The sequence below is a fragment of the Nitrospira japonica genome (genome assembly GCF_900169565.1).
GTDB lineage: Bacteria > Nitrospirota > Nitrospiria > Nitrospirales > Nitrospiraceae > Nitrospira_C > Nitrospira_C japonica_A.
The window spans coordinates 629541-686764 of the sequence record NZ_LT828648.1; the positions used below are offsets into that span (position 1 = coordinate 629541).

At 57.3% G+C, this 57224-nt stretch carries 55 protein-coding genes and 1 pseudogene (2 of these 56 cut by a window edge); 20 read left to right on the forward strand and 36 right to left on the reverse strand.

The genetic code is table 11. From position 1 onward, the window contains the following. The 7 genes in view from NSJP_RS03080 to NSJP_RS03110 are tightly spaced (at most 23 nt apart) and all read left to right on the forward strand, a layout consistent with a single transcriptional unit that may run on beyond the window. On the forward strand, positions 1-8 hold the end of the coding sequence (locus tag NSJP_RS03080; protein WP_172834119.1) for a DUF4149 domain-containing protein. 460 nt of this gene lie to the left of the window's left edge; only the last 8 of its 468 coding nucleotides appear in the window; its start codon lies off the left edge, out of view; it ends in the stop codon at positions 6-8. Between the two features lie 23 nt (positions 9-31). Continuing rightward, the gene (locus NSJP_RS03085; RefSeq protein WP_172834120.1) at positions 32-484 is read left to right on the forward strand and encodes a PDZ domain-containing protein; all 453 of its coding nucleotides are present in this window, start codon (positions 32-34) and stop codon (positions 482-484) included. A 9-nt stretch (positions 485-493) separates the two neighbouring features. Beyond that, positions 494-1030 carry a hypothetical protein gene (locus tag NSJP_RS03090; RefSeq protein ID WP_080885470.1) on the forward strand — a complete coding sequence of 179 codons (537 nt, stop codon included), beginning with the start codon at positions 494-496 and terminating at the stop codon, positions 1028-1030. A 9-nt stretch (positions 1031-1039) separates the two neighbouring features. Then, entirely contained in the window at positions 1040-1462 is a 423-nt protein-coding gene (locus tag NSJP_RS03095; RefSeq protein WP_080885471.1) for a hypothetical protein, read from the forward strand. Next, entirely contained in the window at positions 1462-2907 is a 1446-nt protein-coding gene (locus tag NSJP_RS03100) for a cryptochrome/photolyase family protein (RefSeq protein WP_080885472.1), read from the forward strand. Before NSJP_RS03095 ends, NSJP_RS03100 begins: the two co-directional genes overlap by 1 nt. Next, positions 2904-3857, forward strand: coding sequence for a YbgA family protein (locus NSJP_RS03105; protein ID WP_080885473.1), 954 nt, complete (start codon positions 2904-2906; stop codon positions 3855-3857). The genes NSJP_RS03100 and NSJP_RS03105 overlap by 4 nt, the downstream gene beginning before the upstream one ends. An 8-nt stretch (positions 3858-3865) precedes the next feature. Beyond that, complete coding sequence (locus NSJP_RS03110; protein WP_080885474.1) at positions 3866-4375, forward strand: sirohydrochlorin chelatase; 510 nt, start codon at positions 3866-3868, stop codon at positions 4373-4375. Between the two features lie 91 nt (positions 4376-4466). Here the strand turns inward: NSJP_RS03110 and NSJP_RS03115 are convergent, their stop codons facing one another. From NSJP_RS03115 to NSJP_RS03125, 3 genes are all read right to left on the reverse strand, one after another. Beyond that, on the reverse strand, positions 4467-4898 hold the full coding sequence (locus tag NSJP_RS03115; protein WP_080885475.1) for a response regulator: 432 nt from the start codon (positions 4896-4898) through the stop codon (positions 4467-4469). Between the two features lie 113 nt (positions 4899-5011). Then, on the reverse strand, positions 5012-5359 hold the full coding sequence (locus NSJP_RS03120; RefSeq protein ID WP_080885476.1) for an alpha/beta fold hydrolase: 348 nt from the start codon (positions 5357-5359) through the stop codon (positions 5012-5014). Positions 5360-5595: 236 nt separating this feature from the next. Then, positions 5596-6456: a hypothetical protein gene (locus NSJP_RS03125; RefSeq protein ID WP_155969825.1), complete on the reverse strand. Its 861-nt coding sequence runs from the start codon at positions 6454-6456 to the stop codon at positions 5596-5598. Positions 6457-6677: 221 nt separating this feature from the next. On the opposite strand from NSJP_RS03125, the gene NSJP_RS03130 reads away from it, so the two are divergent. The 4 genes from NSJP_RS03130 (at position 6678) to NSJP_RS03145 (ending at position 11791) form a co-directional block, all read left to right on the forward strand. Next, entirely contained in the window at positions 6678-8054 is a 1377-nt protein-coding gene (locus NSJP_RS03130) for a two-component system sensor histidine kinase NtrB (RefSeq protein WP_172834121.1), read from the forward strand. A 5-nt stretch (positions 8055-8059) separates the two neighbouring features. Then, the gene (locus tag NSJP_RS03135; RefSeq protein ID WP_080885479.1) at positions 8060-9448 is read left to right on the forward strand and encodes a sigma-54-dependent transcriptional regulator; all 1389 of its coding nucleotides are present in this window, start codon (positions 8060-8062) and stop codon (positions 9446-9448) included. A 284-nt stretch (positions 9449-9732) separates the two neighbouring features. Beyond that, entirely contained in the window at positions 9733-10443 is a 711-nt protein-coding gene (locus tag NSJP_RS03140) for a hypothetical protein (protein ID WP_080885480.1), read from the forward strand. A 79-nt stretch (positions 10444-10522) separates the two neighbouring features. Continuing rightward, entirely contained in the window at positions 10523-11791 is a 1269-nt protein-coding gene (locus NSJP_RS03145) for an MFS transporter (RefSeq protein WP_080885481.1), read from the forward strand. A gap of 353 nt (positions 11792-12144) precedes the next feature. Here NSJP_RS03145 and NSJP_RS03155 read toward each other — a convergent pair whose 3' ends face one another. After that, on the reverse strand, positions 12145-12612 hold the full coding sequence (locus NSJP_RS03155; protein ID WP_231989473.1) for a c-type cytochrome: 468 nt from the start codon (positions 12610-12612) through the stop codon (positions 12145-12147). Between the two features lie 75 nt (positions 12613-12687). Beyond that, positions 12688-13206 carry a DUF1264 domain-containing protein gene (locus NSJP_RS03160; protein WP_231989474.1) on the reverse strand — a complete coding sequence of 173 codons (519 nt, stop codon included), beginning with the start codon at positions 13204-13206 and terminating at the stop codon, positions 12688-12690. 849 nt (positions 13207-14055) lie between these two features. Here NSJP_RS03160 and NSJP_RS03170 point away from each other — a divergent pair. After that, positions 14056-14301 carry an ImmA/IrrE family metallo-endopeptidase gene (locus NSJP_RS03170; RefSeq protein ID WP_080885485.1) on the forward strand — a complete coding sequence of 82 codons (246 nt, stop codon included), beginning with the start codon at positions 14056-14058 and terminating at the stop codon, positions 14299-14301. On the opposite strand, the gene NSJP_RS03175 is transcribed toward NSJP_RS03170, so the two are convergent. Next, complete coding sequence (locus NSJP_RS03175) at positions 14298-14795, reverse strand: EVE domain-containing protein (protein WP_080885486.1); 498 nt, start codon at positions 14793-14795, stop codon at positions 14298-14300. The two genes, NSJP_RS03170 and NSJP_RS03175, sit on opposite strands and share 4 nt — an antisense overlap. A gap of 80 nt (positions 14796-14875) precedes the next feature. On the opposite strand from NSJP_RS03175, the gene NSJP_RS03180 reads away from it, so the two are divergent. Beyond that, entirely contained in the window at positions 14876-15688 is an 813-nt protein-coding gene (locus NSJP_RS03180) for a YdcF family protein (protein ID WP_080885487.1), read from the forward strand. A gap of 47 nt (positions 15689-15735) precedes the next feature. Here the strand turns inward: NSJP_RS03180 and NSJP_RS03185 are convergent, their stop codons facing one another. Continuing rightward, on the reverse strand, positions 15736-16098 hold the full coding sequence (locus NSJP_RS03185; RefSeq protein ID WP_080885488.1) for a hypothetical protein: 363 nt from the start codon (positions 16096-16098) through the stop codon (positions 15736-15738). A gap of 229 nt (positions 16099-16327) precedes the next feature. Here NSJP_RS03185 and NSJP_RS03190 point away from each other — a divergent pair, with 229 nt between their 5' ends. Together NSJP_RS03190 and thrH are read left to right on the forward strand one after the other, a co-directional pair. After that, positions 16328-17110, forward strand: coding sequence for a YkgJ family cysteine cluster protein (locus NSJP_RS03190; protein ID WP_080888495.1), 783 nt, complete (start codon positions 16328-16330; stop codon positions 17108-17110). A gap of 78 nt (positions 17111-17188) precedes the next feature. Beyond that, positions 17189-17809 carry a bifunctional phosphoserine phosphatase/homoserine phosphotransferase ThrH gene (gene thrH / locus NSJP_RS03195; protein ID WP_080885489.1) on the forward strand — a complete coding sequence of 207 codons (621 nt, stop codon included), beginning with the start codon at positions 17189-17191 and terminating at the stop codon, positions 17807-17809. A 74-nt stretch (positions 17810-17883) separates the two neighbouring features. On the opposite strand, the gene NSJP_RS03200 is transcribed toward thrH, so the two are convergent. The 8 genes from NSJP_RS03200 to NSJP_RS03235 all read right to left on the reverse strand — a co-directional run bounded on the left by NSJP_RS03200 (position 17884) and on the right by NSJP_RS03235 (position 27224). Next, a complete protein-coding gene (locus NSJP_RS03200) occupies positions 17884-19587 on the reverse strand; it encodes an alginate export family protein (RefSeq protein ID WP_231989475.1) in 1704 nt (567 codons plus the stop codon). A gap of 140 nt (positions 19588-19727) precedes the next feature. Further along, a complete protein-coding gene (locus NSJP_RS03205; protein WP_080885491.1) occupies positions 19728-20234 on the reverse strand; it encodes a hypothetical protein in 507 nt (168 codons plus the stop codon). Positions 20235-20489: 255 nt separating this feature from the next. Next, positions 20490-22061 carry a sigma-54-dependent Fis family transcriptional regulator gene (locus tag NSJP_RS03210; protein WP_080885492.1) on the reverse strand — a complete coding sequence of 524 codons (1572 nt, stop codon included), beginning with the start codon at positions 22059-22061 and terminating at the stop codon, positions 20490-20492. Between the two features lie 296 nt (positions 22062-22357). Continuing rightward, positions 22358-22780 (reverse strand): hypothetical protein, encoded by a 423-nt coding sequence (locus tag NSJP_RS03215; protein ID WP_080885493.1) that lies wholly within the window; start codon positions 22778-22780, stop codon positions 22358-22360. 84 nt (positions 22781-22864) lie between these two features. Continuing rightward, entirely contained in the window at positions 22865-24565 is a 1701-nt protein-coding gene (locus NSJP_RS03220; protein WP_080885494.1) for an alginate export family protein, read from the reverse strand. A 379-nt stretch (positions 24566-24944) separates the two neighbouring features. Next, entirely contained in the window at positions 24945-25244 is a 300-nt protein-coding gene (locus tag NSJP_RS03225; RefSeq protein WP_080885495.1) for a Sec-independent protein translocase subunit TatA/TatB, read from the reverse strand. Between the two features lie 109 nt (positions 25245-25353). After that, positions 25354-25620, reverse strand: a complete 267-nt coding sequence (gene tatA, locus NSJP_RS19685) for a twin-arginine translocase TatA/TatE family subunit (RefSeq protein WP_080885496.1) — start codon at positions 25618-25620, stop codon at positions 25354-25356. A 182-nt stretch (positions 25621-25802) separates the two neighbouring features. After that, complete coding sequence (locus NSJP_RS03235) at positions 25803-27224, reverse strand: SAM-dependent methyltransferase (protein ID WP_080885497.1); 1422 nt, start codon at positions 27222-27224, stop codon at positions 25803-25805. 211 nt (positions 27225-27435) lie between these two features. On the opposite strand from NSJP_RS03235, the gene NSJP_RS03240 reads away from it, so the two are divergent. From NSJP_RS03240 to NSJP_RS20015, 4 genes and pseudogenes are all read left to right on the forward strand, one after another. Beyond that, a complete protein-coding gene (locus NSJP_RS03240) occupies positions 27436-28020 on the forward strand; it encodes a hypothetical protein (RefSeq protein ID WP_155969829.1) in 585 nt (194 codons plus the stop codon). Between the two features lie 248 nt (positions 28021-28268). Next, entirely contained in the window at positions 28269-29012 is a 744-nt protein-coding gene (locus NSJP_RS03245) for a glycosyltransferase family 2 protein (RefSeq protein WP_080885499.1), read from the forward strand. 27 nt (positions 29013-29039) lie between these two features. Next, on the forward strand, positions 29040-29345 hold the full coding sequence (locus NSJP_RS03250) for a lipid-A-disaccharide synthase N-terminal domain-containing protein (RefSeq protein WP_080885500.1): 306 nt from the start codon (positions 29040-29042) through the stop codon (positions 29343-29345). A 46-nt stretch (positions 29346-29391) separates the two neighbouring features. After that, positions 29392-30051 (forward strand): annotated as a pseudogene (locus tag NSJP_RS20015) (ArnT family glycosyltransferase); the annotation flags it as partial. 1092 nt (positions 30052-31143) lie between these two features. On the opposite strand, the gene NSJP_RS03260 reads toward NSJP_RS20015, so the two are convergent. The 19 genes from NSJP_RS03260 to NSJP_RS03355 form a co-directional block, all read right to left on the reverse strand. Continuing rightward, positions 31144-32241: a phosphatase PAP2 family protein gene (locus NSJP_RS03260; RefSeq protein WP_080885502.1), complete on the reverse strand. Its 1098-nt coding sequence runs from the start codon at positions 32239-32241 to the stop codon at positions 31144-31146. 22 nt (positions 32242-32263) lie between these two features. Then, positions 32264-33388, reverse strand: coding sequence for a PD40 domain-containing protein (locus tag NSJP_RS03265; protein WP_080885503.1), 1125 nt, complete (start codon positions 33386-33388; stop codon positions 32264-32266). Next, positions 33366-35624 carry a M1 family metallopeptidase gene (locus NSJP_RS03270; RefSeq protein WP_080885504.1) on the reverse strand — a complete coding sequence of 753 codons (2259 nt, stop codon included), beginning with the start codon at positions 35622-35624 and terminating at the stop codon, positions 33366-33368. Before NSJP_RS03270 ends, NSJP_RS03265 begins: the two co-directional genes overlap by 23 nt. Positions 35625-35634: 10 nt before the next feature. Further along, entirely contained in the window at positions 35635-36420 is a 786-nt protein-coding gene (locus tag NSJP_RS03275; RefSeq protein ID WP_080885505.1) for a response regulator, read from the reverse strand. A gap of 96 nt (positions 36421-36516) precedes the next feature. Next, positions 36517-37443: a signal recognition particle-docking protein FtsY gene (ftsY, locus tag NSJP_RS03280; protein WP_080885506.1), complete on the reverse strand. Its 927-nt coding sequence runs from the start codon at positions 37441-37443 to the stop codon at positions 36517-36519. Between the two features lie 9 nt (positions 37444-37452). Then, positions 37453-37875, reverse strand: a complete 423-nt coding sequence (ybeY, locus tag NSJP_RS03285; RefSeq protein WP_172834123.1) for an rRNA maturation RNase YbeY — start codon at positions 37873-37875, stop codon at positions 37453-37455. Between the two features lie 56 nt (positions 37876-37931). Further along, positions 37932-39002 carry a PhoH family protein gene (locus NSJP_RS03290; protein WP_080885508.1) on the reverse strand — a complete coding sequence of 357 codons (1071 nt, stop codon included), beginning with the start codon at positions 39000-39002 and terminating at the stop codon, positions 37932-37934. 97 nt (positions 39003-39099) lie between these two features. Beyond that, positions 39100-39918, reverse strand: a complete 819-nt coding sequence (locus NSJP_RS03295; RefSeq protein WP_155969831.1) for a putative Ig domain-containing protein — start codon at positions 39916-39918, stop codon at positions 39100-39102. 166 nt (positions 39919-40084) lie between these two features. Beyond that, positions 40085-45469, reverse strand: coding sequence for a pilus assembly protein (locus NSJP_RS03300; RefSeq protein ID WP_172834124.1), 5385 nt, complete (start codon positions 45467-45469; stop codon positions 40085-40087). 23 nt (positions 45470-45492) lie between these two features. Continuing rightward, positions 45493-46125: a pilus assembly PilX family protein gene (locus NSJP_RS03305; RefSeq protein ID WP_080885511.1), complete on the reverse strand. Its 633-nt coding sequence runs from the start codon at positions 46123-46125 to the stop codon at positions 45493-45495. Positions 46126-46144: 19 nt separating this feature from the next. Further along, entirely contained in the window at positions 46145-47269 is a 1125-nt protein-coding gene (locus NSJP_RS03310; RefSeq protein WP_080885512.1) for a PilW family protein, read from the reverse strand. 18 nt (positions 47270-47287) lie between these two features. Then, a complete protein-coding gene (gene pilV, locus NSJP_RS03315; RefSeq protein ID WP_155969833.1) occupies positions 47288-47833 on the reverse strand; it encodes a type IV pilus modification protein PilV in 546 nt (181 codons plus the stop codon). After that, entirely contained in the window at positions 47812-48279 is a 468-nt protein-coding gene (locus NSJP_RS03320) for a GspH/FimT family pseudopilin (RefSeq protein WP_080885514.1), read from the reverse strand. The genes pilV and NSJP_RS03320 overlap by 22 nt, the downstream gene beginning before the upstream one ends. Positions 48280-48838: 559 nt before the next feature. Beyond that, positions 48839-50638 (reverse strand): GspE/PulE family protein, encoded by a 1800-nt coding sequence (locus NSJP_RS03330; RefSeq protein ID WP_231989478.1) that lies wholly within the window; start codon positions 50636-50638, stop codon positions 48839-48841. 58 nt (positions 50639-50696) lie between these two features. Next, complete coding sequence (locus tag NSJP_RS03335) at positions 50697-52106, reverse strand: hypothetical protein (protein ID WP_155969835.1); 1410 nt, start codon at positions 52104-52106, stop codon at positions 50697-50699. A 93-nt stretch (positions 52107-52199) separates the two neighbouring features. Then, positions 52200-52940, reverse strand: a complete 741-nt coding sequence (locus NSJP_RS03340) for a PilW family protein (RefSeq protein WP_155969837.1) — start codon at positions 52938-52940, stop codon at positions 52200-52202. Positions 52941-52956: 16 nt separating this feature from the next. Further along, positions 52957-53445: a type IV pilus modification PilV family protein gene (locus NSJP_RS03345; RefSeq protein ID WP_155969839.1), complete on the reverse strand. Its 489-nt coding sequence runs from the start codon at positions 53443-53445 to the stop codon at positions 52957-52959. Continuing rightward, on the reverse strand, positions 53442-53903 hold the full coding sequence (locus NSJP_RS03350) for a GspH/FimT family pseudopilin (protein WP_155969841.1): 462 nt from the start codon (positions 53901-53903) through the stop codon (positions 53442-53444). Before NSJP_RS03350 ends, NSJP_RS03345 begins: the two co-directional genes overlap by 4 nt. Before the next feature lie 213 nt (positions 53904-54116). Further along, on the reverse strand, positions 54117-54893 hold the full coding sequence (locus tag NSJP_RS03355; protein WP_080885520.1) for a prepilin peptidase: 777 nt from the start codon (positions 54891-54893) through the stop codon (positions 54117-54119). Between the two features lie 184 nt (positions 54894-55077). Between NSJP_RS03355 and NSJP_RS03360 the strand changes: the two genes are divergently transcribed. Beyond that, the gene (locus tag NSJP_RS03360) at positions 55078-55353 is read left to right on the forward strand and encodes a LuxR C-terminal-related transcriptional regulator (protein WP_080885521.1); all 276 of its coding nucleotides are present in this window, start codon (positions 55078-55080) and stop codon (positions 55351-55353) included. Here the strand turns inward: NSJP_RS03360 and rlmB are convergent. Beyond that, the gene (gene rlmB / locus NSJP_RS03365) at positions 55340-56125 is read right to left on the reverse strand and encodes a 23S rRNA (guanosine(2251)-2'-O)-methyltransferase RlmB (RefSeq protein ID WP_080885522.1); all 786 of its coding nucleotides are present in this window, start codon (positions 56123-56125) and stop codon (positions 55340-55342) included. The genes NSJP_RS03360 and rlmB overlap by 14 nt on opposite strands. Continuing rightward, a protein-coding gene (cysS, locus tag NSJP_RS03370) for a cysteine--tRNA ligase (protein WP_080885523.1) crosses the window boundary here: on the reverse strand, positions 56100-57224 show its 3' portion. It continues 309 nt past the right edge of the window; the window shows 1125 of its 1434 coding nt (coding positions 310-1434); its start codon lies off the right edge, out of view — the gene reads right to left on this strand; it ends in the stop codon at positions 56100-56102. The genes rlmB and cysS overlap by 26 nt, the downstream gene beginning before the upstream one ends.

Consider the following 57224-nt stretch of genomic DNA (forward strand, 5'->3'; position numbering starts at 1 on the left):
GTCGATGACAGTTCACAAAGGAGGTATACCCATGAGGATCAACCCTATCTCCGGTGCGACAGGTGTAACGATGAGTCTTTTGTTGACCGCCGCAGTCTGGGCTGCCGACCAGCCCATGAGCCAAGCTCCCTATGCCCATGGAGATGAGGCGAAGCTACCGGGCGGCGTGATCGGCGTGTCTCTGCAGGTCGGAGCCGAGCGTATCGGTGATCCGGCCGTCCTCTATGTCGGGATGGTCCATCCGGAGGGACCGGCTCAGCAAGCGGGACTGAGACATGGCGATGAAATCGTGAGTGTAGACGGAACTGCGGTCTCGGGAAAGACGTACGAACAGGTGGTCAGAATGATTCGGGGAGACGCAGGTACGATCGTGAAGCTGGGAGTCAAGGGTGAGGACGGAGCCCGCGAGATTACCATCTCGCGGGTGGCGGGGGACAAGCTTCCGAAGGGTCCGTCGGGATCCCACGGCGATCCGGCCAGATAGGAGTACCTCGTGATTTCTCGTGTTCTGCTCATCGGCTTGTTCGCACTGCCGGTCGTCCTGGTGGAGAGAGATGTCGCTTTCGGCGAGGCGGGAGGGACCGTGTCGGTGACGATGCATCCCGCGCTGGGCAAGGCAAGTCTCTTTCTGGCGGCCGGCGATTATCGGCGGGCGCTCGAAGCCTGTCAGCGAGAGATCGACGAGGCTCCTTCGGCAGCCAGCTATATCCATCTCACTTATGTCTATCAGGCGATCGATGCCTACCTGGAGCATCTCTCACGGGAAGAACGGTGGATGGCGGTCGAGCAGCTGTATCTGAATCTGGCCTATCGCGACACCGAAGACCTGGTCGATCCTCCGGGAGGGCTGGCCCGCATCGCCAAGGAGATGATTCAATCGAGCGTGCGTCAACAGTCGGACGTCAGCGCTGCCATGGCCATCCGACTGGACAATGCCGAATCGGACCGACTTTGGCAGGAGCAGGCGCAGTGGCGGGCAGCCAATCCGAAAACCTGGTGGCAAGGGGTTCCGAAACCCTGGGTGCGTTAGGAGGCGGAGATGAGCGCCAAATCGACCGGCGTCGATATCAAATTGATGGGCGGGTTGTTCCTGATCGTCGGGGCGGTGGACCTGGTCATCATCGTCATGTTTCCTTCGTATGCATTGAAACTGTTTGGAACCATCGTAACCGGTCCACTCTCGTTTCCGGCGAAACTTCACTCGCCTGCCGTGCACTTGTTGATCGGGTACGGATTCTTGTGGCTGCGCCCCTGGGCCTGGGGCCTCAGCCTGGCCTATGCGGGGTTTGGCCTCGCGAGCGAGGCGTTGAACCAACTCGCCTTCGGGTTTCACCCGGTCCGATCCGGATTCATGGTCACCACCGCACTGTTCATCATCTATCTGTATTCGCGGCGGCGACTCTTCACCGATCAGCCGGGGATGCCGACCACCGGGCCGTCCGTTTCAGAAGGATCGCACTGATGCGAGGCATCGTGTGGCTCAGACGGGATCTCAGACTGTCGGATCAGCCGGCCCTGACGGCCGCCTGCGAAGCCTGCAGCGAGGTAATCCCACTCTTTGTCTTCGACGACCCTTTGCTGCGGTCGAAGACCTTCGGATCCGTCTGCGTGAATTTCATGCTCGGCTGCCTGGAGGATCTGGCTGCGTCATTGGCCGCTCGAGGCCTCCCGCTCCAGTGGCGTCGCGGCGAGCCCGTGGAAGAAGTGGTGACTGCCGCGCGTGAATGGAAGGTCGACGTGGTCTATTGGAATCGGGATTATGAACCGGCCGCGCTCCTGCGTGACCGGGCGGTTCAGCTCCAGCTTGCCGAACAGGGAGTAGAAGTCCGCACGTTCAAGGACCACGTTGTCTTCGAGGCAGACGAGGTTTGCGGCATCACCGGCGAGCCGATGCAACGATACAGTGCCTATCGGGCGCGCTGGTGGACCAAGTGGCAGGCGGTGAAGCCGACGCTCCTCCCGATTCCGAGAGGGTTATGCGTGGAGAAAGCGGTACCACTCCCTGCTCCCCGTCCGATCCCGGCAGCCCGTGAGCTGGGATATGAACCGCTGACGCCCTGGATCAGGGCCGGTGAACAACACGCTCGAAAGAGGCTGGCCTGGTTTGTTGCGGAGCCGATTCACGCCTACGTGAACAGCCGGAATCTTCCAGCCCTCGACGGCAGTTCGAAACTCTCACCGCATTTCCGCTTTGGAACATTGTCGCCTCGCACCGCCATCCATATGGCGTTGGCCAGTCTCGCAACAGGCGGTCGCGTCTCCCGTCCCGATGTGCTCACCTGGATTGATGAACTGGTTTGGCGCGAATTCTTTCAGCAAGTGCTGTCGGCCTTCCCGCGCGTCGCGGGCGGCCCTTTCCGGGCCATTGCTGTGCCGCCGGCACGTGAATCGGGCCCGGAACGAGACAGGTTCTTTCAGGCCTGGTGCGACGGGCAGACCGGTTATCCCATCGTGGATGCCGGCATGCGGCAACTCAATGAGACGGGCTGGATGCACAATCGCGTGCGCATGGTCGTCGCATCGTTTCTGATCAAGGATTTGCGACTGGACTGGCAGTGCGGCGAACGCTATTTCATGCAGCGGCTGGTTGACGCCGACGTTGCGGCGAACAACGGCAATTGGCAGTGGTGTGCGTCGACGGGGACGGACGCCATGCGCGGGTACCGGATTTTCAATCCCGCTCTGCAGAGCAAGAAATTCGATCCGGACGGTGCCTACATTCGGGAATATGTGCGGGAGCTGGACGGAGCAGCTTCGAAGTGGATCCACGAGCCGCATCTCATGAGTCCTGATGAGCAGGTTCACGCCCGATGCAGAATCGGGCGCGATTACCCTTCGCCGATCATCGATCATCAACAAGCGCGCAGGGAGTACTTGGATCTGGCCAAACAGCAGGTGAAGCGATGACGGTGAATCGGCTTCGTCTCGGCATCAGCCGATGTCTGCTCGGCGAGCAAGTCCGCTACGACGGCGGTCATAAGCGCGACCGTTTCCTGACCGACGTGCTCGGGCAATACGTTGAATGGGTTCCCGTCTGCCCCGAGGTGGAGGCCGGGTTGAGTACGCCGCGGGAAGCCATGCGGCTGATCGGTGATCCGAAAAAACCGCAACTCACTACAATCAAGAGCGGACGGAACCTGACGAGGCCGCTTGCGCTGTTCGCCGAGCGGAAGATCGAGGCGCTGGAGCAATCTGATCTGTCCGGCTACGTATTTAAGAAAGACTCGCCCAGCTGCGGGATCGAGCGGGTCCGCATATTCAACCAGCAGGGCATGCCGAGCCGAACCGGCATCGGGATATTTGCGCGGGCCTTTATCGAACGGTTTCCACTCATCCCTGTTGAGGAAGAAGGTCGGCTCTGCGATGCGCCGCTCAGGGAGAACTTCATCGAGCGCGTGTTTTGTTACCGCCGGTTTCAGGATCTGCTGCAGAACGTCGTCACGAGGCAGACCGTGGTGCGGTTCCACACGGCTCACAAGTATCTGCTCCTCTCCCATAGCCAGCAGCACTACCAGGCCCTCGGTCGGCTGGTCGGTCAAGCGGAACGCCACCGCCCGAAGGATCTGGCCCTGAAGTATGGCGAGCTGTTTATGAAGGCCCTGGCCGTAAAGGCGACGATGCGCAAGCACGTGAACGTATTACAGCACATTCTGGGCCATTTGAAGGACCGATTAGGCGATCGGGACAAGGCGGAGCTGTTAGGCGTGATCGGCGACTACCACCGAAGGCTGACACCGTTAATTGTGCCTCTCACGCTCGTGAAGCACTACGTCCAGAAATTCGACGTCGCGTACATTAGGGATCAGATATATCTCAACCCGCATCCCAAAGAATTAATGCTGCGCAATCACGTGTAGGAGGAGTCATGGAGACAGGCAGGAAAGGCATCGTATTGGTCGGTCATGGTGGCATTCCAAAAGACTGCCCACAAGAATTGGTGGCAAAGCTGAAACGGTTAGAGGGACAACGCCGAGCTGCAAAACTTCCGCCGTCGCAGGAAGAAATAGACCTCGACCAGAGAATTCGCCGCTGGCAGCGAACGGCCGAGTCGGATCCTTATCAATCCGGTCTCACAGCCGTCGCCGAGGCTCTTAGCCCTCAGCTTGACGGAGCGTTGTTCGCCATAGCCTATAACGAATTCTGCGCGCCGACGCTGGAGGAAGCCGTGGACGATCTGGTCGGAAAGGGTGCGACGCAGATCACCGTGCTGACGACGATGTTCACGCCAGGCGGGTCGCACTCGGAGGTCGAGATTCCCGAGATTCTCGAGCATTTGCGGCCGCGGTTTCCGGGAGTGGAGTTGCGCTATGCGTGGCCCTTTGACTTGCAGCTCGTGGCAAAGACTCTGGCCGAGCAGCTGCGGCGATGGCCGTGACGATGCCGGAGACTAGACCGATGTAACGAATACCTAACTCCCGACGAATGCAGCACCGCCCTCTACGAAATGCATCGCCCGCATCATCGTGTCACGCCGAAGAACGCACTGCACCCCGTCTTCTGAAGTGACCGACGGCGCTCATGGACTTGGTCACGGCCTGATCGAGCAGGTCGGCGGAAGCCTGCTGCTTCTGAAGACACGCTTGCGCACCATAAAGAACCGCGGCTGAAAGAAGGGCATCGTTGGAGAGTCGCGTGAGGACGACGACGGGGATGCCGGGACATTCCCGCAAGGGAATCAACTCGCGCAAGACTTCGAATCCGGACATGTCCGGCAAGTCGAGTTCGAGCACGACACAGTCGAAAAGCCGCCCTTGGCAGCGTTCGAGACCGGATTTCCCGTCTCCGGCTTGAAAGATTTCATAGTCAGGCGAGCTGTTCCTGAGAAGGCCGGCATAGTGCACTCGATCCTGGTGATTACCGTCAATGATCAGAATTGCAGCCGATCCGTCGCTGGCCATCTGGGGCGGAGCAGGTGTAAAGCTGTGGAGAATTATGCCGGGAATAACCAACCGCCGGGACTGGGATGGTCCCTAGGGAGTGACGTGGTCCGGCATGAATCGGTGCGAGCCGATCACGGATTTTGAGGTGCGATCCCGAGTGACTGCAACGCCTCCACGACCGCTTCGTTGAACGCGTCGGCTTCTTCGAACGGGATATTATGGGCTGAATCCTCGAACCAGATAAGGTGTTTGGGCGCACGCAATACTTCGAAATACCGGGCAGCGCTGGCCGAGTCGACATGCCGATCATACCGTCCCAGGAAGAAGAACACCGGAACCCCGACGCTCGGTACGGCTCGTTCCAGGTTCAGATCGAGAAGCTCCGGCGTCATGGCTTCGAGACTCACGCGATTTCCACGATGGATGGAGAGGAGTTCCCACGGCGTCACGAGGCCCGAGACGAGGGCGCGTGCGGCCATGCACCGTTCATAATGCTCCACAAATCGAGAAGAGGATCATGGAAGCCGGTGCCGCGGCCTTTCTCAGCAAAGAGGTCGCCGTTGACTCTCTGTACAAGACTATTCATGCGGTCAAACCGAGAACTCGTGCCGTAGACTAATCGACCGCGTCTTCTCTCAAGTCCGAGAGACTGCTCTTATCGAATCCGCGCACATTCTGTCCTGAAAATGGCGGGCAGGCTCGTGGACCCATTCCGTCATTTTGAAGGATGGTCGTAGTAAGTAATCGTTCGGCGAGTTATCTCGACGGATGTTTCCTCGCCGCGCGGGACGACGGGATGCTGTACCGTCCGCGCGGTCCAGTTTCCCTGTGCGTCGTATTCATAACTCGACGCACGCGTCCCGTTCAATGACGAGTCCGCCAAGTTCGTCGTCTCCTCAAGAATCTGGTTGCCCTGCCAGTCGTATCGATACGACACCTTGCGTTCCAAGGTCCCGTCCGGTCGGAGTTCCGACTCTTCCGCAAGCCGCCCGTGCTCGTCATAGCGATACCCGGTCGAGGAGATCGCGCCGTTGTTTTTGTAGTTTCGCCTGAGGGTCATCCTGCCGTGCGAATCGAATTCATGCGTCCGTTTGAACAGGGAACGAAGCCGATAAGACAGATCCTCCTGTACCCGTCCCGCGTCGTCGTATGTATACAGCGTCAGGGACGAGAACGTACCGCACATGCTGTACGAAGCTTCCGCGAGAACCTTTCCATCCTGATCGTAGGCATACACCCGGGAAAGATATCGGTACCCGTCCCCCTCGTCGATCATATCGCGCTGGCGACGGCCCTGGGCATCGTATTCATACACCACTCTTTCCATCCGTTCGCCGACGTCCGGCTGATCGGCGGGCGGAGCGTTGCGCGTCACCGTCTCAAGTAGGATTCCGTCACGGCTGTATGTGTTGGTGACGCTCGTCCCTCCCGTCGTACTGACGACACGATGAACCAGCCCGACCAGACCGTCTCGTTCCCGATCGGAAGCCTGCCGCGCCGCAGCGCCGCCCAAGACAAGGCTTGCGACTAGGACTCCCGCCATGAATGTCCAGCCGTATGCGGCGCGTACGTTCACAAAACTCTCCTCACCACGCTCCCCATGTCCATAGTCGTCACCGTCGTCCGCGTCAAACCGATATCGGCCACGGCTACAGTGTATCGGGACCTGCCGATACACTGTACACCGTTCGAGCGTCGGGACTTTGCGAAATTTCCACCCTCGGGCGACCGCCCTTTCACGGCATGAGTCTTGTTTCTTGGTTCAGACCCGGCGAAACTGTGAAGGAGGTCGTCTACATGTCATCCGCATGGGGCACAAGGATACAGGCTGCGTTGGCGATGGCCCTGTTTCTGGGGTCGCTCGGCACGCTGCTGTACAATTCCTATGCGGCCACGACACTCCCTCAACATGAGTTGCAAGCCCGGACCTCCTTGCAAGCGGTCAGTCGCCTGCTGGCCGATGCCGCGGAATCCGTCCTGCCAAAATCTCCGGCACGGAGTCCGCAACAATTGGACGACCTGCACGCGGCATTGCTGCCCGTGACCAATCGAGTCCTCGCAACGTTTTCAGGCGTGGAAGGCGGCTTTTACCTCCGAGACGCCGACCGGTTCGCCGGGTACGGATTTCCGACCGCCGACGGCCATCATCCCGTAGACGTCCGCCGGACGGATCCACCGCCGCTGGAGACGCCGCTGATACGGGTTCAAGCCCTGCAAAGCCTGTCGGAGCAGACCCCCCTGTTCAGTGTCCGCGACGTGGGACCCAGCCGGGTCATGGTGGTGACGCAGGCCGTCGGCACGGCTCGTCCGGCGCCGGCGGTGACCTGGGCGATGCTTCGCCTGACCGGTCCCGAACAGCTCGGAGGCCAGCTTCGCCGCTATCAGGTATCGGTCGGTCTGGCGCTGGCCGGATTTCTCTGTTCACTGGCGCTCGCGTTCACGCTCACCCGGTCATTGGCGGGGCAGAGAACGGCCCAAGAGCAACTGCGAGAAGAGCTGCGCCGGTCGGAACAGCTCGCATCGCTTGGAAAGCTCCTCGCCGGATTGGCCCATGAAATCAGGAATCCCCTGGCCGGCATCCGTTCGACGGTTCAACTCTGGCAGCGGATGCGCGATCCGGCCAAGATGACGGGCTCTCTGGAGGCGGTCGTCGAGGCCACGGCACGCCTGGACGAGATCCTGACGCGGCTTCTGCATTTCGCCAGAACGGAACATGCGGAACGCCGGCCGCTGCAGGTCAACGACTTGGTGGTCGAGACCTTCCGGTTGTTGGACGCTCACGCTCAGGATCAGCATGTCGTCCTTGAATCCGACCTTGCGCCAACCCTGCCTCCGGTCACCGGCTCCCCGAGTTCCCTGCGCCAGGTGCTGCTGAACCTTGCCACCAACGCGCTTCAGGCGATGCCGAGCGGAGGCACGCTCCGCTGCCGCACCCGCCACGACAAGCCGGCCGGCATGGTCGAGGTCACGATCGCCGATACCGGCTCCGGCGTGTCACAATCGGATCGTCAGCACCTCTTCGAACCGTTTTTTACGACCCGTCCGGAAGGGACCGGATTGGGATTGGCCTTGTGCCGCGAGATCCTCACGCAACACGGGGGACTCATCGAGCTCATGACCCGACAGGAACCAGGCGCGACGTTCCGCATTCTCCTTCCGGTTCGCGAAAGGTAATCCCTATGCCGACGCCTCTTGCTTCAGACACGATTCTCGTCGTCGACGACGATCCGGTCATCCGAAGAAATCTCCGGACCCTCTTGGAATCCGAAGGGTATCGCGTCATGGAGGCGGATAACGGGGTCGCGGCCGCCGGTATGCTGGACGACCCGGCCATTGCCCTCGTGTTGCTGGACCTCAAGATGCCCGGAGGATCCGGTCTGGATTTGCTGCGGGATTCCCAGGACCGCTTGGACGAGCGCCCCGTCATCGTCCTGACGGCGCTGGGCGGGAGCAGCGCAGCGATCGAAGCCATGAAACTGGGAGCGTACGACTATATTACCAAGCCGTTCGACTTGGACGAAGTGTTGTACACCGTACGCCGCGCGCTTGCCCAAACGGCGCTGGTGGCTCAGGTGCGGGCCCTGACGAGCGACGACCGGGACTCGGCCCTCCCGGATGACGAACTCATCGGGCACAGTCCCGAGATGCTGGAGGTCTTCAAGACCATCGGAAAGGTCGCCGCGACGACGGAACCTGTCTTGATTCTTGGAGAGAGCGGAACCGGGAAAGAACTGGTCGCCAACGCTCTTCGGAGAAATTCGTCGCGCGCACAGGCGCCGTTCGTCAAGGTGAACTGCGCCGCCATCGGTCCGACCCTGCTGGAGAGCGAGTTCTTCGGCCATGAGCGCGGGGCCTTTACCGGCGCGGTGGCGAGACGGATCGGACGGTTCGAACAGGCGAACGGAGGGACGCTCTTTCTCGACGAGATCGGCGATCTGGATCTCGACCTCCAGGCCAAACTGCTGCGCGCGATCCAGCACGGGCAATTCGAGCGCGTGGGCGGCCATCAAACCCTCACCTCGGACGTCCGAATCATCGCGGCCACGAATCGCCCCCTCCACGCCATGACTACCGAGGGCCGTTTCCGGGAAGATCTCTACTATCGATTGAACGTCGTGACCATCGAGATGCCCCCGCTGCGGGCACGGGGAGAGGACATCATCCTGCTGGCGAAGTATCTGATCGGCCAGCTCGCGGGCAAGTATCGGTGGCCGCAGCTGGCATTGTCTCCGGATGCACAGCAGATTCTCCGTCAGCAATCATGGCCGGGCAACGTCCGCGAATTGCAGAACGTGCTGGCGCGAGCGGCCATCCTGACGAGGGGTCGGCCGATCCAGCCGGGTGATCTCCGCGTCACGGAGCCGGCGCCCCAGGGCGCCGCATCGGACTCTCACGCAAGGCCCTCTCTGCTCCTGAAAGACATTCTGGCGGAGACCGAGCGGCGCGTGATCCAACAGGCCTTGGAACAGACCTCGTGGAATCGCACACACGCCGCCCGTCTGTTGGGCATCAGCCGGCGGCAACTCTTCGACAAGATTCATGAGTATGGCCTCGAGCACAAGACCTGAGTTCATGGGCACGGTTCCCCCGCCACGGGGGATTCCTTCCCGCCTGCACGCCGTTCTCTCACCCCCGGGTTGCCCACTCGTCGAAGACCCAACGGCTGTAGCGTCCTCATCAAACTGATCGGAATTCATCGGTTTCTCGTTCCCAGCAGCTCTGACAGAACCGTGATCGCCGTCACGATCATTCGTGGCTCGGCCATTGCTCATGACCGTTATCAGATGACATGGGAAGACGCCCAAATTATCGAGGTCGATTGCGCAGTCGAGAGAGCGCAAAGGAGGGTACCATGAGATACGTCCAACGCTTGGTCAACATTTCCGTCATCGGGACGGGGATCGTTCTGTTCGGTCTGCCGGTCGGTTACGCGCCGGCGCAACCGGCGGCTCCTCCGGCCGGTGCTGTTTCTGCGGTTCCCGATCCATCACGTTCGACCGTGAGCGGGACCATCGCCCAATACCTGATGAATCATCATGGGGACATCGACGGCCTCCTGCTCGAGGACGGCCTGCAAGTTCACGTACCTCCTCACATGGCAAAGGAATTGGCGGCCACCGTCAAACCCCATGATGCCGTGACGATCCAAGGGTACCGAAGCCCGGACGGCCCGGTCATCGCCTCCCCTGTCATTACCAATACCAAGACTGGCCGGTCGCTCACGGAACATGAACCGGGTCCGTTCGACCGGCCCATTCTTCCCCCGCACGTGAAGGACATGTTCCTGGCCGAGAAACACACGCATGGTATCGTGCAGACCCTGTTGTACGGGCCGCGCGGAGAGATCAACGGCGTCGTGTTGGATAACCATGCCATCGTCCACATCCCACCTCACGCGACCCAGCAGACGGCGAGCCTGCTCCAACCGGGGCATTCCATCGACGCCGTGGGATACGGGACCGAAAACCACTACGGATTGGCCATCGAGGCGACTGCCGTGGGAGCGACCGGATCCCCACTGACGCCCATCCCGCAGCCCGGCTCCGCCGAACTTCGCCGATAGCACCGGACGGTCCTTAACAAGGCGAGCCCGGTCATGGTCCGGGCCCGCGCCTAAAACGGATCGACTGAAGAGGGGCCGTATGCCGACGGAGAAGATCCGGCCGCCCAGCAGACAAAGTCTCCGCGCCCTCGACGCGCTGAACGTATTGCTCGCGGACGTGCGAGACGGCGTCGGACCGTACCTTGCGATCTACCTGCTCACCGCGCAGCAATGGGACCCGGCGAGCGTCGGTGTCGCTATGTCGGCCATGGGGATTTCGTCCGTGCTGGCCCAGACTCCCTGCGGTATGCTGATCGACGCACTCAAACAGAAACGGCTCTTGATTGCACTAGCCGCGCTGTTCGTCGGCGCCGGCTGCGCGGCATTAACCCGTGTCTCGACATTCGACTTCGTCATCGCGGTACAGGCGCTCAATGGAGTCGCTGCCGCCATCTTCCCTCCGGCGGTGGCCGCGATTACGTTGGGGCTCGTCGGCCCAAAGAGGTTCGCCGTCCGCACGGGGCGCAACGAGGCCTTCAACCACGCCGGCAATGTCGGAGCGGCGGCGCTGGCCGGAGCGGCGGGGCATTTTCTCGGTCTACAGTGGATTTTCTTCCTCGTCTCGGGAATCGCCGTCGCGAGCGTCATTTCCGTCTGGTTCATACGAGAGGAGGATATCGACCACGACCTGGCGCGAGGAGCAGTTCCCCATGTCTCTCCGGAACAAGGAGACGGACAAGCGGGGCTTTTCTCCGGATTCCGGGCACTACTCCATAACCGTATTCTGCTGATTTTTGCGCTCAGTACCACCCTCTTCCATTTCGCCAATGCGGCAATGTTGCCCTTGGCAGGGCAACTGCTGTCCCGCCATGACGAAGCCGGTGCGCCCCTGTACATGACCGCCTGCATCATCGCCGCCCAGATCGTCATGATTCCTGTCGCCGCCGCAGCGGGAATTCTAGCGGAGCGTTGGGGCCGCAAACCGGTTCTATGTATCGGCTTCGCCGCCCTGCCGATCCGTGGATTCCTGTATACGCTCAGCGATGATTCATGGTTTATCGTCGTGGTCCAATTGCTGGATGGAATTGGCGCGGGAGTATTGGGCGTGTTATGGGTCACCGTCGTCGCCGATCTGACCCAGGGATCGGGCAACTACAACCTCGCCCTCGGCGCCATTGCCACCGCACAAGGTATCGGAGCGGCGTTCAGCCATCTCACTGCGGGATATGTCGTCAACGGATGGGGATATCAGACTGGATTTGTAGTCTTGGCCGTCATTGCGGGCTTCGCTCTGGCTCTGCTCCTTAGAGCGATGCCGGAGACAGGCTGGTCACACGAAATGGAGGACACGCGGCTGGCGGAAGCCTGACTGGTATACGCACGTGCACCACGGCAGGGACTTCGCCAGATCAGGGGAACTCAGGCGTGCCGATGATCGTGGGAACCGTGGTCGCCCTGGTGGTCATGATCGTGCTCGCCCTTTTCACCGTGACCGTGCTCATGAGCATGCTGATGGTGATGCGCATGGGTATGGCTCCCGGACGCCCCGTGCGTGTGAGGATGCGTATGCTCGTGCGTATGATCGTGAGCGCCTTTCATAAGGTCCCCCCCAGGGCTGAATCATTGTACCCGTGACGTGGATTGTATCATAGCCGGTGGAATTGCCCAGACAAGACCCTGATCTGGACGAGCCAGCGTCCCCTTCTTGCCCTGCTTACCCTGTCATCGACCGAATGAACGGACGTAGAGCAGGACCTGCCAGGCTTCTTCCTCCGTGAGCACCAGCGGAATGAAGGAAGCCATGTCGGTTCCGGGACTGCCGTGCTTGAGAATCCACAACAGCTCCCCGTCGGTCCTGGCAGCCTGCCACAGTTTGTCGGTGAAATTGCGCGGCAGCTTTCCGACGAGCCCCGGGATATCGCCAAAGCCTTTGCCGTCGCGGCCATGACAGGTGACGCAGAAAGCCTTCCCCTGGAACAACGCCTTTCCCTTGTCGATGTTGTCTTCCGTGGCCTCGAAGGGATTTTTCCACCCTCGCGCCTCCTCCATCTGATCGGTCGGCACTCGCGGTTTGAGGACCGCTTCATCCGTACCCATAGCCGGCGTCGTCCAGCCCAAGCCACCCGCAAGGCCCATCGTGACGAGGAGCCGCCGGGCGAATCCGGCTCGGTGGAAGAAAAAACCGGCCATTAGCTTTCCCTGTTCACTTCACCGGCCGGGAGCCGGCTCGACCGACGATCGGTCTGCCGGCTCCCGACGCCGCCGTTACTTGTCTGAATGCCCCGGGAACTTGTGGCCGACCGACTGCGGAAACGACACGGTTCCATCAGGGAATTCCAAGCCCGGCTGCCAGAGATGATAGATGACGCCGTCCGTTTCCATGGCGGCCTCAGCCACCTTCGCGGCCTGATCGTCTGGCATGTCTAGTACCTTGACGCGCCCCGTCGCGATTTCCACCCGATGGTCATGGAAATAGCGATGCCACTGAATTGCAGGAAGCTTTCTCGTCAGGTCCTTCGCAACGAAATATTCGATGCCGACCAACTTGGCCTTGGGATCGGTCGACTCAAAAAGCAGGCATTGGAAGACCTTGTCGGAAACCGGCTTGCAGTAATGATGGTATGGTCCCCCGGGCTCTCCGTTGGCCATCACATGAGGAGCGATGACATGAATGTCATACCCGTCGGCCGGTGATTTTGGTTCACCGGCGACCGCTTCCGTGAGAAGCAGCCAAGCCGATCCGATCACCGCAAGCACGAACACAGTGAGCATTCGCTGTTTCATGACCATGCACCTCCTGTAATGAGTGATTGTACGGCGCCACCACATGCCGGCCGGTCTTTCAACGAGGTTGGGGGACCGGTATACCCTGAGAGTCATCCCATTGACAAAGGATTCGGTAAGGTTTTATCCCCATTTTTGCCGATTCCGCAACCGTCCGTCTTCCGTTACGGCATCGGCAATAGTCGGCATGTGTGGGAAACAGACCCCCCGGAAGCTAAAAAAAGCGGAGAAAAACGAAAAATAATGTATCCACAGCTATCTAAAGCGTCTAGGGGGCTTCCCAGTGGCCCGTTTTTATTTTAAGATTTACCCTAGGTCCATTTGCAGGGGGCGCACCGTAGGCCCATTCGTACATAAGGAATCATTATGCCTAAGCGTCATAAGTCTATGTCAGAATTCGCACATAGCACATTGTCCCTCACCGAATTCCTCGAGGAAGATCCGGATCTGGATATCGTCGAGCAGATTTTCATTGAAAATCACATATATGTGGTCCGTTCTGCCTATGGGGCTTGGAAGAGGCGCCATCCGAGCGAGCGCAATCACACCGGGGAATCCTCAAAAAAGAGGAGTTCCTGAATTACGTCATTTGTCGGGCTGAATGGCACGACTCTTCTCGACAGCCGGTGTGGGGCGGACAACCGGTGTGTGTGTCACCGCACAATTATAATGCGGATTTTTCTGCCTGGTGACAGCAGAACTCCACACGTGTCTTGTTGATCAGTCCCAATCCACGCTGAAAGCTGCTCTCATACCCGGATGACGTAACCATCTGATATCAGAGGCAACGTCGCGTGACCGACGGAATACCATTTGTGATAGGCTGTCTGAGGCCACAGGAGCCGATCCATGCGTATCCCGTCGCGAGTGGTCTTTCCATTCGGTTATCGAATATCAGTACGCCAGCTGTCCGATTCTGAAATGGATCGGCGTGATCCCAATGCGGACGGCATCTGGGATGACGAGCTCAAGATCATCTACCTACGAAAGCGACTCCCGGTCACCAGGCGACGGTACATCCTCGCCCATGAGCTGGGCCATGCCTGGCTGGATTGGCAGCACCGTCATCTCGACAACGGAAAGGCCAAGAGCTAGCCGGTCTTTCTATTTTTCTTTCCCACACCGGCCAATTCCAGAATGCAATTCCATTCCGACGGTGTCACGGGCTGGACGGATAATCGAGATCCTTTCCTCAACAGTTCCATCCGCTTGAGGTCCGGCTCTCCCCGCAATCGGTCCAAGGAGAGGGACACAGGGAACTCCCTCCGATAGCCAAGATCCACCATGTCCCAACGTGGAGCGGATTTCGAACTGCCGGGATCATAGTGATGGCTGGATTTGTCGAACTGCGTGTCATCGGCATAGGCCGTGCGCACCACCTCCGCAATACCGACGATGCAAGGCGGATCGGCATTGCTATGGTAGAACAGTACCTGGTCGCCCAGTACCATCTGCCGCATATAGTTCCTGGCTTGGTAGTTACGCACTCCGTCCCATGAGGTGCGCTGTTTGGGAGACTTGGCCAAATCCCGAATGGAAAAGACACTCGGTTCCGACTTGACCAACCAGTATCGTCGTGATGCGCTCATTCGACACTCCTCACGGGCCATGATATCCCGTGCGTTCAGGTCTATATTCTCGCAAGAGCCCTACCCTATCGAGGTCATTCATGGAACTGACGCCGTTCCTGTTCGGACTCTATAAGACGGCCAAGTATGTCCTCTATCCATTGAGCTGGGTGGTCATCCTTTTGACCATGACGACGTGGCTGCTGCTGCTCCCGTCCACCCCGTCGAGATTGCGCTGGGCCCGGATCGGCTCATGCGCCTGTCTCTTCACCCTGCTCCTCATCTCCAGCCCGCTCCTTTCCTCGCAATTCATCGGCATGCTCGAAGCCGTCTATCCGGCGACACCGGAACCCGCACAACGTCCTTTTGATGCGATCGTCGTGTTGGGTGGGGGCATTCTCGATCGCGGCACGCTGCGCCCGAGCGTCGATCTCACCTCCCTATCTCGCGAGCGAACCACCTGCGGGGCCGATTTGTATCTCCGCGGCTATGCCTCAAAATTGGTCGTGACCGGAGGAGATGCCAGCGTCTTCGGATCCGGCCCCATCGAAGCGGTCGAAATGAAGCGATGGGCAAATCGGCTGGGTGTGCCGGATGACGTCATCCTCATCGACAATACGGCCAGAAACACCTATGAGAATGCGACGGCAACCCATCGACTGTTGCAGGATGCCTCGATCGTCCTGGTGAGTTCGGCAAGTCATCTTCCACGCGCCGCCGCACTGTTCAAGAAACAGGGTTTTCGGGTCACGCCGGTGCCGTGCGGATATTTTTCCAGGAACCGACCGGGAGACGTCGCGGAAGACTTGACCCTGTTCCAACTCCTGCCCGCCGACTCGGCCATCTCCCACACAAGGGAAGCGGTCGTGGAAACCATGGGGGCCTTCTTCCATCGTCTGATGGGACAGCTCTGAGCCGCGGCCGGCAGCGGACCCGCCCGCATCCGCTCATCCGATGACCCCTACGTTCTCCCTTCAAGAAAATCCACCAGCGCCCGATAGGTGAGCTCGCGGATGCGTGCCTTGGATTGTGTCGAGTCGTTGCTGTTGAGTTCCAGCCAGACCCGTTGACTGACCCAGTTACGCCCTTCGTTGCACTGAGTCCACATGTCATGAAGAAAATCAGCCGGCAGTCCGACCTGCATGCCTTCGGACTCGATGCGATCGTCGAGTATCGCCAAGAGATCCGAGAGTGCCTGGTCCGACCGGTACGGCACGGGCGCAAACCCGAAAGACGCCTCAGCGTCGGATTCCTGCCGAGCCTGCTCGACAAGATCGTGCATATACTCTTTCAATAAACCGATCACGTGCCCCGACCAGGCCATACCCGCTCCTCTTCGACATTATGAGGATTGCCGGATAACGGAGCAAGACGTGTCATGATCATCGTCGATGCAGGATCGGCCTTCCCGGACGCCCGTTGATCGGTTGACCCTCTCGAGGACGGTTACTTATGATGCTGATGAACGGCGGGACGCGAGCGGCGGCAGCCCATTCAATTGAAAGTTTCGGCCCGCACGGATGTTCGTCCGCCGAAGCTCGGAGACGCAGTGCATGACGGAGCGATTTGAGGTCACGTTGAACACGCCGGCCGGCCGTTTAACGACCGCGCTCGACGTGCCGACGGAATTCATTCCGATCACCGCCGTCGTACCGATCGCCCGTCGATTGGGCGAGGAAGCGGGCCACCTCGAGGAATATCAGGCCCGTGAAAGGGGACAGACGATTTCCTGCCGGATGGGCTGCGCCGCCTGTTGCCGTATGCTCGTCCCTGTCTCGCCTCCGGAGGCTTTCGCCCTCAGGCACTATATCGAACAACTTCCCGCCGAACGGCGGATGCGGGTGACCGAGCGTCTCGCGGAAAGCCGGATGACCTTGGAAGCTCATGGATTGTGGGATCGCCTTTGGGCGATCGCCGATGCCGGCAAGGCCGTCTCCGACGAGGAATTGGATCCGCTCAACCGGGCCTATTACGCGCTCCGTCATCCCTGCCCGTTTCTCGAAAACGAGATCTGCGGCATTTATGAGGCCAGACCCGCAGCCTGTCGTGAGCTGCAAGTGACCTCCCCGGCCGAATACTGCGCGGACCTCGTGAACAACCCCGTGGTGGCATTGCCAGTTTCCATGCGGATCGGAACCATCTTGGGACTGTTGTGGGCAAGCGTGACCGGAACATCTCCCAGACTCGTTCCTCTCCCCGTCGCGCTCGACTGGGCCGGCAAGCACAACGGGCCAGCCGGCCGAACGTGGCCCGGATCCCAGTTGATCGATGAACTGCTGGATAAAATGTGGCGTTTTCTTAGCCAGGAATTCGAGGCCAGAAAGGTCAAGCCGTGAGGTTCACGGCCGAACGGATCGGCGCCTCAACTATGCGATCGAAAGTTCCGCGTCTATCCACACAGTGAAAGGAGCAGCATGCAGAAGCCTGTCATCGCCTGTCTAGACCTGGAAGGCGTCCTGGTACCCGAAATTTGGATCAACGTCGCGCAGAAGACCGGCATCGAGGAGTTGAAGATCACCACGCGAGAAATGCCCGATTACGACGCGTTGATGAAACGTCGTCTGGCGATTCTCAAGGAACATAGCCTCGCCATCGCGGATATCCAGGCGGTGATCGACAAGATGGGCCCGCTGGAAGGCGCGCCCGCCTTCGTCGCATGGCTGCGCGAGCGCTGCCAGGTGATCATCCTTTCGGATACGTTCTATCAGTTCGCCTTGCCGCTCATGCGCCAGTTGGACTTTCCGACGCTCTTTTGCAATCAGTTGGAAATCGATCCGCGGGGGAACATTCTCGCGCATCACATGCGGATGCCGAATCAGAAAAAACATTCGGTCGCGGCATTCAAGTCCTTGAACTTCTTCACCATGGCGGCAGGGGACGCGTACAACGATACCGCCATGCTCGGCGAGGCCGACGCGGGATTTTTCTTCCGGCCCCCCGACCATCTTCCGAAGGAATTTCCCCAGTTTCCGGTGACGCAGACCTACAAGGAATTGCAGATGCAGTTCGGCAAGGCGGGGAACCTTCGACCATAAATCCGCACGTGGCAGGTCGGCGTGGCGACGCCGACCGCCGGGGTTCCGGAAGCGGACGCGGTTTCAGCGGTGTGCTAGAAGTTCAACCACAACTGCACGACGCCCCAGTCCTGGTCTTTGTTCGTGCCGAGGTTGTTTCTGACGTAGGCGCCGGAAAAGAAGTGGCCGTAGAGGGCGGACAGGGACACTTTGCCGTCCGCGAACATGCGGGTCCAGGCGACGTCGACTTCGTTGCCCACGTGATTCGTTGTATTGTCGGGCCTCGAAAAGACCAGCACGCTCTGCGATCCCCGATACCAGTTGTCCCGCGCGTTCGGCAGATAGTGCATCTGCGCCCAAAGTTCGACATGGTCACGCCGACTCGGCCTCGCCTGGATATTGACTTGCGGCTGGATCGAATTCTTCCAGGCCGAGTTGAGCATGAACCCGGTATGAATGAAGTTGGTGGGGAAAAAGTTCTCGAATATATTGGCCGTCCGGCAGGCATAACCGGCCTGCGCCGTCCCGCCCACCGAACAGTTTGCGTTTCCGTCTCCGGAAGCATAGTCGAAGCCGATGGCCACGCGAGGCTTCCATTCCCATTCGTACCAGGTATATCCAAGCCAGTTTCGCGTCGCCCAGGCGTTGATGCTGACGTTGCGCTGATTGTCGATCCCCAACCCGTCCGCCATGTGCCCGAACTGCCAGGCGGTTTCGTTGATGGCGTCCCAGTTCCCTCTTCGTAGCTCCGTGCGGTTGCCGATCATGTGCCGAATCTGTTGTGAATGCTTGGGAGTACCAAGACCCTGCGCCGCGTTGTCTGCCGAATTGTAGTTATTCCTGTAATACACATAGAACGGCTCGATCAGAAACCCTGAAACCGACTTCAACTGGTTGTAGAAGATGATCATATCGGCGTCGATATTGGCGCTGCCGTTGTTGAGCGTGTTGCCGCCGGGGTTTGAAATATTATTCTGTACACTGCCTACCGGAGCGGCCTGTCCGATATCGGACTCCGAATTGCGGAACCATCCCAGGTATGAATCGAATTTCTTGGTGCTGTAGCTCATCATGACGCCGTCATGCGAATAGCCGGTGTTGGCCCAATCGAAGTGGCCGAACAGTGAATTGTTGCCGAACACCAAGTATTGCCGGCCCGCCTTCACACCGAGACCCCTGACCCCGGCCAGATCACGGATCAGCATATAGGCGGCCCGGACACCGAGGCGACCGTTGTTTCCGGCGCCGCCGGAGACTGCGCCGTTGTGATTCAAGGGATCGCCGCCGTCCCCGCCGTTCAGGTTGCTGCCGTTGGCGCCCCAGGTCGCGCTGTCGATGATTTCCATGTAAAAATTGACGTCGGGAGACAAATCGTAGCCGACGCCCAGCCGAGCCCACTGCTGGATATAGAAGTCGCTGGCGCTTTTCCCGGGATTGGCCAGACCGGCCTGGCCGTTCGTGCTTGTCGGGCTGGCTCCGCCGGCCCCATTGAAACCGCCGAAACTGTTGCAAGCGCCGCCGATCGGAGACGCGCCACCGAAGCAGGTGCCGTTGCGCCATTCCGGCCGCACCCGGAGGTCGGCCCGCATCCAAAAATTCTTGAGATCGAAGTTCCGGCCGATGGCCGGGTCGTACAGCTCGTAGGCCTCTTTTTGCGGAATGGCTCGCTGAATGCCGTCCTGGTCGACGATGGTCTCGCCCGCGGGGATTTCGAAGGTGGCATCGGCCACGGTCGGCAGACCGGTGACGAAACACGCACCCAGCAGTCCGCACAGGAGTGAGCGCGCCCAGACAGACACTCTGCTCGTCATTCAGCAAACATGGACGGCGAGTGGTCCAACGGATCGTGCTCTTCGTTCCGGAAGCCCAAAAATCCCCGCTGAGAATCGTATGATTCCGAGCGGGGATTCGGCCTGAACGGTGGACGAAGTGCCGATCGTCAGAAGGAAAGACTGGCCCGCTCCTCCATGTCGCGCAAGAACTCCTCCTCCTTGTTCACTTCGGCTTCTCCCTTGGCCCTCACATGCCGATCGCGGGCGTGATACTCGTCCGGAGTGACCCGATAACAGAAGTTCCACAACGCCTCGGCGCTGTGCTCGTCTACCCCGCCCATACGAACCTCCAGCATGGTCATGAACTGATTCACTCCGTCATAGGTGGCACGCCGATCACCGGCTCGATAGCGGTTCCGCACCTTGATCATTTGATCGAGATACGGCTGATAATTCCCCTCGATCACCTGCTTATCGGCCAACGTTTGATAGGTGAGCACCTGTCCCATCAATTCTTCGACCCACGCCGTCGACTTCTGGTCGCTGAGCCACAGCACCGGCTGACCCTGACCGGTCACATCCGTGGAGGCGGCCGATGCCGCCTGCGCACCCATCACTGTCGCCGCACTGAACACCGCCAGGGCAAGATAGCGTCCGCATCGTTCGAGTTTCATGATTCCTCCATCACGGCTTGATGTTGAGTCGAGTGTGCAATGCTGATTTACCAATGTGCATCAGCAATGATGGTGCCAAACACAATAAATGCTACATCATTGAAAAACTTGTACCTTTTACAAATAATGTGGAAGCGATGCTCGCGTGACGTTATATAAAACGGTGGCGCACCGTTAATAAAAACGGTTACCGGGCTCTATCATTTTCGGCGTGGTCGTGGTTACCGCTGGAAGGCGAAATTCACAAGACAGGTATCAGCCGGGCGACAGGCCGCTGGGCAGGTTTGTCGCATCTGACGTTTTGGCGGAAGGGCGGCGAATACCAAGCTTTCGGAGCCGGCTACGCAGTGTCTCAGGATTCATTCCCAGCAGCTCGGCTGCACCGCCTTCTCCATAGATCCGCCATCCGGCTTTTTCCAAAACTTCCACGATGTGGTTGCGCTCGACCATGCCCAGCTTCAGGGGATTCTCTTTGGAAAGAGGCGGCGCAAGAGGCGGCTTCGATAAGATCCCATCGCCGATCTCCACCAAACCGGACTGCGCGAGAATGGCGGCCCGTTCGATCACGTTTTCAAGCTCTCGGACATTCCCCGGCCAGCTGTGCGACAGCAGCTTATCGAGTGACTGAGGATCGAACCGGAGGCCCGGCCGCTTCGCCCCTTTGCCCACACGCGTCAAGAAGTGCTGGGCGAGCAACGGAATATCCTCGAGCCGCTCGCGAAGAGGGGGGATCGAGATCGGAAAAATATTGAGCCGATAATACAAGTCGGCCCGAAACGTGCCCTTCTGCACGGCCACGGCCAAATCCGCATTGGTCGCCGTCACCAACCGCACGTCGACCTCCACCGGCCGCGTGCCGCCCACCCGGTCGACAATGCCGTCTTGCAACACCCGCAGGAGCTTGGCCTGCATTTCCAAGGGCATCTCGCCGATCTCGTCCAAGAAGAGCGTGCCTGTGCTGGCGAGTTCGAAGCGGCCGGGGCGACGCTGATCAGCTCCCGTAAACGCGCCTCGTTCGTGCCCGAATAACTCACTTTCGACGAGGCCGGCGGGAAGTGCGGCACAATTGACCCGGACGAACGGCCGATTTCTGCGGGGGCTCAAGTCATGGACCGCTCTCGCCACAACCTCTTTTCCGGTGCCTGTTTCACCCAACAGCAACACCGTCGCAGCCGTTCCGGCCACCGTTCGAACGAGATCCAGGACCTTCTGAAACACGGGAGATTTTCCGATGAGCTGCTGGGGAATGCGACTGGCTTTGACCTCCGCGGCCAGATACTCATTTTCGTGCTGAAGCTGTTCGGTCAGCCGCTTGATCCGTTCGTAGGCCTGCACGTGGTCGATGGCATACGCGATCTGCGTCGCCACCTGTTGCAGGAATTTGAGGTCCACCGGCTCCGCCTCGCCGGATTGGATGCTGCCGATATTGAGAGTCCCGAGGCAGCGGTCTCGTATCATCAACGGAAGATTGATCATCCGTCCCAACCCTTCCCGGACGTAGTACTCGTCTTCCAGAAATTCCTGTTTGTGCTGCAGGTTGGAACGCACATGCACGCGCCGGTTCGTATACACCCATCCCACGGCGCTTCCCTCAAAGGGAATGATCGCGTCGGAACGCAACGCCGGTTCGGCCATGTGCATCGCCACGGCATAAAACCGAAACGTATTGGACGCAGGCTCGTATAGGGTGATCCCCGCGCGGTCCCATGGAATCACCGCGTGAATCTGCTCGGCAATCACCTGCCAGAGGCTCTCGAGATCCCGCTGAGAATTGAGGACGTTTGTCACCTCGAGCAGCGTCTCAAAACTTAATTCGGCTCGTCTCATACGGCGTCGCCTGCGTTCGGCTTGCTTGAATGCACATTTCGTGGAGTCATCGTCGCGATCACGACAGGATGGACTGACGAGCACTATACCCGAGCCTGGAGAAATGATGGAAGAGGGTGAGGACTTCCGGAGGATCTGACGTTGGGGAATCGGTCTCAACCCGTGCCCGGTCGATCACGGGTAGTAAGTGCCCTCGCAGGAAGAGAAAAAACCCCGCTGAGAATCGGATGACTCTCAGCGGGGTTTTTTCACTCACGCGGGACGCGCAGCTTGCGCGTCCCGTGGCTCACAACGCCCTATGGCGCGACGTAGCTGCCGAACTTCGGCGCCTTATCGCAGGGCGCGTCGGTCTTGCTGGCTGTCTGGCACAGATTGTACAAGGCCCCCTGCGCCTTCAGGCGGGCTTCCTTGTGCATACTGCCCTTGCCGAAATCCACCGCCATCTCCAGCAGGTGAACGGCTCGGGCATTGCCGCCGGATTTCGCCTCGGTCAATGCCTGCTGCAATTTCTCCGTTGCGCTGGCGATGACCGACACATCCGCCCCCCAACGCTTATTGAGGTCGACGGTCGTCCGTCTGCCGAGCCCGGGAGCGTCGGTCAGTTCAACGATCGCGTCGTTGGTCAGAGATATGGCATCAGCCTGAACCACCGGCACCGTAACCAAGCTCATTCCCGCGAGGGCCATTCCACCCAGTACGTACATCAATGTATGTTTCATAGACGGTCTCCCTTTGCTATGACGAATGACGGGTGACGAGTGAAGGATTCATGTTCCCTACGATTCCTCGTCCCTGATCACCTACTAGAAGTTCATCCAGAGTTGGACATAAGCCCAATCCTGGCCGGTGCTGTTTCCGAGGTTCTCGGCAATGTACCCGCCGGCCCAGAGGTGACCATACGTGGCCTGGAACGCCACCTTGCCGTCGGCAAACATTCTGGTCCAGCTGACGTCCAATTCGTCGCCGATGTGCGTCTTCGTATTACCGTTCTTGGAGAAGACGTACACGCCTTGTGAACCACGATACCAGTTGTCACGTGCATTCGCCAAATTCAGGTTGGTGTACCACACTTCCACGTGGTCGCGGGTCGACGGCCGGAACTGGAGGTTGGCCGAGGGGCTCAACATGTTTTTCCAGGCCTGGACGTCCATGTAACCCATGTGGATGTGGTTTGTCGGGAAGAAGTTCTCGAAGGTGTTGGCCGTGCTGCAGTTCGTGTTGCTTCCTGCAAGAGTACAATTGGACCGGCCATCGCCCGAGGCATAGTCAAAGTTGAGGCCGAGGCGCGGCTTCCAGGCCGACTGATAGTGGGTGTAGCCGACCCAGTTTCTGGTCGCCCACGCATTGATGTGAAGGTTCTTCTGGTTGCCATAGCCGTTCTGAATCGCATTGGCTCCGGTCGCACCCATTTCACCGAACTGCCACGCGATCTCGTTGATGGCGTCGAAGTTGCCCTTCCGCATTTCGATCCGGTTGCCGATCATGTGACGGGTCTGGTTCGAATGCTTGGCAGTTCCGAGACCCTGCGCCCCGTTATCCGCAGAGTTGTAGTTGTTCTTGTAGTACACATAGAACGGCTCGATCAGGAAGCCGGGGATCGACTTCAACTGATTGTAGAAAATGATCATGTCGGCGTCGATATTGGCGCTGCCGTTGTTGAGCGTGCTGCCACCGGGATTGGAAATATTGTTCTGTCCACTTCCCACTGCAGCGGCCTGTCCGATATCGGATTCCGAATTGCGGAACCATCCGAGGTACGAATCGAAACTCTTGGTGCTGTAGCTCATCATGACACCGTCATGGGAGTAGCCGGTGTTCGCCCAGTCGAAGTGTCCGAACAGTGAATGGTTGCCGAAGATGACATATTGCCGACCCGCCTTGATGCTCAACCCCTGGACACCTCCCAGGTTTCTGACCAACATGTAGGCGGCCCGGACACCGAGGCGGCCGTTGTTTCCTCCGCCGCCCGCGACTCCTCCGTTGTGATTCAGCGGGTCGCCGCCGTTACCGGCGTTCGTATTGTTGCCGTTTCCGCCCCAGGTCGCGGAATCGATGATTTCCATGTAGAAATTCACGTCCGGCGAGAGATCGTATCCGATACCTAACCGCACCATTTGCTGGACGAAGAAGTCGTTGGCCTTTCCAGCCGTGCCGTTGGCAGAATTGCCGCCGAACGAGTTACACGCACCGTTGCCCGGGTTGCCGGGCATGGCGTTACCGAAGCAGACGCCGTTTCTCATTTCCGGACGGACACGGACATCGGCGCGCATCCAGAAGTTCTTGATATCGAAGTTTCGGCCGATCGCGGGGTCGTAGATTTCGTAGGCTTCCTTTTGCGGCATCGCACGAGGAATGGCGGGGAGGTTCGTAATCCGTTCGCCTTCCGGTAGCTCGAAACCAGCCTGGGCTGGGACACTCACGAGAGAGATGCCCGCTGCCATAACGGCCGCGCTGAAGAAGGTGGCCACGCCGGCCCACCCTGTCCGACCTAGGATGCTTCTCATAGCGTTCCTCCTGTGAATTGGATAGCAACCAACACCTGACCGACAGTGCCTGGCTGCCGACTTGACATCCAACTGCGTGTCATATCGACAAGTTTCCTTTTCGGTTACTCGCCCGGAAAGCCGTTGTGCCCACGCCTTCCGCTACTACGATTGCAACTCTTGACTGGTACTGTCTCACCAACGCTCTACCCGAGCCAGCAATTTCAAGTTTCCTGAATACGACGCCGTACTCAGCCCCTGCCGTCGTCGGATCAGTTGAGCGGTGGTCACCCCCTTCCCGTAATCCATGTCCCTAGCGCGTCGCTCAGGCGGCGCAAGAACATGGTGTTCCGACTGGTTGGTTTCGGCCGCTATCGTCGTTGGGCCGCATCATTCGTGATCAAGTGTGATTGCCGGTTTCCGTGGATCCGGACGGCTTTTCGACCGGCGTTGTGGCCGCATTGATTTCCTCTTCGGCTTCCTTCATTGAGGCCTGGAAATCCTGTTCGACCATCTTGACCTCCTGCTGAATCATGTTGAGTTCAGGCTCAACCGATTTTCTGAGGTCTTCCGCCGTTTCCTTGAAACCTTTGACTGCCTTGCCGACCTGCCGGCCGACTTCAGGCAGCTGTTTGGGGCCGAACAGTAAGAAGGCGATGACCAGAATAATGAGTATTTCGCCGGCACCCAGCCCAAACATGCTTGGTCATGCGTAAGACGCGGCGCGTCCCGCGGGAAGCAACAGAGGGAAGCGTCGGTTTCCTCTTGGCGCTTCGCGCTTCACGCTCACGCTTCGCATCTCCTCTTCGTTATCCTTGTTTCACTTGCTGCCCCTGCTGTGCCGGAGCATCAGCCGAGGGCGTCGATTGATTTTGCGTGACTTGCTGTTGTGCAGGCGGTGGGGCATCGGGGGGTGGCGTGACGTCGATGGCATCCGCCTCATTCACGCTTTTCTTGAACCCTTTGATCGCTTTTCCAAGACCTTCGCCGAGTTGTGGAATTTTGCCGGCCCCGAAAATGATCAAGACGATGATCAGAATCAGGAGCAATTCCATCCAGCCGAACGATCCAAACATCCTGGTACTCGCTTTCCTCTTCGCCTCACGGCTCCTGGGAAAAGCCGAGGGGCTCCAACGGGGCACAAAACGCGGGAAACGACCGGCGAACGGCGAGGAGGCTATAGTAGAATTACAGATTAGTCAAGTTTAATTTGAGGGCTTCGGTCATTGCGAGGCGGGAACGACGGCGGCGAGAAAAATCAGCGACGCATCGACAGGTGAAAATAATCCACCGGACTCGGCGGGGCCGTGAGCGCGATGAGAAACGAGTGAGGATCGTAGCCGATTTCTTCGAGATTTCTTGAAGCGGCGGTCAGTTCTTCTTCCGTCAGATAGGCGACCGTATCCGGGACACCGGTCGCTTTCAAGCCATCGGCCATCGCCTGCAGAGCGTCGCGCTCGGCCGCAGGGGTGTCCGCCCTGAGCGAAAATTCCATCTTCCTTTCGTACGGGCTCTCGTACACTTCATCGAAGGCTCTGATCGTCCTCAACAGCAACCGATCCTGTTCCCAGGGTTCCATCCTTGTACCGGCCAACGGATGGGTCGCCAAAAGATCCATGAGGGTCAGAACGTTGGTTCCCAGGCTGCGTCCGATGAACTCACGCTGGCTTTCGACGGCGACCCGCCCCGCCTTCAATTGTTTGGCGACGGCTTCCACAAGCGGGAAATTCACCATGTAACTCTGCTGACCCCCAAACTGGCCGGAACAGGGCTTGTCGGGATCGTTGAGCACCTTCAGGTCCGTACTTCCGGCATCAAAGCTGCTGAACCCCGCCGCGTCGGGAGCCAAGAGGCGTGTGGCTTCTTTCAAGGTCACAAAGGCGCCGATATTGACCGGGACGACGATCTGCTCATCGAAACGCCGGAGGAATTCCGTGATAGTTTTCCGATAGGGCACATCTTTCCAATCAACGGTCCGATACTCCCGTTCCCACACGAGATCATCGAAAAACGGGGGGAACCGCCTGAGTGTCTCCACATCCTTTGCATCAAACGCCCGCACAAACGCGGCCCAATCGTCGATCTTGGCATGAAGCGTATCGCTCAGGTTGGGACGCAGGAATTCTTCTTCCATGTCCCCGCCTTGCCGGCACATCAACTTGGCGGGCAAATCATTCCAGAGTTCGTTACAGATGATCCGATCCACCGTGCCGTCGGCAATGTCGGAGATCCGGTCGACGGTCGTACAAAGCGGCTCGATCCGGTCGCGATGCTGGACCAAGGAGGGAGACGCGACCGCCCTGTCCAGGAGAGACGGCTCCCAGTCCACCATCACATAACGGATCCGTGGATAAACCTGCCCTTGGTTGTCGAGCGTTCGGAGATGCGACAGGAAACAGGCCGCCAAGTTCCCGTTGCCGGGCCCCCACTCCATGACGGTCAGGGGGGACGAGTCCTTCCCGGCACTTGACGGTGACGCATCCCGTTTCACGACCCGCTCAAAATAATCACTGGCAAGGGCATGAGCCAGGCGGTAGTCGGCCGAGGCAAAGGTTTGATAGTAGTTCCGGATGAAGTCACTCCGGAACTTATAGAAGAGGTGATTGATGTGAACTTGCCATTGATCGACCGGCTTATAGTCACCGATCAACTGAGGAAGCGCATCTGCGTCTTGCAACATCGGCACACCCACATGAGGACAATGTTTTCAGAAATCGCGACGCGCGGCACCCTGATCGTCGTGGAACGAGCGTGGCACGGCGCAGTCCGAAATCTTAGCAGATGGCCTGAAACCGCCGCAATGGGTGGACGTTCCTCTGGCAGATCCGTCGAGGATTTCCAACCTGCCTGCCCAACTTGACAGTCTCCACCGGCCGGTGTACGAAATCATCATGCGCGCAGCAACTCGGTATCGTTCTGTCTTGCCGAGAAAATTTTTGGCCGGCGTCTTGCTGTGTCTTCCGACCCTATCGCCGGCGCTCGGAGAAGACATCCCGCTCACAAAGAATTCATCGATTTCCGAATTTCAGAACCGATCCGAGGACACCAGGCCGTATGACTTTGATGCTCCGCCGAAAGGCATGTTCAGAGACATCACCATGGCCGAAGGATTCGACGAGGAGATCGGAATCCACAGGACTCATGAAATCGTGCCGGTCAAACCTACGGACCATTTCACCGCCGAGTCGACGGGCATTTTCATCGTTTTTCAGCTGCACCAGCATTATCAAGCCTTTCAAATCTTCGGCCGGTGTTTTCCGGAGACCGTTGCAGGATTGAATCCCGACACGATGATCGGGCAAGACGCCATGTATATCGCACTCGAAGATGAGTCAGGATACCTTCGGCTTACCCCGCCGACCGGCGGGTGGAGACCCGGCCGCTACAAGGTTGAGATTCACGCCGGGGAGCAAGTCAACGAAATGTCCTTGATGGGCACCATGCGATTTACGGTCGTAGCGGACCTCAAGCCGTAACAACGGCGCGTGCGCCCGCCGCCTGTGTTCATCAGGACATCTCCCGAACTCTCCGTCGCGCCGATCTCGTGACCGGCGGCCCGCCCCTTCTGATCGTCACCCGGCTTTCACGCTGTCTCCTTCGCGATTTCTTCTATTCGAATTGGGTAACCGATTGCCTCCGTGCGGTTTGACGGTCTACGGAGCATTCTGTAGAATGTTGCCGTGATCGCGCTGTTCGCCATGTGTGTGCCGGCGTTCCACTCTACATGAGTGCCCCTCTTCCATGGGCTTCAGTCCTCGTCCCGGTCAAGGACGAGGTCGAGAACCTCACGCCCTTGACGGACGGGCTTCTCAAGGTCATGCATTCGCATCCTCTTTCACAGAGTCGGCCCTTCGAAATCATCTATATCGACGACGGGAGCACGGACGGAAGCAGCGAGCTCCTCGACCGATTGGCCGCCGAACACCGGGAAGTACGGACCTTCCATTTTGACCGCAATCATGGGAAAACCGCGGCTCTCGATGCGGCGTTCAAACAGTCATCAGGAGACATCATCGTTCATATCGACGCCGACCTCCAACAAGACAACGAGGATATCCTGTCGATGCTGCCGCTCACGGAACGGTATGATGTCGTATGCGGATGGAGGAAAGACCGTCAGGACAATCTCGTGCGGAAGCTTTCCTCCCGCATCGCCAACTTCATCAGAAATATTTTTACCCGCGACGGCATTCACGATACGGGTTGTCCCTTAAAGATCTTCCGCCGGCCCGTTTGTGAGAAGCTGTGCCTGTTTGAAGGCTTGCACCGCTTCTTTCCGGCACTGGCTCTCATGCACGGATTTACTATTACGGAAGTTCCGGTTCGGCATTATCCGCGCCTCCATGGAGTGTCAAAGTTCGGAGTCGGGAATCGGCTGTTCAAGAGCCTCTATGACTTGATTGCAGTCCGGTGGATGCACAGTCGCGTATTGCGATACCGCTTTCGCTCATCCCCGGTCACCAAGTAACCACACGGTTGCCATTTGTCGCTTGCCATGTCCAACGCCGAGGTCATCTGGATTGCAATCGGGTTCCTAGGCCAGGGCCTATTCTTCGGCCGGTGGGTCGTTCAGTGGATCGCTTCGGAGCGGACCGCGAAAAGTCAGGTCCCGATTGCGTTCTGGTACATGAGTCTCATCGGGGGGATGATTACTCTCGCCTATGCCATCTATCGAAAGGATCCCGTGTTCATCGCCGGTCAAGGCGTGGGATCGGTGGTCTATGTCAGAAATCTTATGTTGATTCATCGATCCAGCCAGGATCAAACCGCACAACACCCGTCCTCGGTCGGTAATTCCTGATCAACCCGTGTCACAGCACGAAGACTCTTCCGCAGAACCGATCCCGATGGCCAAACACCTGGTGAACCTTGCCCTCCTGTTGGCACTGGCGGGAATCCTTCTCTTCGTGGGGCTGGGTTCGATCGGCCTCACGGACCGGGACGAGGGTCGCAACGCGGAAGCCGGGCGGGAGATGCTGGAGACCGGTGATTGGATCACGCCGACGTTTAACTACGAACCTCGCTTCTATAAGCCGGCGCTCGTCTACTGGCTGATGAGCGGCTCATATTCCCTCTTTGGGGTCAACGAATTCGCCGCCAGGTTTCATTCCGCGCTGTTCGGCATCGCGCTCATTCTGGTCCAATACTGGTTCTCCGTATGCTGGCAAGCACCCAACATCGGACTCTTCAGCGCCCTCATGTTGCTGCTCAACATTGAGATGATCGGTTTAAACCGCATGGCCTTGACCGACAGCGTCTTGGTGTTCTTTACCACCACGGCTCAATTCGCATTCTGGGCCGGCCTTCACGGGACTGGGCGCCGATCTTGGATGTGGTGGTTCTATGCCGCGATGGGCATTGCGACGCTGGCCAAAGGGCCGGTGGGCTTTATCATTCCCCTCGTCACCATGACCCTCTATCTCACGTTCACGCGGCGGTGGGGGCAATTCTGGCGCGAGGGCCATCCTCTGCTCGGCACGGGCCTGTTCGTCCTTGTCACGCTTCCTTGGTACGGCACCATGTTGGCCATTCACGGCTCAGCGTACGTCACGATCGCCAAGGCCCAGACGGTGGGTCGCTTCATGGCCCCCATGGAGGGCCATGGCTTCGGTTTACTTTTCTATGTACCGGTGGTGCTGTTGGGATTCTTCCCCTGGAGCGCGCTTTTACCGATGTCGATGTACGGATGCCTCAAGGCATGGAAGGCGGCGCGCAGGACGGGAGCGTCCGCTCCACCGCCGGCGACCGCCGGCGCCGGAACCGCGTCTACTGAACTCGAGTTGTTCGCCAGCCTCTGGGTGATCGGGTCGTTTGTGTTCTTCACGCTCTCCTCGACAAAACTGCAACACTACATCGCACCCCTCTTCCCCGCGGCGGCGCTGCTGACTGCGACCTATTGGCACCGCAGCTTGGTCGACCCGGCCACCAAAGGGGTGCGCGCGGCAATTCACGTGATGATGGGTTTGGGCTTTCTGCTGGCGCTGGGCCTCTCCTCGATTCCGTGGATCTATTCCCGTTTCTCCGACAAGTTGCTGAAAGAGTTCCCCTCAGCGGGGCTTCTTGATCCCAGCGCCTGGGACGCCGGCCCCTATGCCGCCGCGCTGGTCTTGCTGATCGGAATGGCGATGGTGGGCTATTGGGGTCTGAACGAACAACGTCGTGCCGGAGCATTCTGGGCGGCAGGAGGGACGTTGGCCCTCGTGGTATTGATCACCATCAGACTCAGCCTCCCGCTCATGAACCACTATTTCGTCTCACCTCCGCAGGAACTCGCTTATGCCGCGGGGGTCAATTTGCAGCCGTCCGACCATTTTGTCGTCTATGGGTCCACCAGACCTTCGACTATCTTCTATGCGAGGCGACAGGCCGTGTTCATTCCCTTCGGCGAAGAAGAGACGATCCGCCTCACGTTGGCCAAGCCGGACCGAACCATGGTCTTGCTGCCGGAACGCTTTCGATCCAACCTTCCCAAAGAAGCAGATCAATTGGTCCCCCTTTTACGGCGTCACGGCTATGTCCTGCTGGCCAATCAACCGATGGTGACCATTCCTGAAGGAACAGCGCCCCCGCCCGCCCGTCTTTCTCCCCATTAAGAAGCCTTACGACAGCGGCAACAGCCCTCTCATCGCCTGACTCGCCCACAGTCCAAGAATGACGAGGAGACAAAAGACCGCGTCTTGAGCCCCCACCCGATCACCGGCCCTGTCGCCAGTCACAGACAGTGAATCGACATCCCTGGGGCGGATCCAAGCAGCCATGCAGACACACAGCGCCGCCGCCGCCATCAAGGCGGATCCGGTGGCCATGACCACTCCCATTCCCGCCAGCTCTTTACACGTCTGCTTCGAAAGATGTCGGATCGGCATCAGTCCGAGGGCGAGCCATCCATAACCGATCAGTGAGAGTATCGTCACAAAAAATCCGGCAAGCACCAGTTGCGATCCGGCCCATTGCACCGGCGAAGCATGGCCAGCCACCCATATCGCAGCCGACACCCCGACGCAGACGGGTGCCAGGGAAGCCAGCCCGCATCCGAGTGACAATCGCCAACGACGCCAGGGATGGCCTGATACCACACCAACCAACCAACCGAGCGCCGCACCGCCCACCGTGTCGGTGAGAAAATGCGAACCGCGAAGAATTCGGCTCGCGGCAATGGCCACCGCCATTCCGATGAAAATCCACCGCCCCTTGGGGAACCTGATGGCAAGAACAGCGGCAATCGCCATCGCCAGCATGGCGTGTCCGGACGGAAACGAATCCCATCCACTGCCGCCGAAGGGAGAAAGATCGACCGCGCCGGTATGGATGAACTTCGGACGGGGTCTGCCAACCACATGTTTGAGCAGGTTGCTCAACACCGCGACAATGCCGTGAGCCGCCAGGGTCTGCCACCCCGCGAGCTTCACGTCCGCACGTTTCAGCCAGACGCCGGCCAGCAAGAGCAGCAGGCTGAGCGCTATCATGCAGTCACCCTTGCCGATCCGATCACCGATGTCACTGAAATACGCCAACCAGAGGTTCGGAAGATACCCCACGGGGTGATACAACGACCTCACAAACTTTGTCAGCGGAATGTCGAGTTCGAGCAAATTCAGGATGGCCAGCACAACAGCCGCACATGAGCAGGCTGCGGATGCGAGAACAAATCCGGTCGAATCGGCAGCCGATGGTCTTGCCGACGTGTCCGCCGTCACACCATGCCTCGTCGCCGGCTCGTCAGGGCACCCATTCCGCCAAGTATACGTTGAATTCTCCCGGCTGCTTGGCGTGACGGTCTGATACCCAGACCAAGCGTTTTCCGTCGGGAGAGAACATGGGAAAACTGTTGAACTGCCCTTCGAACGTCAACCGCTCCAATCCTGTTCCGTCATCACCAACCAGGTACAGATGAAAACTCGGCCTGCCTCCGTCCCCTCGTGTCTCCACGTTCGAGGAAAAGATAATGCGTTTGCCGTCCGGATGGAAGAACGGGGAAAAGTTGGAAGCACCGTTGGACGTGACCTGTTGCTTTCCGCTTCCGTCGGCGTTCATTACCGCGATTTCGAGTTGTCCGGGCTCGACCAACCGTTGATCAAGCAGTTCTTTGTACCGGGCCACCTCAGCCGGTTCCGTCGGATGTGACGCACGGTAGACGATCCGTTTGCTGTCCGGAGAAAAGAACGCTCCGCCGTCATATCCCACTTCATCCGTCAATCGGCGAGGTTTGGTCCCGTCGAGGTTCATGGCGTACAGATCAAGATCCCCGTCCCTCACTGAGGTCCAGACGATGGTCTTGCCGTCCGGGGACACGGTTGCCTCTGCATCGTAGCCAGGCGAGGTCGTCAGCCGCTGCATCTCCTGGCCGTCGATGCGGACCGCGTACAGATCGTAATCATCCAGCGCCCACCGATACGCTCCGTCGCGCTTCGGCTTGGCCGGGCAATTCGGACCGGAGGCATGCGTGGAAGAAAAGAGGACCCTGCGATCGCCAGGGAAAAAGTACCCGCAGGTCGTTGCGCCGGTACCCGTGCTCACCAACCGGATCGTCTGACTCTCCAGATCCATGACGTACATCTGATAACAGTTCAGCCCGGCTTCCGCCGGACGCAAGGTCGCGGCAAATGATTCCCGGGTCCAATTATTTGTGGACTGGAAGATCAGTTTCGTGCCGTCGAACGAAAAATAGGCCTCGGCATTTTGGCGTCCGAACGTCAGCTGTCTGATGTTTTTGAGATGTCGCTCCGCTCCCGCTGGACTGTGTTTCAGCTCGGAGGGCTTCCGCTCCTGAGCGGCACTCGTGAGGCCACAGGAAATGAGAATCAGCACGGTCGCTACGCCGCTACCGAATGACAGGTACCGCATCAATCGCCACCTCCATTTGCTCGCCAGCCTCGCGCTCGCCCGGCCATTCTCCTCGCGAGACGACTGATCCGTTCTTGAACACCACAACGCTGTTCCAACCATAGAAAAACAGCAGCCGAGAGACCGAGGCCGCTGCCTCGGGAGTTGCCGAATAGAAGAGAGAAAGAACGCTGCCCGGCCGGTCAGCGCGATGGCATGTGGCGATGACCGCCGTTCCCGGCCCATCATAGTCGCTCCCTTCTATCGCAATCCCCGACTCGGTCAGACGGACTCGTGTTCCGCAATGCGTCGCTAACAACGGTTGGATAATCTCTCGCTTCCCGTCATGACCCAAAAGCAACACCGACCCCTCGGGCGGAATCTGCGCGGCCTCCGCGTTCGGAATGATTGCGGCGCGATCAGAGATTCCCTTGCGACCTTCCTGAGCCTCGATGCGCGCCACCAGTTCTCGATACGGGTGAGAGGGCGGAATGGAACCGGCGAGCATGACCGTCCGGCGTATGTCGGTGACATAGTGATTCAACGTGGGCGGCAGGGACTGCCGCGGGATCCTCCGAATCAGCAAAGAGTCCGGATCAAGACGCACGTCCACAGGACGATTCGGCAATCGAACAGTGGCGGAGTGGGCCGCATCCGTCATGTGCACCGTAAGCGGATGTTCCAGCCCATTATCCATTCGAACCCGAATCTGGACGGGAAACCTGAACAAAGGCTCGGCTTGGGTGATGCCGATATCAAGGTCAAATGCGGCACCGCCGTCGACTGGCCGTGCGACTGCCCGACTGAGAGAGGGCGCCGGCACACCCCCACGTTCAATCCATTGCCGAAAAAACCAGCCGAGGTCACGGCCGCTGGTTTCATTGAAGACGAGCAGTAGATCGTGCCATTCCGCGTGCCGCCCCAGATAGTTTGAAATCAGGGTCTGTACCCCCTTCCAAAATGCCTGATCTCCGACCTCTTGTCGTAAAAGATGGAACGCCATCGCGGTCTTTTGGTATCCGATCGCGTTGTCGCGCTCGTCATGCTTCTGCATGAACCGGCCCACAGGATAGTCGCGATCGGGCGGCACGTGCAGATTATACGACCGGACGAACAGACGCCGCTGATCACGAGCCTGGAACGATTCGCTCGTCAGTTCGTACCAATAGTAATTGGCCACATAGGTGGTCAGTCCCTCAACCCAGTTCCCCGTGTCCGTTCGGTTGAACACACCGTTGCCGATCCAAGAATGAACGATCTCATGACCAAGGGCATAGGGCTGGACATAGTGCCGCTTGATAATGGCGCTGCCGAGCAGGGTGAATGAGGGCATGCCCAAACCGCTCGCGAAGAAATTCTCGACGACGGCAAACGTCTCAAAGGGATAGGGCCCCAGCACTCCGACATACGCATCCAGATACCGGCTGGTGGCGTCCAGATATTCGTCCGCAAGATGCGCGTCTTCGGGAAATAGGTAGGTTGCCAGCCTCACGGGTTGGCCACTCGTTGCGACCCAAGAGCGCTCTTTGACGACGAATCGATTGGCGACGAGCGTCAGGGCTTCGCTTGGCCTGGTCGGATCGCACTCTATCAGCGCCATGTCCGACTGACGGCATTGATCCGGCGAGCAGGCAGTCGTCCGGCGCACTGCCGCTTGCGTGACGGCCGTCCAACTCTTTGGCAATGCGACACGAAGCGCGTACGAACTCAGAGACCCCTGACTATCCGGGTACCATTGGCTCTCACTGCTGAGATAGACACCTTCAGGCCCGATATGGCCGGCCGTCTCGCTCGGGGTCACAAAACGCAGGTGGCGCGGCTCCCTCGGCGGATCGTTGACGACGCCCTGATAGGTGATCACAAGTGTCGTGGTCGCATTCTCGCCCATGCCGTCGGGCAACGGAATGACCACTTGCTGGGACTGTGGCGCGGCCACGTCGCGTTCAATTGTGAATGGGAGCGCCCGATCGAGTCCATGCCCCGTCGAATCATCCGATCCCTCGGCAACGCGCTGGACGACGAGCGTCGAGGCCAATGACAAACGAACCACGGCTTGTTTTCCAGGACGGACAAGCGTGATGCGGTCTCGACCGATCAGTTCGTGGCTTTCCGGGTAGAGTTGCACGAACAGATCATGGCGCTGAACACTTGTCACCTGAGACGGATGGAGGGGTTCTTCGCACAGACTGCGTTCTGCTTGGAAAATCGTTGCGGCGAGAAGAGCGAGCGCGAAAAGGAGCGCCTTGCCAGTGAGCATTCGGGAGGTTTTAGCATTCGCGGCAGACAAGCACAAGCTGGATGACCGAAAGCATTCTCTCAAGATCAACCGGTTTGGTGAGAACCTCCTGTGGATGGAGCGACCATGCTTCTTCGAGAACTTCCTCGTCGTGACTGCCGGTAATGATAATGACGGCGCCGCCGAATTCCTTCTGGCGAAGCCGACGCATCATTTCAACGCCGCTCATTCCTGGCAGGAACAGATCGAGCAAGATCAAATCAGGAGGAGCTTGGTCGACCATCGAGAGGGCGGCTGTCGCACTCTTTACTCCGAGAGCCCGATATCCTCGAAGGCTCAAGAACTGCACCAGCAATTCCCTCACTAGCTGCTCATCGTCGACGACCAACACCGTTTCGCCGATATCGGTTGCTGTGCCTGCCGACGGAACAAGCGAACTATCCGAAACCGACTTCATGGGCTGCTGCACGACGCGATTGACGCCTTCGACGAGAACGTCCAATGAGAGACCCTTGCGCAAGAAGTCCGTGACGCGCAGCGATCGAGCCTGATTTTCCTGGATTTCCGTCGCACCTCCTCCAAGAATAATGACGGGTGCCTGCGGATCCATGGCCCGGATCTCCTTCAAGGTCATGAGCCCATCCATGCCGGGCATCCGCAGATCCAAAATGGTGACTCGTGGTCCGTGTTCACGAAAAAGGGCCAGCCCCTCTATGCCGTTGGTCGCCGTATGGACTTCATACCCGTGACGGGCAAAGACAGCCTGAAGGAGATCACAGTTCATACGATCGTCGTCGATGATCAGAAGCTTGACCATGTGCCGGGCCCCTCAGCAAGTGTAGAGCGACTGCTACCTATACGAGCGTACCATCAGCCTGTGACGTCCAAAAGCAAATGATGGAATCTGGGCGGGCTACTGAGGCGTGCCGATAAGCGCATCCACAAAGGGCTCCGGGTGGAAATCCTGAAGGTCCTCCGCCGACTCACCGACTCCGATCAGCCGAACCGGCAACTTCAGTTCGTCGGCGATGGCGACGACGATTCCCCCGCGAGCCGTGCCGTCTAATTTGGTTAACACAAGGCCGGTGATTCCGACTGCCTGATTGAACTGGCGGGCCTGGACAAGAGCATTCTGCCCAACCGTCGCATCGATCACTAACAGCACCTCCTGGGGGGCTTCCGGCATGCCCTGTTTCAATACACGGCTGATCTTCCTCAGCTCATCCATGAGATTCGATTTCGTATGAAGACGGCCGGCGGTGTCGATCAGAACGACATCTGCATTGCGTGCCTTAGCGGCCATCAAACCATCGAATGCCACGGCCGCCGGGTCCGCACCGTGACGATGACTGACGAACTCGGCGCCGATGCGGTCTGACCAGACCTTCAGCTGATCGATAGCGGCAGCGCGAAACGTATCGGCCGCGACCAGAACAGGTTTCAAGCCTCCATTGACGAGCCGTTGCGCGATCTTGGCCAGTGTCGTGGTCTTGCCTACTCCATTCACGCCCACGGCTAAAATGACGAATGGCTTGCTTCCCCGGGTAATGAGATCGTCGAGCGTGGGACCTGTCGCAGGAGCGAGTGCCTGCAGCAAGGTCTGCTTCAAGACGGTCTGAACCGTGTGGCTTTGGGACGCGTTCGTGCCGAGAAGTCCCTGCCTGAGATGATCCATGGTGCGGGTCACGACCGGCGAGCCCAGATCAGAAAGGATTAATGCCGTCTCCAACTCTTCAAGCAATGCCGGATCTGCCGACCGCCTCAAGAGCTTGTCCAGTGAACCGCGAACAGCCGAGCGGGTACGAGTTAGTCCTTTATTGAGTCGTTGAATCCATCCCATAGGTCACTCTCAGCGCTTGCTTGCCAATTTGATGAAAGAGGGGAACACGCCCACTTGCTGCAGAAGAATGCGTTCCCGCCAGCGCATGCGCCTCGCTTCTTTCTCACTCGCTTCGTGATCATATCCGCACAGGTGCAGAATCCCGTGAATGAGCAAAACGGCCATTTCCTCCCCCAGAGATCTGCTTGCTGCACGTGCCTGTCGAATCGCGGTCGGCATGGCAATGACCACATCGCCGAGCGGTGAGGCATTCATGCGCATACGAATGGGAAGATGGGCGTCCCTGAACGCAAATGCCAGTACGTCCGTGGTTCTGTCTTTATGCCGGTACTGGCGATTCAATCGGCGCATCCTTTGATCGCCGACGAATGTCACGCTCATGTCAGAATCCTGCTCGCCCACGGCCGATAAAATTGCCAAGGCGAATTTCACGACCGAGACTGGATTCACCTTTGGGATCCGAGTTCGGATTTCCACGAACACGGACATTAATGCGGTTGTCCCACTGAGGACTTGGGAGAAGGTTGAGTCGTAGGGGGTGGCGACGATCTCGGGTGGGAGGAAGGAGGAGGTCGCCGGCCTTGAGGCGAGGCCGTCGGGTCCTGAATCCCTTCCTGATGCTGGTGCTGATCGTAGGCCTTGATGATATCCTGCACGAGCTTGTGCCTGACGACGTCCCTTTCGTCGAAATAAATGAATCGAATGCCCTCGACCTCGCTAAGAATATCGCGGACCTCAATGAGTCCAGAGACCCGTTCAGGCGGTAAATCTATCTGGGTAATATCTCCCGTTACGACCGCTTTAGAGCTGAACCCAAGCCGAGTCAGGAACATCTTCATCTGTTCGGCGGTTGCATTCTGGGCCTCGTCGAGAATGACGAAGGAGTCATTCAGCGTACGACCTCGCATGAATGCCAAGGGCGCGATCTCAATGTCGCCTCGCTCGATCGCTCTCGTCGCTCGTTCCATATCCATCATATCGAACAACGCGTCGTAGAGTGGTCGCAAGTATGGATTAACCTTCGCATACATGTCTCCGGGAAGAAAGCCGAGCTTCTCGCCGGCCTCCACCGCAGGCCGTGCCAAGATGATCCGGCTGACCTGACGCTTCATCAACGCACTCACGGCCATGGCCATCGCCAGGTACGTCTTGCCTGTGCCGGCCGGTCCGATTCCGATCACAATGTCGTGAGTTTCGATCGCTTCGATGTAAGACTTTTGAGTTGGAGTCTTTGGAGCAACAAAGCGCTTTTTCGTGACAATGGTCGTGGCTGTAGACAAGAGCTCTTTGAGTGGAGCGTCGGGGCTTTGCTTCAGCGCAGAGAGCGCATGCGCAATGTCCTCGGGCTGAAGAACCATGCCCTCGCTTGCGAGGGCTGCAAGCTCAGTCAGAACTCGCTCGGCGTGGCGGGTGGCATCTGGAGATCCATCAACCGTGAGTTCCTCACCGCGCGCCGAAAGGCGCACGCCGAGGTCATCTTCGATCAGCTTGAGGTGTCGGTCATGGTGACCGAACAGGACAGCGGTATTGGTGCCTTCTCGCAGCTTAAGTTTTTTCACACAATGGACTAGGGTAGAAACATTCGTATTTTGATTCTAGCAGAGTGCCGAGGGAGGTGACAACCAGCCACACCTGGACCGGACGAAAGATGGGGCCTTACGATTTCGCTTGTGCTTTTGGAGAAATGTCGAACTCCTGAAATGCCCACCCCTGATGGTCATCTCTTGCCATAACCTTTACCCGGAAGACCCCCTGGGCAGAAGGTGGGATAGACCAGCGAAGCTGACCGGTTTTTTCGTTGATGGTCATTCCCGGCGGAGCGGAGTCCAGCGAGAACGTAACGGGATCGTTTTCCGGATCATTCGCGGAAACTTGATATTGGAACTCACCTTCAGCAACGACAGGTGACGCGAGGGACGTAAATTTCGGAGGCCTGTTTGATATCGTCACAGACGGTGAACGAGCTTCTTTTCCCTCTCCCCCCTGGTCATGCGGAGTAACCCAAACGCTCACCGTATCTCCTCGAGAAAATCCGGCGCTGTCGAGTACATTTTGTTCGCCGGTTACCACCACTTGATCATTACGACGCCATGTATAGTTGTACTTGACGGCATCACCGTCGAGGTCGGCCCCCTCCAACTCCGCATGGATAATCTCTCCGACTTTAGGCTCTTGAGGTTCAAGGGCAACTGTCTGAATTATCGGAGGTGTATTTCCTACCAACACCTCCGAGCTACGAAGAGATGAGCCCGCGACTTTTCCATCGTGCGGAGTCGCCTCGACACTAACCCGATCACCCCGTTTCAGCCGCATGGGACTGAGCGTCGCTGAAGATTCCCCCGATGCCTCCGCACCATTCACAAACCAACGAAATCGCACAGCCACTTCGTCCTGGTTCGGGTCTTGAGTTTCAGCGACCGCGGTGACGATACCGTGACGAATGATTGGATTTGGAACGATAGTGATTGAGTGCATGCTGGGTGGATCGTTGCCAGCAGCAGTGCTTCCAGCATAGCGCTCTTCGGACGTGCATCCGAGGTCCAAGAGCAGCACCCCAATCGTCAAACCTCCCAATATCCGATACACAACAATCCTCTGCTGGTTTATTTGTTCAGTTCATGCGGCTCATATCTCTTGCCATCTAATCACGTTGACTTATCCATGACAGATACCGGCTTGCGACTGTCGTGGCAGTCCCTGCATTGACGCAATTGATGGCACCGGTGCTGGATTGCGAACAGCCCTTCACACCACTCAAGCTACCGGTGCCAGATGAACCGTCACCTTGGCTTCCCAAGTGAATGGCAACGGTAGTGGCCAACCCCTCACCAAGACTTGTCTTGTTGTTGATATTTTGTCCGCTCAACCCGACAACCGGTGAGCTATACGGTCCACCGGTTACGTAATAGAGTGCATAGAGATTGCTCGAGCCCGCCGCCACGCAGACATCATTGCTCGGCAGAAATGTGGGGAAAAATACAATCCCGCCAAGGATGACCGGGTTCGCCACTGATCGTTCGCTTGGCCCGCTAGCTGGCACCGTCAGCTTGGTGAACCAGCCCTTCTTGCTTTGGACCAGTGAAATCAGGGACCCATACGTTCCACCGGTCGCCATCGCTGGGACACTCGTAACCTGTTGTGTCGTGGTACCGTCACAAGTCCCATTGCCGAGTTGGCAAATAGTCGCCGTTGACATGTCAATCAACTCGTTGTTCAGGCTGTCGTCAATACGACAGCCGGTGATGGTCGCGTCATTACATCCCCCTGAGCCCTGCAGAACCGGATCTTTGACGCCTACGAGGAACTGAACGGAGACATCGACCTTATCGCCGGTTCCACTCAACTGGGTATAGTATCGACCGCTTCCTGCGAAGACCCAAGTGTTACCCGTCTCGTCCAATGCAAGGCCAGGGGCCTGAGGCAAAGGGCCCAATGTATTTTTTGTGGATCCGGTGGCGTTCTTGAATTGGTAGAGGATCTCTGACGGAGCTCTCGTTGGCGCAGGAGACGTTCCACCTGATGGCACGCCCCACAAAGAGGGACTCGTATTGCAGACCGGAGTGGAGGCCTTCCAACAACCGGTCGTCAAGCGAAGCAACTTCCCTTCCCACGGTGAAGCGCTGATGATTTTCCCGCCATAGATGGCGTCAGTCCGATAATCCAAGTCTCTGTCTATCGTCGACAAATCTCCGATAAATGAATTGGGCGGACTGGACAAAGTTCCGCCGGCATCAAAAGCCGTCACAGTCGTCGAAGCCGCCGAGGTGATTCTATCTTTGAGATTGACGGCATACATCCTTGCCACCTGCCCAACACCGGCATCGTAACTGGTCGCTCCTGATCCGAATATGGCAAACCATTTGGCATCGCTGTCCTGCGTCTTGTCGCCTCCCAATGGACGAACCCGGACCACGCTCGGATAACTCATGGTCAGGCCAAGATTCGTATCGGAATAACTCCAAAGGAGCTTCGGCAATTTTTCAGGGTTGGTGACGTCCAACACGAAGTATGCGCTGAAGAACGTCCGCGCAGCGTCCACCGTGGAGTCATTGTTGAAATCTGCCGCGAAGGTCATCGGCGTAGCCTGACCCCCGGTGCAATTTCCGCAACTCCCTCCCATTCGGAACCCGCCGATGAGAATTGTTCCCCATCCATTGGGATGATCTGCATCCGGGGTGAAGATCCTCGCATCCGTCACCTTCGGCTTCAGATCGACATAGTACACGTGTGTATAATTTGGATCTGCCAGCCATCTCAGATGCGGCAACAGTTCTTGCGGAATAAACGACCATAATTCGTCGCCACGAACCGTACCTCGACCGTCTGTAGTCGCCGCATTTGAAAACCATCCATGCTCGATTTTCCCGGCAGGTGCGGTCCCGCTGGTATCATCGCCTTTATGATAAAACCCTACGTTGAACGCGTGGAGCATGCCGTCGTTTGCTCCCAGATAGGCAACCTGGCGGCGCCCCTTGTACTGCTGGAAAAAAGTCGTGTAGGACGCATCGCCATACAACACGTCGTACCGCTCCTTCGGATCCCCGACGACAACAGGCGTCGAATAGACGGAGTCGCCAAGTTTCCACACCATCGAGGTCGGAACACTGCTGTCGTTTTTCACCGTCAACGTACGATCGCGAAGGCCCGTGATTTGGCTACCACGAATAAAATTGATGATGTTGGCGCCAGTCATGGCCGTTGGAGCGCCACTGAGATTGAGGTAGCCAGCAATCTTGCTCTGGTTGCTGGTGTCGAATGAAATGAACTCGCCTGCAGCTGCTGAAGACGCAGCACTACTCACGACTTTGTCATTGTCCAGGTCCACCCAGGTATAGATGTATCGATTCGCGGGTGGCATGATGGCCAGACGACGGCCTCCTTCCCAAATGGGGTTGATATCGGTGATGACCTTGTCGCATTGATGAGGTGAGTCGTCGCAAAATGCAGTGTCAAGGATGCCGTCAGGGGGCACTGTTGTATCTCTGGTCGGATCGGCTTTACCGTCACCATTCGAATCGACAAATATATCCACAGCCAGGCGGTCGTTGATGACATCGTAGCGAGTTACAACAATGCGATCCTCGCTGAGAACCAAGCGGCCGTCGCCGTTCGTGTCTTCGCGGAGATTTCCATAGGTATCTACGAAGAGGCCGTGCACATAACCAGCATATTTGACCTCGCGAGTACCTTCGAACTGAGTGGGATAGAAATAGGATTGATAGAGTGCGCCTTCGCCGCTCGTTGAGGACGACAAGACCGACGCAGCAGTACCAGATGACGTTTGATTCAGAATCGCCGCGAAGGCGGCGGCCAGCTTACCCTCGAGTTCCAGAGGATTTTGCGCATAAAAGTAGGTGTCCGGCATTCCATCGCCGTCTGCGTCCCATTCCGATGTCTTGTCTGGAAGGTTATACCCCGTCGTAGCAGGCTTATCGCTATCTTTGAATCCTCCGTACTTAGCTGCGTACCAGAGAGGATCTTTCAGGAGGCCGGCATTTGAGCCATTCGCGGTGAAAGTTCGTTCCACCCAAATGTTCGTATACGGAGCTGTTGTGTCCGATGTCCACCCCCCTGTCGTATTGTACCGCTGGCACTCAAGACCGTTTCCCGCACCGGTGGGGATACTTCCACCGCACCGGATATCGTAGTATTCGCCGGCACCAGTGAGAATATTATTGAGAGTCGCCGCCGGCGTTGTCGCACTGTGACCTGTCGCGCTCACTCCGTTGATGTAGAAACCGGCCCAGTTGCCGTTCCCGGCATTGGAATATATCGGCTTCGTCTTGACCGTAATGGTTGTAGACCCATTCGTCTTCACATACAGCCGATACCGAATGTCCAGATCGTAGTCTCCTCCATAAGTTGCATCGTCCCACATGATTTCGTAGCACGAGGTATAGCCATTCCCAACTTCGGTCGTCCAATCTGCATCATTCGTGCAGATATCGAATGCTACGAGTTGTCCCTTGTTTCCTCCGGTTCCCGCCGAACTTGACCAGGCGCCTTGACCGGCAGTTGTACATCCGTTATAGCGATTCGAATCACTAGCCGGCGCGCCCCCGGATGCTGCTGGACAACCACTGTGAAAAGCCGGGGTCAGCTGAACCTTATTGGCCCCCACGGCAAATTCCAACACAGGGACGGGTGCACTGGCTACTACGGCGTACGTCGTAATGTTCTGTTTCACTATATTGGATGTGTCATTTCCAAGGGCGCCGCGAAGGTCCGTCGTTTTCGCATAATGGGCCAGAATTGGAAGGTAGTAGGATCCATATTTGTTCGGCTCTTCAGGGCACAGACCCCGGATATTGAGGAACGTCGTCGTTGCCTTGGCTGAGCAGATGCTGTTCGCTGAACCGCCATTGACCTCACCGATGAAGACAGAGCTGATCGGATCCAGCGTGTCCATCGAAGAAGCAGTCAGTAGTGTCGAGAGGCTAAGCCCTGTATCGTTTGTGGTAGGGGTGACCTGATTGGGAGCTGAAGTCCAAGCCTGCGCACCTGGAAGCTGGTCGGAGTCGTGAGACGGGAAGGCATCACCGAACATCAAGACAAAGGGTTTTGCGCAATACTCACAAATAGCCGGCGATCCCGTATATGGATCGCCATATCCATTGTTGGCTTCGACCGGGAAGCTGTTTGACGCGAACGTGCCGTTTCCAATGGCATAGCTCGTAATGCTGTTATCGGGACCATTGCCGGAGGTTTTATAAAACTGTGTGGTCGCATCGCCGGACCCTGAGAGGCCTCTGAAGTAGCGGATTGCTTCATAGAACATTTCCGCGAAGGGCTCTCCCCAACTCCTGCAATTGCTTTCGGTGGGAATGCCTCCATCAACACTGCATGTTCCATCATTCCCACCGGCAGAATAATTATTACTACCGAAATTGTATCCAACGATCCGGAACATATCGATCGTCTTGATGACCTTTGAAGTTCCAAGGATCTGTCCTGTTCGTTTGTTGATCTCTTGCGTGTACAGATCCGTGGCCTTGCTGCGGAGCACACCTCCGCTGAAATTTCTCTCGTAGCTGCCGGACATCAAACCGAATCGCATGGTCACTGTGTCGTCAGCGGTCCCGACACTTCCATTGGAGTTCACCGACATGCGCTGGATCAAACCCTGCGGCTTATACGTATAAATATTGGTCGGAGTGGGCGTGTTGTTGTCGTAATATGTGTCGCAATTTGCTTCGAGTCCTATGGTCCAGTCACATACCTTTACTGCAACACGATAGGTCGCCTTAAGCTCTCCCCCAAACACTCCGGCTCCGTTAGCCGTCCGCTCGCACTGTCGCACCTCAGTACTGTCAGCATCTGGCCAATTTCCGTCCAACACCATCATGTACCCGACGGTTTCACCGCTTGCACTGTTGGTATTGCAGATCGTCACGGCTCCCGAGACGATTCCCAGCGCCGCCGTCGGAACCAGCGAACTTAGGTTGCTGCCTGCATAGGGTTTCGCCCAGGAGTGGGCATCACGGGGAGTAATGGTTCGTCCCAAGACTGTCAGGCCATTGTTTCCACTCATCGCCGACGTCGAAGTACCGGCGTCATCTACGATGCGCATTCCTCCGTAGAGCACCTTCCGAATAATGTCGATCCGGGCCATTGTCGCCCAGTTGAGAAAATTTCCGCTCCATTTGGCTGAGCAGAAGTGGCTATAGGTTCCGGTACCAGCAACAGCCGGGTTGAAACGTCCCGTACCGCCAAACCCAGTCCCTCCCGAGTAGTCGTAACATTTCTTCGGGTCGAAATAGCCAACATAATCGATGTTGTCCTTGTAGGTCGTGTCGACTGCGGCATCTCCACCAGGCTTTCCATTGTCCAGATCGACGATATCGTTATACCCCTTGAAGAAAAGCCGGTGATCCTTTGTCATCATCAGCATGACGGCAGGAGGAACCGTTTTTGTGATAAACGGCGGATAGGCCGTGTAGTTGTTCATGGTGACTTGCGCGACGGCAGAATGGTGAACGATGCCGCCTGCAATGGCCATCAGGAGAGCTAACATCAGCTTGTTCATGATCCTACCCCTCCCCATTCCAGCTACAACTTTCTCTGGCAGGTTTCGCCCGTCAGCGTGCAGGCATAGACTCCTACGATCCGACTCTCTGTTCCAGTCGCGGCCAACGTGGCTCGGCAATCAACGCGGTAGAGCACATCGACGCCTCCACCGGCACTCCCCGATCCCGCTCCTTCATAGCCTGCGGCGAACTGCATGCCGGATCCCGCCTTCGCCTGTAAGTACAGACGGTCGATGTCGCCTCGCACGGTGTACCCATTGATTGTCTGACTGTAGTCCGGCCCCGAAGCTCCTGACCCAGTTACTGTATCCGCGTGATTGTCGGCTTGACCGTTTATTTCCATTGAAAGGGACGGATTAGCTGCTGTCTCCGCTCCGGTCGGAACCGGCCCGCTAGAACTGACAACCGCCGCCGGCACCGATCCGTTCTCGATGGTCTGCTGGATGATCTTTACCGATGAACTGAGACAAGACTCGGCAGCATCCGCAGCGACTTCCGTCGTTCGCTGGAATCCTGCAATTCGATTTTCGAGTCCTGTGACCGTCATGGCGGCGATACCCAATACCGTCAGGATGAGCATGAGGATCATGACCATCAAGAAGGCCACGCCATGCTCATTCCTGACCATGTGACCGTTTGTCTCATCGACTGGCATGCTGACTCCTGGTCTCGATTTATTGCTCGACATTTCGAGCATCGACCGTCCTCGTCAACTGACGGCGTCTAAATTGTTGATACGTGGAGGCAACATACCCAGGATCTGCAGAGTGAATGTGATCGCTAATCGTCAGAGGACCTGCCGTTAACACGCCGGCCTGCTGTGCCTCACCAAGGCCCTGATCCCGGACTGATTGTCTGGCAACGACGTTGACCTGCACCATTCTGATGGTGGCTGGATCGAAGGTGAGAGGAGACCAGACTCTATTGGTCTGCCAGTCTCCGACATCGAACGTATTGTTCGCGTTCCAGTCGTCAATAACCCCGTCCGGCACGCCTGTCTTGATGGCACCGTTGCAGCCGTCACAAGCGAGCGCGAACTGAATATCCTCGACGCCGTCGACAATATTTGTTACGGAAGGCGCCGCCGTTCCCGTGTCCACAGTTCGAAGGAGGCATGGGCTGGAAGTGCCGCACGCCGTTGAAGTTTGTCCGATCGAGTAGGTTATACACTGCAACAGATAGACTTGGGTCCCTGCCGGAAATGTCACTGGCAAGTTGAACCCACTGCTAAAGTTGACGGCAGATCCGCTGCTGGTCGAGACCTGCGCGGTCAGGACCCCTCCTACGGACACATACGCACCCGTGCCGTTCACCATGCCCTCGGTTTGCATCTCTGAAACTGCGGTTCCGTTGAGGGTGATGGCGGTGAAGGAACTGGCCGGTGCGACAGGGACGGCCTGGGAAAGAGTCCATCCGGGATTGGTTCGAGGAACGATCAGGGAAAGCGTGTCCGGGCCATCGTCGTTCGGGAGAGCGGATGGTGTCGAGATTTTATCAACAGGTCTGATCGCCAAGCTTGTGCCTCCGGAGGCACAGTTACCCGCGGTACCTCCCACGGGCACATTGGGGGATAGTGGCATTCGGAATCCGGCCAGCTTGATGTCGCGCGCGATCAATTCCATGGCCAATCTGGCATTCTGCTGCGTACCCGCCGCTTGTTCGTTGGCTTTTGTGGACTTATCCGTAGTCGTGAGCACTGTGAAGCCGGCCGTCACAATGATGCTCGTCACGGCCAGGGCAATCATCAGCTCCACCAGTGTGATGCCATGCTGAGAGTACATTCGGCGCTCAGTGTCCATATTGACGATGTCCTTGCCTTATTCCGGAGCGACGACAGTCACCAAGGTAATGCTCTTTGGCATAAGGGACGCGCTTCCGATGTTCGAGTTGGCCATCCAGTCCAGCCTCACGGTAACCGTGCTGCGCGTGAGCCCAAGCGGATCCAACGCAGGAGGGGCCGGATTCAAGACTACGGTTCCGGCGATATTGCTGAGACCAGAATTGAGCAACAAGGTTCGCCACTGGACACAATCGCCGTTCGCCATCACGTTCACAGTCGACGCCGGACACGTCGTGACCGCGGAACTCACGTTTATGTTGTGATAGGCAGTAACGTTACGGCGGTTGAATTGAATCCGCTCGACCATGTCGGCGGCAAGATTGCTCACACGGGTCATCTCATTTCCATTTATGTTCCTCTTTAACGACATGGCTTGCATTCCTGATAAGGCAAGCAAGCCGACGGCTAAGATCAGGGCCGCCACCATGCTCTCGATGAGAGTAAATCCCCACTCACTACCGTTTATGTCTCTCCTGGCCACACGCGTCTCCAATTCGGTTATCAGCATGACGCCTTTGCGCACCAACTCACCTTCCCGGACGGCAACACCAAGAGCGCGTAAACAAGCCCTCGTTCATTCTGTATCTGAATCGTTTGAGAAGCGGTCGCTGTACTCAATCCCATAGAAGAGAAGTTCACCGTCGCTGTACCTCCAGGAAGGGTCGTCACCCGCGGCATCAATGTGCGAGTGGGGAAAATCTGCTGCCCACCTGAGACACCGCTCACTTCTATGAGTGCCCCCGACAACTGGATCGTAACGGTCGCCTGCCTATTTCGATTCATCGCAACTAACTTCGCTAGATTCAGATCCCCGGAGACTTCACTCATAGCTTGTTTCAGCTGATAACGAGCCAACCATTCATTGATCGCGGGAACAGCAATAATCGAGGCAATGCCGATGATCGCCACCACAATCATCAATTCGACCATTGTGAAGCCCGCTTCTCTTCCGTTATTGCTATTGCTCATATCTGCACGATATTTGTGTAAGGACACCTCGAAAGGTCCCCACGGGGTTGAGCAAGCACTATGCCATTCGACAAATATGGCCAGTTCAATTCAAATGTTGGATTAATCAGCTTTTTTCGATCTGAAATAGTCAAAGCCACCATGTTGGGGCAGACAAATTTCGTCATGGAGGTTCTGATTTTGCGCCCACTCAAACCGTCAAAAGTTGCTGGCGGAGTGGTGCAATGTGCCCTGAAGGTACTACGACACGAGAGCGGCGCGCCCAGGTTCAAGGTCTGCAGAAACCCTGAGATGTGTAGGACGTACCTGAAGTTCGACCTGATGAGGGATGAAGGCCGGGGGATGCCGTCGCTGCGATTCTCTGAAGCGAGGCCTGCTTACCTTGGCACAAAATCCGAATCTGACGCTTGAACGGCAATATCTGCTTCTACAAGCAATTCGAACCTATTGTTCCACTTCACGGCAACATGAGCGCATTGTCATAGCCCTCTTATTGGAGCCGTACAATGCCTCGCATTATCAAGGTGGACCGGCCATACAAGATAGAGTACCTGTGAATCTATTTCATCGCGACGGCCCGCACCTGAGCATAGACTGTTAAGCCCTGAAGGACCTTCACGATGCCATTTTGAAGCAAGGTTTCCATTCCTTCCCGCATTGCCACACCGATCATCTCACTCGCAGGAGCCTTGGACTGAATGCGCTTCTTTAATTGATCAGATATTACAAGAAACTCATGGATCGCCACTCGCCCTTTGAACCCCGTTCGATTGCAGGTTTGACAACCATGACCACGATGAAGGAGTGCGCGGCTCAGATCATCGACTTCAAACTCAGGCAGCAAGCGACCTCCGTAGCCCTGCACCAACTCATCCCATTCATGACGAGATGGACGATACGCTTCCCTGCAGTCAGGGCAAATCTTTTTGCAGAGTCGTTGCGCGAGAATGCCCAGAATGGAATCCGCAAAATTGAACGAATCGCAACCGAGATCAAGAAGCCTGACAACGGTTTCCACAGCACTATTCGTATGGAGCGTGCTGAACACCAGGTGACCGGTTAACGAAGCCTCAATTGCAATATCGGCGGTCTCTTTGTCACGCATTTCTCCTATCATGATGACGTCCGGGTCGGCTCGCAGAAATGCGCGCATGGCTGTCGAAAACGTGAGGCCGATCTTCTGATGTACTTGGACCTGCCTAAGCCCATCTTGCGTAATTTCGATCGGATCCTCTGCTGTCCAGATTTTTCGCTCATCGGTGTTAATATGCCTCAACAAGGCATGTAGCGTGGTCGTTTTTCCTGATCCCGTAGGCCCCACGCACAGGAGAAGGCCATGAGGTTTTTCAGAGAGGCCTTTGATCGCTTCAAGTGTTGCGCTTGAAAACTCCATCGCATTCAGTGATATCGGCTCTTTCGCGGTCAGCAAACGGAGTACGACGTCCTCATCTCCTCCTGCCGTCGGAAGGGTCGCAACCCGCAGTTCGATATTACGGCTCGTCGACAACTTGAACGCAATTTTTCCGTCCTGCGGCTTCCGCCGTTCAGCAATATCCAGATTCGCCATGATCTTCAGTCTCGATACGATAGCGCGCCGGTACGCAGCCGGAATTTTCATGTGTGTAAAACACGATCCATCAACTCGGTAGCGAACGGCCGTATCTTTTCGATCTGCATAGGGCTCGATGTGAAGATCAGACGCGCCCAACCGATCCGCTTCTAGGATCATATGATTGGCCAGCCGTACTATCGCCGAATCATTTTCGTCAACTATGACGGCAGGAGGCTCAAACGGCTGGACGACCGGGATGTCTTGGACCAGCTCACTAAGAATCTCTCCGAGTAGCGTGTTCTTTGCAGGTCTCGCAACTGCAGCTAGGAACTGTTCAACATCCCGCCTCAGGCCGACACTGTAGCGAATCGAGGCGCCTGAGAATGCTCTTTTAACATCCCAATGTCTTTCGGGATCATTAGGATCCGTGGTGAGAACGTCGACGAGCGTGCCATGTCGTGCAATTGGCAGCCACAGATTTCTCCTCAGGTAGTCTATATTCAGCGTCTTGAATAACTCGGTATCGATGATCGTCCGCTCATCATAAGGCAGGTAGGGACACTGATAAAATTCGCTGAGCGCGATTCCCACGGCTTCCTTTGACACGCGATACTGATCGAGGAGAATCCCCTCCAGATCTTCGCCTCCCTTGGCCTGGTCTATCGCCGCTTCGACGTCCATCGGGGCAATGCACCCGCGAAGCGCCAACGCGTCCAGCACATTCTGCTCAATCGAATACCGATTTCGAGGCGCAACTTTCGTTACCGGTTGAGGGATATGCCCCGAGTGATCTTTGTCGTCTTCCATTCATCGCCCTAGAGTCCCATGCCTCATTGGATCGCCAGTGATTTGCTCCCGCTTGTATTTACAAAACCCGCCAGGTCCCCGGCGCCTTGTACACGACAGGCACACCTCGAAAAAGTCCCTGTGCCAAGTCAGCGTCATACCAGATCTCCAGCGTCGCTCCTCGGTTCACACTCATGACAGTTCCTCCAGCCTTCACCGCACCAAAAAGTTTTGTCGGTTGCTCTACAGTAACTGTTCCACCCACCCACAGAAGACCACGGAAATGGATTCCAGACAGGTTCACAGGTATTCTCGTCCCCAGAACTCTTGTTCCATTCTGGCCGGGACTCAAGACTGGAAATGATCGACCCCCGCCTTGCGGTTTTAGGACTACATGACCCTGTACGATCAGCACGGACTCAAGATATTCCGAATCCAACACCAGCGTCCCCATATTCGCGTCGCGTGGTGGTTCGCCATCCATGGTATCGACGAATACCAACCCACGATGATTTCCGACTGTCTGTGAGGTCAATAAGTCGGAAGGGGAAAAACCCTGTTCCCCTTCCGATGCATCCTGATGATGAAGTAATCCTTGTCGATCGAGACGATAGTAGACTCCATGGCGAAGAGCCGTCTTCTTCATTGCCTCATAGTCCCAATGGTCCAATCGAACACCTGGAGAAGGAGACTGTTGAAGATGAACGTTCTGTGACGGAACTGGATGTACGCTCTGACCAGGTGGCGGGAGCATCACGGTCAAGTCACCGCCGATCCAGTATTCAGTCCAACGATCGATCGCCTGCTTGAGCGAGTCATAGGGTTGCTCGGTTACCGGTGCATCGCTGGTCTTCATAGCGACGTCTTCCATTCTTTTTACAACCAGGCTTCCTGCAATGCGTTGATCACCCCAATGAACCCGTACTGGGGACTCTCCGTCCGCCTGAGCAGTACCGAGTCCACCGCTGACCTGTATCGCCGACCGTATCGGAGGAATCGACAGGGCGCCAAGCTGAACCTGAACCGTTCTTGCCAGTGGCCGTCCTCCAATAGTCGAGGCTGTTACCTCCATTGTGGCCAGTAATCCGGGTCGAAGCGGACCGTATAATTTGAATCGAGTGAGACGCCCAATGTCACGTAAGGCACCTACAAACCCGCTGGGCGGCCCGTTTAGTATGTTATTGTCTCCAGCGTTCCCGGCATCGAGCAGGACATCTGGATGGTCGGCCGTTCCCGCAAATTGAGAATGGAGCGCAGCGTCAAAGAAAGAGGGACCGGTCATCGGATCCCCTTGACGTCGTATCAATACCTCCCTTAATGCAGCGGGTGTGGTGCTCGAGTCATGAAACCAGGTCATAATCAGATCCGTTGCGGAGTCGGCAAGTTGTTCCGCGACCGTTTCTTCCCTCATAGCGGCAATTCCAGGTCTGTCTTGACCGGCCAGATACAGTGATGTCATGCCAAGCACGGAGAGAATCAACATCAGCATGAGCGTAGCCAAGAGTACATGGCCACGGGATTCCAAAGATTGCACTGACACTCGATAACGCATTGATCACCTCACCGCCTGCGACAGCTGAAGTCATGATTTCAAACTGATTCCTCGCACAGCTCTAGTCCCCATCCCCCGCAGAATCACATCAACGACGACTCGCTTGAGACGTCCGGGTTGGTTTACCGTCCGTCCATCTTCGTCCCAATATGAAAACTTGGCCGCCTGAACGTCTGCGAACAGCACGCTGGCGCCCCCATCAACCATCCGGAGCAGCCTCTTATTGCCTTGATCATCCTGCTTGCTGTAATAGCGAACACGGTTGCGGATCGACACGGAGGCACCGGTTGGAATCGAGATTGCGATTGGCTGCGTGAGTGTCAGCAGTGTTCGTTGTCCATCTCGCGAGAGCGTCATCACTTCATTGTGATCATTCCAGCTGACGACAATCGTCTTCCGCTCTGCCCATCCCCTTCCATCATCGACGCGCAGTGAAGTTGCGCCTGATGCCACAGGAGCAGTCACCGTGGTGACCAATCCATTGACATTGGCCCCAAACTCAATCTCATCCGGTCCCATGACTGACACGGAGTCTGCCTCGGCTTGGTGAATCTCCTGTTCGAGCACCTCAAGACCAAGACGCAGATCCTGCTGCCGCGAGAGTGCGGCCTGTTGCAGCGCAAACTGTCGCTGGAAGAAGGACAAGGTCTGCCAGGCTGCTGACAAAATGATGAATCCGGCGGCCGTCGCCATCAGCAATTCCATGAGCGTTGTCCCGCATTCTCCTTTCTTGGAGTGCAGGACGCGAAGAGGTGGCCGCGCCGGCAACATGCATGGCCTCCCGAAGCTATTCGCCCACGTAGACAGGATTGGCTCTGATGGCGATCAGCTTGATTTCCCGATGCCCTTGGTTCGTCTCGTAGATCGCTCGGCTTTCGATCACAACGTAGCCCGCTCCCGACAAGCGTCCTGTTCGACTCGGTGTGACCGTCCACATGAGGGAGACGCCTTCCTTTTCTGCGGTTGCTGAGTAGACTCCATCCCCGCCCACCAGGTCGCCGTTCTGTCCGTCATCATGCATGACACTCTCGAACATGCCGTCATGATTGAGGTCGTCCATGAGAATCCGCTCCCATCGTACCGAGCGCTTTGCTTCGATTCGGGCTTGGGCCATCGCTAAAGCCCGACTGGACATCGTCCCCAACGTAATGATTTTGTCGGCCACGTGGAAAGCTCCGATGGCTCCCATCAGCACCAACGGCAGGATCGCCATAGCAACCAAGACCTCCGTAAAGCTCGATCCGGCGCAATCGTTCGTACTTGGTCGCTTCGTCACGAGAGGGACACGCGTCCGGTAATGCTCACCGTCAACGTGATTCGTCTTCCCATGTGATCAACTATGGCAATGGTCGTTGCGGTAGCCGATCGCCCGCTCGGATAGAACAGGACGTTCGGTCCAGCGCTTGGCACATCCAGCATGACTCCCTTATCGGCATACTGATACTCATCAAGCACATCTCCCGAATCCGCGCGCATGAAGGTAAGAGCTCGGCGAGCTTGATCGAACTGCACAAGCAATCGCTCCCGCCTGGACATTGCCAATTGTCTGGTCAGACGAAGCCCTGATGCGATCTCAGCGGCCACGGACCTGGCTTGTGCTCTTGCAATCGCCGCCTTGTAGCTTGGTCCCGCCAGTGCCGCCACGAGCGCGAGGATCACCATGACCATCAATACTTCAGTCAGGCTTGCTCCGCGTTCTTGCGCATTCGGTCTTAGGACATGTACAGACGGCATGATCGTGTCGACTCCGATAAGAAGTCGGAATCTCCAAGACTCATGCCGTCCTGAAACAGGCAGATTCCCGCGGCTCTGTCCACAGGAAGAGGCCAGGAAGCGCTATCACTTCCCCGCGCGTCGGATCGTTCTTGAGGATTAAAGAAACGCCGTCATCTGTAATCTGATCGGATACAACGGACCTTCAGTTCAGATACAGACGAGTGAAGAGGCTTAGGAAGGACCGAGCAGACCCTGGTACCAATCTAAAATGGGTTGAGCAAAAAACATCGCGACGAGTGCTCCAAACGCAAGAAACGGTCCGAACGGGATATACTCATCCCGCTTGATCAGATGAAAGCTGATGAGAGACAGACCGATCAGGGATCCGGTCAAAGAACCAATCATGATGGTTAAGAGAGCCGGCTTCCACCCTAAAAAGGCTCCTATCATGGCCAACAACTTAATATCTCCCCCGCCCATGCCTTCCTTGCCAAAGAGATAAGGGCTGATCCATGCCAGAACCCAAAGAATACCCCCTCCGATAATAATTCCCAGAAGGGCGTTTACCCATCCTACCGGCAAGACGGTAACGGCTCCCAGTAACCCAACCACAACCCCCGGCAATGTAATGGCATCCGGAATAATCTGGTGTGAGAGGTCGGTACCGACTACCACCAGCAAGGCGGAGAACAATATTCCATAGAGAACGGCCGGCCATCCGGGACCGAAAAACCAGAGAATCCCCACATACCCAATCGCGTTTGCCGCTTCCACCAGGGGATACCGCGGGGGAATCTCGCCGTGACAGGCTCGGCATCGTCCTCCCAAGTAGAGATAACTCAATACGGGAATATTGTCATAGGATCGGATCGGAGTTCCGCATGCCGGACAATGCGAGCCAGGCCAAACAATGGACTCGCCACGAGGGAGTCGAAAAATACACACATTCAAAAAACTCCCAACCAAACAGCCCAGCACAGCCACTACGACATACAGATAGACATCCATGAGCCGCCCCTAGAATCTCGCGCCAGAGTTACGTAGTCGCACTAGGGCCATAGAGCTTCGATTTACAGGGACCAAACTGACCTCCTATAATTTCCCCATTGGGCACTAGGGTTTGTTCTCCGGTGTTTTCACGTGCAGTGAAATTATAACGGAATTCCCTTTCATTCAAAGGAGAACGGCAAACATGACACGAGCGAGCAAGGCCAAACCCAGATCGCCCCTCATCGACTTGACTCCGCCCCCACGGAAAAAACGCCCGGAATCCTTGACCAGCCGGGAGCAAGAGATCCTCGAGTTGATCTGGGCTGGATTCAAAAACAAGGAGATCGGTCAACGGCTCAAGATCAGCGTCAAAACCGTCGAGGCGCATCGCGCCAATATGATGAAAAAGCTGCGAGTTTCCAATACAGCCCAGCTGTTGAAAACTTCGATCCAGGGCGGAATGATCAGGGTTCGGTAGGAACAGCCATCCGCTTTCTGTTTCGCTGCCGCACGGCTTCGAACAGCACAACCGACACCGCAGCAGAGACATTCAACGATTCGACCTTCCCCATCATGGGGATTCTCAGCAATTCGTCACATTCCTTCCGTACTCCGGGTCGGATGCCCTCTCCTTCGCCACCCACGACGATCGCAAGCGGACCCGTCAAATCGGTTTCTGTGTAAATCTTCTCCGCCGAGGGTTCCACCCCATATACCCAGATTCCGGCTTTCTTCAAGTCTTCAATGCACCGGGTGAGATTCGAAGCCCGTGAGACCGGCATATGATCAATCGCGCCGGCGGAGACCTTCGCCACGACGGACGTCAGGCCCACCGCCCGCCGCTCCGGTATGCATATCCCGTGAACGCCGGCTGCCTCCGCCGTGCGCAGCACCGCACCGAGATTGTGGGGATCTTCGACTCCGTCAAGAAGGAGAAGGAACGGAGGCTCGTTGCGCGCGCGGGCTGATTCGAGGATCTCGTCCAAAGCGACGTAAGCCTTCGCCGCGACAAACGCGATGACCCCTTGATGCTTTCCGCCCGGGACAAGACGATCGAATGCGGCAGCCGGCCCAAGTTGAACCGGGATTCGCTTCTCCTTGGCCCGTTGGACCACGTCGCCAAACTGGCGATCCTGCCTTAAAACCAGAAGACGCTGGATCGGCCTGACACCGGCCCTGAGAGCCTCTCGAACCGCGTGCAATCCGTAGAGGAGCTCGGAGGGTTCATCGTTTCCATCGGCTGGTACCATCTGGTTTGTCCTCGATAATAATACCCTGCGAACTGAGTTCGCTCCTGATTTGATCGGCACGCTTGAAATCTTTCTGTGCCTTAGCCGCACGTCGCTCTGCGAGCTTCATTTCGATTTCTTCACCCGATAGCTGGTACTGTCCCTCGTCGGCTTTGAGGCTATATTCCCAGCGATCCAGCTGGAACAGTCCCAGCACCGTACCCAAAGAACGAAATGCCTGCCTCGCTTTCAGCCGTCCGTCTGTGGAGAGGCCAGTCCCCAGCAGTTTATTTATATCGGCCCGAAGCTTCTGAAATTCAGCAATCGCAGCCGGGGTATTCAAATCGTTGTCCATAGCCGTTCGGAATCCTTCGATCGTCCGACGAATAGCAGGATCGAGTCCTATATCACCTGCTGCATTCCCTTCCTGTTCATGCAGTCGATTAAACAATCCGTAGAAGCCCTCCAAGGCTCTTTTTGCTTCCTGCAAGGCTTGGTCGGAAAAATCGAGTGGTCCATGGTAATGCGTCGATAAAAGGAAGAATCTGAGGACTTCACCTGTGACATCCTGCGACCATTGTGACTTTTCGAAAACCTCTCTGATCGTGAAGAAGTTGCCCAATGACTTGGACATCTTCTCTCGATTGAGCTGCACAAACCCATTGTGGATCCAGTAACGCGCAAACTCTTTTCCTGTCGTGCCGCAGGATTGAGCGATTTCGTTTTCATGATGCGGGAATATCAGATCCATGCCTCCGCCATGAATATCGAATGTTTCCCCCAAGTACTTGATCGACATGGCCGAACATTCAATGTGCCAACCAGGTCGACCCATGCCCCAAGGACTGGGCCACGAGGGTTCACCCGGCTTACTGTTCTTCCATAATGCAAAATCCATGGGGTGGCGCTTGCGTTCGTCCACTTCCACTCGTGCACCGGCCAGGAGGTCTTCGAGCTTTCGCTTGGAGAGCAGCCCATAGGCAGGATACTTGTTCACCTGGAAATACACATCTCCGCCGACCTGGTAGGCCAGGTCCTTCTTGACCAACTTTTCCGTCATCGCAACGATGTCCACGATGTGGGCCGTGGCCCTCGGCTCTTTCGTCGCGGGAAGAATCCC

What these genes read in the sequence shown, in the direction of transcription:
- NSJP_RS03085 (WP_172834120.1), top strand. Translation starts at nt 32, where the DNA reads ATGAGGATCAACCCTATCTCCGGTGCGACAGGTGTAACGATGAGTCTT.
- NSJP_RS03095 (WP_080885471.1), top strand. Translation starts at nt 1,040, where the DNA reads ATGAGCGCCAAATCGACCGGCGTCGATATCAAATTGATGGGCGGGTTG.
- NSJP_RS03100 (WP_080885472.1), top strand. Translation starts at nt 1,462, where the DNA reads ATGCGAGGCATCGTGTGGCTCAGACGGGATCTCAGACTGTCGGATCAG.
- NSJP_RS03105 (WP_080885473.1), top strand. Translation starts at nt 2,904, where the DNA reads ATGACGGTGAATCGGCTTCGTCTCGGCATCAGCCGATGTCTGCTCGGC.
- NSJP_RS03110 (WP_080885474.1), top strand. Translation starts at nt 3,866, where the DNA reads ATGGAGACAGGCAGGAAAGGCATCGTATTGGTCGGTCATGGTGGCATT.
- NSJP_RS03115 (WP_080885475.1), bottom strand. Translation starts at nt 4,898, where the DNA reads ATGGCCAGCGACGGATCGGCTGCAATTCTGATCATTGACGGTAATCAC.
- NSJP_RS03120 (WP_080885476.1), bottom strand. Translation starts at nt 5,359, where the DNA reads ATGGCCGCACGCGCCCTCGTCTCGGGCCTCGTGACGCCGTGGGAACTC.
- NSJP_RS03130 (WP_172834121.1), top strand. Translation starts at nt 6,678, where the DNA reads ATGTCATCCGCATGGGGCACAAGGATACAGGCTGCGTTGGCGATGGCC.
- NSJP_RS03135 (WP_080885479.1), top strand. Translation starts at nt 8,060, where the DNA reads ATGCCGACGCCTCTTGCTTCAGACACGATTCTCGTCGTCGACGACGAT.
- NSJP_RS03140 (WP_080885480.1), top strand. Translation starts at nt 9,733, where the DNA reads ATGAGATACGTCCAACGCTTGGTCAACATTTCCGTCATCGGGACGGGG.
- NSJP_RS03145 (WP_080885481.1), top strand. Translation starts at nt 10,523, where the DNA reads ATGCCGACGGAGAAGATCCGGCCGCCCAGCAGACAAAGTCTCCGCGCC.
- NSJP_RS03155 (WP_231989473.1), bottom strand. Translation starts at nt 12,612, where the DNA reads ATGGCCGGTTTTTTCTTCCACCGAGCCGGATTCGCCCGGCGGCTCCTC.
- NSJP_RS03160 (WP_231989474.1), bottom strand. Translation starts at nt 13,206, where the DNA reads ATGAAACAGCGAATGCTCACTGTGTTCGTGCTTGCGGTGATCGGATCG.
- NSJP_RS03170 (WP_080885485.1), top strand. Translation starts at nt 14,056, where the DNA reads ATGCGTATCCCGTCGCGAGTGGTCTTTCCATTCGGTTATCGAATATCA.
- NSJP_RS03175 (WP_080885486.1), bottom strand. Translation starts at nt 14,795, where the DNA reads ATGAGCGCATCACGACGATACTGGTTGGTCAAGTCGGAACCGAGTGTC.
- NSJP_RS03180 (WP_080885487.1), top strand. Translation starts at nt 14,876, where the DNA reads ATGGAACTGACGCCGTTCCTGTTCGGACTCTATAAGACGGCCAAGTAT.
- NSJP_RS03185 (WP_080885488.1), bottom strand. Translation starts at nt 16,098, where the DNA reads ATGGCCTGGTCGGGGCACGTGATCGGTTTATTGAAAGAGTATATGCAC.
- NSJP_RS03190 (WP_080888495.1), top strand. Translation starts at nt 16,328, where the DNA reads ATGACGGAGCGATTTGAGGTCACGTTGAACACGCCGGCCGGCCGTTTA.
- thrH (WP_080885489.1), top strand. Translation starts at nt 17,189, where the DNA reads ATGCAGAAGCCTGTCATCGCCTGTCTAGACCTGGAAGGCGTCCTGGTA.
- NSJP_RS03205 (WP_080885491.1), bottom strand. Translation starts at nt 20,234, where the DNA reads ATGAAACTCGAACGATGCGGACGCTATCTTGCCCTGGCGGTGTTCAGT.
- NSJP_RS03210 (WP_080885492.1), bottom strand. Translation starts at nt 22,061, where the DNA reads ATGAGACGAGCCGAATTAAGTTTTGAGACGCTGCTCGAGGTGACAAAC.
- NSJP_RS03215 (WP_080885493.1), bottom strand. Translation starts at nt 22,780, where the DNA reads ATGAAACATACATTGATGTACGTACTGGGTGGAATGGCCCTCGCGGGA.
- NSJP_RS03220 (WP_080885494.1), bottom strand. Translation starts at nt 24,565, where the DNA reads ATGAGAAGCATCCTAGGTCGGACAGGGTGGGCCGGCGTGGCCACCTTC.
- NSJP_RS03225 (WP_080885495.1), bottom strand. Translation starts at nt 25,244, where the DNA reads ATGTTTGGGCTGGGTGCCGGCGAAATACTCATTATTCTGGTCATCGCC.
- tatA (WP_080885496.1), bottom strand. Translation starts at nt 25,620, where the DNA reads ATGTTTGGATCGTTCGGCTGGATGGAATTGCTCCTGATTCTGATCATC.
- NSJP_RS03235 (WP_080885497.1), bottom strand. Translation starts at nt 27,224, where the DNA reads ATGTTGCAAGACGCAGATGCGCTTCCTCAGTTGATCGGTGACTATAAG.
- NSJP_RS03240 (WP_155969829.1), top strand. Translation starts at nt 27,436, where the DNA reads ATGCGCGCAGCAACTCGGTATCGTTCTGTCTTGCCGAGAAAATTTTTG.
- NSJP_RS03245 (WP_080885499.1), top strand. Translation starts at nt 28,269, where the DNA reads ATGAGTGCCCCTCTTCCATGGGCTTCAGTCCTCGTCCCGGTCAAGGAC.
- NSJP_RS03250 (WP_080885500.1), top strand. Translation starts at nt 29,040, where the DNA reads ATGTCCAACGCCGAGGTCATCTGGATTGCAATCGGGTTCCTAGGCCAG.
- NSJP_RS03265 (WP_080885503.1), bottom strand. Translation starts at nt 33,388, where the DNA reads ATGCGGTACCTGTCATTCGGTAGCGGCGTAGCGACCGTGCTGATTCTC.
- NSJP_RS03270 (WP_080885504.1), bottom strand. Translation starts at nt 35,624, where the DNA reads ATGCTCACTGGCAAGGCGCTCCTTTTCGCGCTCGCTCTTCTCGCCGCA.
- NSJP_RS03275 (WP_080885505.1), bottom strand. Translation starts at nt 36,420, where the DNA reads ATGGTCAAGCTTCTGATCATCGACGACGATCGTATGAACTGTGATCTC.
- ftsY (WP_080885506.1), bottom strand. Translation starts at nt 37,443, where the DNA reads ATGGGATGGATTCAACGACTCAATAAAGGACTAACTCGTACCCGCTCG.
- NSJP_RS03295 (WP_155969831.1), bottom strand. Translation starts at nt 39,918, where the DNA reads ATGCACTCAATCACTATCGTTCCAAATCCAATCATTCGTCACGGTATC.
- NSJP_RS03300 (WP_172834124.1), bottom strand. Translation starts at nt 45,469, where the DNA reads ATGAACAAGCTGATGTTAGCTCTCCTGATGGCCATTGCAGGCGGCATC.
- NSJP_RS03305 (WP_080885511.1), bottom strand. Translation starts at nt 46,125, where the DNA reads ATGCCAGTCGATGAGACAAACGGTCACATGGTCAGGAATGAGCATGGC.
- NSJP_RS03310 (WP_080885512.1), bottom strand. Translation starts at nt 47,269, where the DNA reads ATGGACACTGAGCGCCGAATGTACTCTCAGCATGGCATCACACTGGTG.
- NSJP_RS03320 (WP_080885514.1), bottom strand. Translation starts at nt 48,279, where the DNA reads ATGAGCAATAGCAATAACGGAAGAGAAGCGGGCTTCACAATGGTCGAA.
- NSJP_RS03330 (WP_231989478.1), bottom strand. Translation starts at nt 50,638, where the DNA reads ATGGAAGACGACAAAGATCACTCGGGGCATATCCCTCAACCGGTAACG.
- NSJP_RS03335 (WP_155969835.1), bottom strand. Translation starts at nt 52,106, where the DNA reads ATGCTGATGTTGATTCTCTCCGTGCTTGGCATGACATCACTGTATCTG.
- NSJP_RS03340 (WP_155969837.1), bottom strand. Translation starts at nt 52,940, where the DNA reads ATGTTGCCGGCGCGGCCACCTCTTCGCGTCCTGCACTCCAAGAAAGGA.
- NSJP_RS03350 (WP_155969841.1), bottom strand. Translation starts at nt 53,903, where the DNA reads ATGCCGTCTGTACATGTCCTAAGACCGAATGCGCAAGAACGCGGAGCA.
- NSJP_RS03355 (WP_080885520.1), bottom strand. Translation starts at nt 54,893, where the DNA reads ATGGATGTCTATCTGTATGTCGTAGTGGCTGTGCTGGGCTGTTTGGTT.
- NSJP_RS03360 (WP_080885521.1), top strand. Translation starts at nt 55,078, where the DNA reads ATGACACGAGCGAGCAAGGCCAAACCCAGATCGCCCCTCATCGACTTG.
- rlmB (WP_080885522.1), bottom strand. Translation starts at nt 56,125, where the DNA reads ATGGTACCAGCCGATGGAAACGATGAACCCTCCGAGCTCCTCTACGGA.